This window comes from Ruegeria discodermiae (genome assembly GCF_030758345.1).
Lineage (GTDB): Bacteria > Pseudomonadota > Alphaproteobacteria > Rhodobacterales > Rhodobacteraceae > Ruegeria_C.
This window is the reverse complement of record NZ_JAVAMO010000009.1, coordinates 114420-165036: the sequence shown is the minus strand read 5'-3', so window position 1 is coordinate 165036 and position 50617 is coordinate 114420. Positions and strand designations below refer to the sequence as shown.

Annotated in this window: 50 protein-coding genes (1 of these 50 running past the window's edge); 32 read left to right on the top strand and 18 right to left on the bottom strand. The window is 60.3% G+C overall.

The window, feature by feature from the left end; genetic code table 11:
* Positions 1-157: 157 nt before the first annotated feature.
* Positions 158-1387 (bottom strand): L-rhamnose isomerase, encoded by a 1230-nt coding sequence (locus Q5Y75_RS18415; RefSeq protein ID WP_306200277.1) that lies wholly within the window; start codon positions 1385-1387, stop codon positions 158-160.
* A gap of 11 nt (positions 1388-1398) precedes the next feature.
* On the bottom strand, positions 1399-3498 hold the full coding sequence (locus tag Q5Y75_RS18410) for a bifunctional rhamnulose-1-phosphate aldolase/short-chain dehydrogenase (RefSeq protein ID WP_445758203.1): 2100 nt from the start codon (positions 3496-3498) through the stop codon (positions 1399-1401).
* A 189-nt stretch (positions 3499-3687) separates the two neighbouring features.
* Here Q5Y75_RS18410 and Q5Y75_RS18405 point away from each other — a divergent pair, with 189 nt between their 5' ends.
* The 7 genes from Q5Y75_RS18405 to Q5Y75_RS18375 all read left to right on the top strand — a co-directional run bounded on the left by Q5Y75_RS18405 (position 3688) and on the right by Q5Y75_RS18375 (position 10822).
* The gene (locus Q5Y75_RS18405) at positions 3688-4491 is read left to right on the top strand and encodes a DeoR/GlpR family DNA-binding transcription regulator (protein ID WP_306200275.1); all 804 of its coding nucleotides are present in this window, start codon (positions 3688-3690) and stop codon (positions 4489-4491) included.
* Between the two features lie 49 nt (positions 4492-4540).
* A complete protein-coding gene (rhaS, locus tag Q5Y75_RS18400) occupies positions 4541-5539 on the top strand; it encodes a rhamnose ABC transporter substrate-binding protein (RefSeq protein ID WP_306200273.1) in 999 nt (332 codons plus the stop codon).
* A 77-nt stretch (positions 5540-5616) separates the two neighbouring features.
* Positions 5617-7158: a sugar ABC transporter ATP-binding protein gene (locus Q5Y75_RS18395; RefSeq protein ID WP_306200272.1), complete on the top strand. Its 1542-nt coding sequence runs from the start codon at positions 5617-5619 to the stop codon at positions 7156-7158.
* Complete coding sequence (locus Q5Y75_RS18390; protein ID WP_306200270.1) at positions 7155-8135, top strand: ABC transporter permease; 981 nt, start codon at positions 7155-7157, stop codon at positions 8133-8135. The genes Q5Y75_RS18395 and Q5Y75_RS18390 overlap by 4 nt, the downstream gene beginning before the upstream one ends.
* On the top strand, positions 8132-9115 hold the full coding sequence (locus Q5Y75_RS18385) for an ABC transporter permease (protein WP_306200268.1): 984 nt from the start codon (positions 8132-8134) through the stop codon (positions 9113-9115). Before Q5Y75_RS18390 ends, Q5Y75_RS18385 begins: the two co-directional genes overlap by 4 nt.
* Before the next feature lies 1 nt (position 9116).
* Positions 9117-9431: an L-rhamnose mutarotase gene (gene rhaM, locus Q5Y75_RS18380; protein ID WP_306200266.1), complete on the top strand. Its 315-nt coding sequence runs from the start codon at positions 9117-9119 to the stop codon at positions 9429-9431.
* Positions 9428-10822 carry an FGGY-family carbohydrate kinase gene (locus tag Q5Y75_RS18375; protein ID WP_306200264.1) on the top strand — a complete coding sequence of 465 codons (1395 nt, stop codon included), beginning with the start codon at positions 9428-9430 and terminating at the stop codon, positions 10820-10822. Before rhaM ends, Q5Y75_RS18375 begins: the two co-directional genes overlap by 4 nt.
* An 899-nt stretch (positions 10823-11721) precedes the next feature.
* On the opposite strand, the gene Q5Y75_RS18370 is transcribed toward Q5Y75_RS18375, so the two are convergent.
* From Q5Y75_RS18370 to Q5Y75_RS18355, 4 genes are all read right to left on the bottom strand, one after another.
* Complete coding sequence (locus Q5Y75_RS18370; protein WP_306200262.1) at positions 11722-12087, bottom strand: IS3 family transposase; 366 nt, start codon at positions 12085-12087, stop codon at positions 11722-11724.
* Positions 12088-12257: 170 nt separating this feature from the next.
* A complete protein-coding gene (locus Q5Y75_RS18365; RefSeq protein ID WP_306200260.1) occupies positions 12258-12449 on the bottom strand; it encodes a transposase in 192 nt (63 codons plus the stop codon).
* Positions 12450-12547: 98 nt separating this feature from the next.
* The gene (locus Q5Y75_RS18360; RefSeq protein ID WP_306200257.1) at positions 12548-13909 is read right to left on the bottom strand and encodes a sensor histidine kinase; all 1362 of its coding nucleotides are present in this window, start codon (positions 13907-13909) and stop codon (positions 12548-12550) included.
* Positions 13909-14577 (bottom strand): response regulator transcription factor, encoded by a 669-nt coding sequence (locus Q5Y75_RS18355; protein ID WP_306200256.1) that lies wholly within the window; start codon positions 14575-14577, stop codon positions 13909-13911. Before Q5Y75_RS18355 ends, Q5Y75_RS18360 begins: the two co-directional genes overlap by 1 nt.
* Positions 14578-14713: 136 nt before the next feature.
* On the opposite strand from Q5Y75_RS18355, the gene Q5Y75_RS18350 reads away from it, so the two are divergent.
* The 6 genes from Q5Y75_RS18350 (at position 14714) to Q5Y75_RS18325 (ending at position 21094) form a co-directional block, all read left to right on the top strand.
* Complete coding sequence (locus Q5Y75_RS18350) at positions 14714-15802, top strand: type 2 periplasmic-binding domain-containing protein (protein ID WP_306200254.1); 1089 nt, start codon at positions 14714-14716, stop codon at positions 15800-15802.
* A gap of 75 nt (positions 15803-15877) precedes the next feature.
* Positions 15878-17908, top strand: coding sequence for a tripartite tricarboxylate transporter permease (locus tag Q5Y75_RS18345; protein ID WP_306200252.1), 2031 nt, complete (start codon positions 15878-15880; stop codon positions 17906-17908).
* Positions 17905-19005, top strand: a complete 1101-nt coding sequence (locus tag Q5Y75_RS18340) for a 4-oxalomesaconate tautomerase (protein WP_306200286.1) — start codon at positions 17905-17907, stop codon at positions 19003-19005. The genes Q5Y75_RS18345 and Q5Y75_RS18340 overlap by 4 nt, the downstream gene beginning before the upstream one ends.
* Positions 19002-19817 (top strand): universal stress protein, encoded by an 816-nt coding sequence (locus Q5Y75_RS18335; protein WP_306200250.1) that lies wholly within the window; start codon positions 19002-19004, stop codon positions 19815-19817. The genes Q5Y75_RS18340 and Q5Y75_RS18335 overlap by 4 nt, the downstream gene beginning before the upstream one ends.
* Positions 19818-19883: 66 nt before the next feature.
* Positions 19884-20123: a hypothetical protein gene (locus Q5Y75_RS18330; protein WP_306200248.1), complete on the top strand. Its 240-nt coding sequence runs from the start codon at positions 19884-19886 to the stop codon at positions 20121-20123.
* On the top strand, positions 20120-21094 hold the full coding sequence (locus Q5Y75_RS18325) for a D-2-hydroxyacid dehydrogenase family protein (RefSeq protein ID WP_306200246.1): 975 nt from the start codon (positions 20120-20122) through the stop codon (positions 21092-21094). Before Q5Y75_RS18330 ends, Q5Y75_RS18325 begins: the two co-directional genes overlap by 4 nt.
* Here Q5Y75_RS18325 and Q5Y75_RS18320 read toward each other — a convergent pair.
* Complete coding sequence (locus tag Q5Y75_RS18320; protein WP_306200245.1) at positions 21091-21984, bottom strand: LysR family transcriptional regulator; 894 nt, start codon at positions 21982-21984, stop codon at positions 21091-21093. The two genes, Q5Y75_RS18325 and Q5Y75_RS18320, sit on opposite strands and share 4 nt — an antisense overlap.
* A 79-nt stretch (positions 21985-22063) precedes the next feature.
* Between Q5Y75_RS18320 and tcuA the strand changes: the two genes are divergently transcribed.
* The gene (tcuA, locus tag Q5Y75_RS18315) at positions 22064-23446 is read left to right on the top strand and encodes an FAD-dependent tricarballylate dehydrogenase TcuA (protein WP_306200243.1); all 1383 of its coding nucleotides are present in this window, start codon (positions 22064-22066) and stop codon (positions 23444-23446) included.
* Positions 23436-24500, top strand: coding sequence for a tricarballylate utilization 4Fe-4S protein TcuB (gene tcuB, locus Q5Y75_RS18310; protein WP_306200241.1), 1065 nt, complete (start codon positions 23436-23438; stop codon positions 24498-24500). The genes tcuA and tcuB overlap by 11 nt, the downstream gene beginning before the upstream one ends.
* Before the next feature lie 149 nt (positions 24501-24649).
* On the opposite strand, the gene Q5Y75_RS18305 is transcribed toward tcuB, so the two are convergent.
* Genes Q5Y75_RS18305 through Q5Y75_RS18290 form a run of 4 tightly spaced genes read right to left on the bottom strand, consistent with a single transcriptional unit; the run spans position 24650 to position 29699 of the window.
* Entirely contained in the window at positions 24650-25561 is a 912-nt protein-coding gene (locus Q5Y75_RS18305; RefSeq protein ID WP_306200240.1) for a nucleoside hydrolase, read from the bottom strand.
* Between the two features lie 37 nt (positions 25562-25598).
* Positions 25599-27803 carry a PAS-domain containing protein gene (locus Q5Y75_RS18300; RefSeq protein WP_306200238.1) on the bottom strand — a complete coding sequence of 735 codons (2205 nt, stop codon included), beginning with the start codon at positions 27801-27803 and terminating at the stop codon, positions 25599-25601.
* Between the two features lie 3 nt (positions 27804-27806).
* Entirely contained in the window at positions 27807-28976 is a 1170-nt protein-coding gene (locus Q5Y75_RS18295; RefSeq protein ID WP_306200236.1) for an FIST N-terminal domain-containing protein, read from the bottom strand.
* A 39-nt stretch (positions 28977-29015) separates the two neighbouring features.
* Positions 29016-29699: a LuxR C-terminal-related transcriptional regulator gene (locus Q5Y75_RS18290; RefSeq protein ID WP_306200234.1), complete on the bottom strand. Its 684-nt coding sequence runs from the start codon at positions 29697-29699 to the stop codon at positions 29016-29018.
* A gap of 213 nt (positions 29700-29912) precedes the next feature.
* Here Q5Y75_RS18290 and Q5Y75_RS18285 point away from each other — a divergent pair, with 213 nt between their 5' ends.
* The 5 genes from Q5Y75_RS18285 to Q5Y75_RS18265 all read left to right on the top strand — a co-directional run bounded on the left by Q5Y75_RS18285 (position 29913) and on the right by Q5Y75_RS18265 (position 34840).
* Positions 29913-30464: an SRPBCC family protein gene (locus Q5Y75_RS18285; RefSeq protein ID WP_306200232.1), complete on the top strand. Its 552-nt coding sequence runs from the start codon at positions 29913-29915 to the stop codon at positions 30462-30464.
* 14 nt (positions 30465-30478) lie between these two features.
* Positions 30479-30964 (top strand): (2Fe-2S)-binding protein, encoded by a 486-nt coding sequence (locus Q5Y75_RS18280; RefSeq protein WP_306200230.1) that lies wholly within the window; start codon positions 30479-30481, stop codon positions 30962-30964.
* A gap of 24 nt (positions 30965-30988) precedes the next feature.
* The gene (locus tag Q5Y75_RS18275; protein ID WP_306200228.1) at positions 30989-33358 is read left to right on the top strand and encodes a xanthine dehydrogenase family protein molybdopterin-binding subunit; all 2370 of its coding nucleotides are present in this window, start codon (positions 30989-30991) and stop codon (positions 33356-33358) included.
* Positions 33359-33480: 122 nt separating this feature from the next.
* Positions 33481-34269: an FAD binding domain-containing protein gene (locus Q5Y75_RS18270; RefSeq protein WP_306200226.1), complete on the top strand. Its 789-nt coding sequence runs from the start codon at positions 33481-33483 to the stop codon at positions 34267-34269.
* A gap of 181 nt (positions 34270-34450) precedes the next feature.
* The gene (locus tag Q5Y75_RS18265) at positions 34451-34840 is read left to right on the top strand and encodes a putative quinol monooxygenase (protein WP_306200225.1); all 390 of its coding nucleotides are present in this window, start codon (positions 34451-34453) and stop codon (positions 34838-34840) included.
* A gap of 28 nt (positions 34841-34868) precedes the next feature.
* On the opposite strand, the gene urtE is transcribed toward Q5Y75_RS18265, so the two are convergent.
* The 5 genes from urtE to urtA all read right to left on the bottom strand — a co-directional run bounded on the left by urtE (position 34869) and on the right by urtA (position 40854).
* Positions 34869-35564, bottom strand: a complete 696-nt coding sequence (gene urtE / locus Q5Y75_RS18260; RefSeq protein ID WP_306200223.1) for an urea ABC transporter ATP-binding subunit UrtE — start codon at positions 35562-35564, stop codon at positions 34869-34871.
* 3 nt (positions 35565-35567) lie between these two features.
* Positions 35568-36308 (bottom strand): urea ABC transporter ATP-binding protein UrtD, encoded by a 741-nt coding sequence (gene urtD, locus Q5Y75_RS18255; RefSeq protein ID WP_306200221.1) that lies wholly within the window; start codon positions 36306-36308, stop codon positions 35568-35570.
* Positions 36305-37537, bottom strand: coding sequence for an urea ABC transporter permease subunit UrtC (gene urtC / locus Q5Y75_RS18250; protein WP_306200219.1), 1233 nt, complete (start codon positions 37535-37537; stop codon positions 36305-36307). Before urtC ends, urtD begins: the two co-directional genes overlap by 4 nt.
* Before the next feature lie 3 nt (positions 37538-37540).
* Positions 37541-39496 carry an urea ABC transporter permease subunit UrtB gene (gene urtB, locus Q5Y75_RS18245; protein WP_306200217.1) on the bottom strand — a complete coding sequence of 652 codons (1956 nt, stop codon included), beginning with the start codon at positions 39494-39496 and terminating at the stop codon, positions 37541-37543.
* Between the two features lie 77 nt (positions 39497-39573).
* Complete coding sequence (gene urtA / locus Q5Y75_RS18240; RefSeq protein ID WP_306200215.1) at positions 39574-40854, bottom strand: urea ABC transporter substrate-binding protein; 1281 nt, start codon at positions 40852-40854, stop codon at positions 39574-39576.
* A 381-nt stretch (positions 40855-41235) separates the two neighbouring features.
* On the opposite strand from urtA, the gene Q5Y75_RS18235 reads away from it, so the two are divergent.
* From Q5Y75_RS18235 to ureG, 9 genes are all read left to right on the top strand, one after another.
* Positions 41236-42075 (top strand): urease accessory protein UreD, encoded by an 840-nt coding sequence (locus tag Q5Y75_RS18235; RefSeq protein ID WP_510769690.1) that lies wholly within the window; start codon positions 41236-41238, stop codon positions 42073-42075.
* A gap of 1 nt (position 42076) precedes the next feature.
* A complete protein-coding gene (locus Q5Y75_RS18230; RefSeq protein WP_306200210.1) occupies positions 42077-42379 on the top strand; it encodes an urease subunit gamma in 303 nt (100 codons plus the stop codon).
* 17 nt (positions 42380-42396) lie between these two features.
* Complete coding sequence (locus tag Q5Y75_RS18225; protein WP_306200208.1) at positions 42397-42558, top strand: peptidase M23; 162 nt, start codon at positions 42397-42399, stop codon at positions 42556-42558.
* Complete coding sequence (locus tag Q5Y75_RS18220) at positions 42555-42860, top strand: urease subunit beta (RefSeq protein ID WP_306200206.1); 306 nt, start codon at positions 42555-42557, stop codon at positions 42858-42860. Before Q5Y75_RS18225 ends, Q5Y75_RS18220 begins: the two co-directional genes overlap by 4 nt.
* Positions 42860-44569: an urease subunit alpha gene (gene ureC, locus Q5Y75_RS18215; protein ID WP_306200203.1), complete on the top strand. Its 1710-nt coding sequence runs from the start codon at positions 42860-42862 to the stop codon at positions 44567-44569. Before Q5Y75_RS18220 ends, ureC begins: the two co-directional genes overlap by 1 nt.
* A 130-nt stretch (positions 44570-44699) precedes the next feature.
* A complete protein-coding gene (locus Q5Y75_RS18210) occupies positions 44700-44927 on the top strand; it encodes a hypothetical protein (RefSeq protein WP_306200200.1) in 228 nt (75 codons plus the stop codon).
* A 34-nt stretch (positions 44928-44961) separates the two neighbouring features.
* Complete coding sequence (locus Q5Y75_RS18205) at positions 44962-45414, top strand: urease accessory protein UreE (protein ID WP_306200197.1); 453 nt, start codon at positions 44962-44964, stop codon at positions 45412-45414.
* Positions 45398-46045, top strand: coding sequence for an urease accessory protein UreF (locus Q5Y75_RS18200; RefSeq protein ID WP_306200194.1), 648 nt, complete (start codon positions 45398-45400; stop codon positions 46043-46045). Before Q5Y75_RS18205 ends, Q5Y75_RS18200 begins: the two co-directional genes overlap by 17 nt.
* Positions 46042-46689, top strand: a complete 648-nt coding sequence (gene ureG / locus Q5Y75_RS18195) for an urease accessory protein UreG (protein WP_306200191.1) — start codon at positions 46042-46044, stop codon at positions 46687-46689. Before Q5Y75_RS18200 ends, ureG begins: the two co-directional genes overlap by 4 nt.
* 391 nt (positions 46690-47080) lie before the next feature.
* Here ureG and Q5Y75_RS18190 read toward each other — a convergent pair whose 3' ends face one another.
* Complete coding sequence (locus Q5Y75_RS18190; protein WP_306200188.1) at positions 47081-48265, bottom strand: MFS transporter; 1185 nt, start codon at positions 48263-48265, stop codon at positions 47081-47083.
* 162 nt (positions 48266-48427) lie between these two features.
* On the opposite strand from Q5Y75_RS18190, the gene Q5Y75_RS18185 reads away from it, so the two are divergent.
* The 3 genes from Q5Y75_RS18185 (at position 48428) to Q5Y75_RS18175 (ending at position 50199) form a co-directional block, all read left to right on the top strand.
* Positions 48428-49036 (top strand): 2-hydroxychromene-2-carboxylate isomerase, encoded by a 609-nt coding sequence (locus Q5Y75_RS18185; protein ID WP_306200186.1) that lies wholly within the window; start codon positions 48428-48430, stop codon positions 49034-49036.
* 396 nt (positions 49037-49432) lie between these two features.
* On the top strand, positions 49433-49783 hold the full coding sequence (locus Q5Y75_RS18180; RefSeq protein WP_306200184.1) for a nitrile hydratase subunit alpha: 351 nt from the start codon (positions 49433-49435) through the stop codon (positions 49781-49783).
* 59 nt (positions 49784-49842) lie between these two features.
* Entirely contained in the window at positions 49843-50199 is a 357-nt protein-coding gene (locus Q5Y75_RS18175; protein WP_306200181.1) for an NHLP leader peptide family RiPP precursor, read from the top strand.
* A gap of 382 nt (positions 50200-50581) precedes the next feature.
* Here Q5Y75_RS18175 and Q5Y75_RS18170 read toward each other — a convergent pair whose 3' ends face one another.
* A protein-coding gene (locus Q5Y75_RS18170; protein WP_306200180.1) for a quinone oxidoreductase family protein crosses the window boundary here: on the bottom strand, positions 50582-50617 show its end. It continues 1137 nt past the right edge of the window; only the last 36 of its 1173 coding nucleotides appear in the window; the start codon falls outside the window, past its right edge; it ends in the stop codon at positions 50582-50584.

Below are 50617 nucleotides of genomic sequence, written 5' to 3'. Positions count from 1 at the left end.
CCAGCGAGATCTGTGATTGGACGAATTCACTGATCTCGGACAATGAGGCCGCTCAACGGTCACCGGCGCAATGACCGCTTTCTTTCGAATGCAATCTTGGCCTTCTTTCCAACATAGATTGTCCAGACGGAAACTTTCCAAGAAAATGGTCCGTGCCTCAGCGACCCGCTACAGTGGCCTGATAAGCGTCAAGCTCAGTGATCAGTTCAGTACCTGTAGGCGCGCCGTTTCTGGCGCAAAATTCAGACCACACTGCTCCGTAGGGCAGGTCCTTCAGTTCTTCTGTCACAACAAACCGGCTTGTGAAATCCAGCGCGTCCTCCGCTGCTCGCAAGCGATCCCAGGGCTTCAGAAGCGCCTGCAGAAGCGCCTTTTGCATGTTGCGCGTGCCAATCACCCAAGCAGCCGTTCGACTGATCGTGGCGTCGAAGAAATCAAGCCCGATATGGGTCTTGCCCAACAGGTCGCCGCTGACCAGTTCATGTGCCATCGCCAGGATGTCATCGTTCAGCATGATCACATGGTCGCTGTCCCAACGCATAGGGCGCGACACGTGCAGCAGAAGCTCATCCAGAGACAGCGCCACGGCGCTCAGTTTGTCGGCGATATTCTCGGTCGGGTGGAAGTGCCCCATGTCGAGGCACAGCAGTGTCTTGTTGCGGATCGCATAGCCCATGTAGAACTCATGGCTGCCCACCGTGCAGGCCTCAACCCCGATGCCGAAAAGCTTGGATTCGACCGCATCCAGCATATCCGATTTCGCCTCGGCCAGCATGGTGTCGAGCGAGGCCTCAAGCCGGGCCCGTGCCGCCATACGGTCGATAGGAAGGTCCTTGAACCCATCCGGAACCCAAATGTTGTTGATGCAAGGTGAACCAAGCGCGGCTCCCATCTGCGCCGCGATGTCCCGCGTGCGTTTCCCATGTTCGATCCAAAAGTCCCTGATGCCCTTGTCGGGGTGCGCCAACGTCAGGTTGTCGTCGGCCTTTTTATGGGCAAAGAAGGTCGGGTTGAAATCCAGCCCGATGCCGATGCCCTTGGCCCAGTCGACCCATGGCGCGAAATGGCGGTACTCGATCTCATCCCGGTCCGGGGTATCGTCTGTGTCCATGTACATCGCGTGCAGGTTCAACCGATGTGACCCGGGGATTTTTGCATAGGCAAACTCAAGATCCGCCCGCAGTTCGTCGGGGTTGCGGGCCCGGCCCGGATGGTTTCCGGTTGCATGAATGCCCCCGCCCGAGGTGCCGGTCTGGTTTTCGAACCCGACCACGTCATCGCCTTGCCAACAGTGAACGGAAATCGGGATGTCCCTCAGAGCCTTGATCGCAGCATCAGTGTCGACGCCCCAGACAGCGAATTGTGCTTTGGCGCTCTCATAGCTCATGGACCGTCTCCCTATCGCGTGAAGGCCTGAACGTTGCCCGCATCAACGTTCAGAATGTTACCCGTGGATTTGGCCGACGTCTCGGCGGCGAAGAAATAACAGGCCTCGGCGATATCTTTCGGCAGGACTGAGCGTTTCAGCATGGATCGGTTGCGGTACATCTCTTCCAGCCCCTCCTTATCCGTGCCGTAGGTCGAAGCCCGCTGCTCCAGCCAATCGCCTTCCCAGATCTTGGAGCCCCGCAACACCGCATCCGGGTTCACAACGTTGACCCTGATCCCGGCCTCAGAACCTTCCAGCGCAAGGCAACGGGCCAAGTGGATTTCCGAGGCCTTCGCCGTGCAATAGGCCGAGGCATTGGGCGAGGCGGCAAGCCCGTTTTTCGAGGCCACGAAAACGATAGATCCTCCCATGTCCTGCACCCGCATGATCTTGAAAGTTTCCCGGCTGACAAGGAAATACCCCGTGGACAAGATGTCCATGTTCTTGTTCCAAAGGTCGAGGGACGTTTCCTCAACCGGGGCAGAGGATGCGATCCCGGCGTTCGAGACAAGGATGTCGATGCCGCCAAATTCGACGGATGTTTCAGCCAACGCGTGGGCCACGGCATTTTCATCCGTGACATCCATCAGGACGGTGCACACGACGTCCTTGCCGAACTGCTGGGTCAAGACTGCTTCCGTCGCGGTGAGGCTGTCAGGATTGATGTCGGCCAGCATGACACAGGCGCCCTCGGACAGGTAACGTTCTGCCGTTGCCGACCCTATGCCGCCGGCGCCGCCGGTGACCAGCGCGACGCGACCAGCCAGCGATTTTGGTTTCGGCATGCGCTGCAACTTGGCTTCTTCCAACAGCCAGTATTCAATGTCAAAAGCTTCCTGCTCTGGCAGGCCGCAGTATTCGCTGACGGCACTTGCCCCGCGCATAACATTGATCGCGTTGACGTAGAATTCGCCGGAAATGCGGGCCGTGCCCTTGTCCTTGGCAAATGTGATCATGCCAACCCCAGGGATCAGGTAGACAACCGCGTTGGGGTCCCTAAGCGCAGGCGAGTTATCGTGTTTGCAACGGTTGTAGTAGGCCGTGTAGTCCTCACGATAGGCCGCGACTTGCGCGGGCAGGCCTTCAAGCACTGCGTCGATGTCGTTCTGGGCCGGGTCGAAGCCGACGACCAAAGGGCGAATCTTAGTGCGCAGGAAATGGTCAGGGCAGGACGTGCCAAGGGCCGCCAGCGCCTCCATGTCCTTAGAATTCACGAACTCAAGCACCGAGTCGCTGTCGTTGAAATGCCCGACCATGTGCTGGTTGCCACTGACAAAGCCACGGATCGCGGGCATCAGCCGGACAGCAACGGCCCGCCTACCTTCCCGGGCGAGGCTCTGGTGGACCGCTCCGCCAAAGGCCGGAACATCGGCGGTCTTTTCAGCCAACCACTTGGTCGCGACGTTGATCACGCCGATGGTGGAGTAATAGCAGTCTTTCGCCGTGTCAGCCCATGTGAACAATCCGTGGCTTTCAAGGACGACGCCATCGGCATCCGGGTTTTCCAGGCAGAACTTTTCAAGCCACAGGCCCAGTTCATACCCTGGCCGTTTCCACGGCAGCCAACCGATCCGGTCACCGAAAATTTCCTGGGTCAGCTCCTTCGAATTCTTCGACGCTGCGATCGCAATAATCGCGTCGGCGTGGACGTGATCGACATGTTTGCGCGGCACATAGGCGTGCAAGGGCGTGTCAATTGAGGCCGCGCGCGGGTTCAGTTTGAAGGTGCAGTGGGGCAGATAGCCGACCATTTCATCTTCAAACTCGACCCCGCGATAAAGCCCCTTCAGCGCGTTCACCTTGTCCATGTATAGCGTGGAGAAGCCGTCAAGTTTCATGGACCCGATGTCACCGCCGGAACCCTTGACCCAGAGCACCTCGACCTCTTTACCGGACAGTGGGTCGGTTTCCATGACCTTCGCAGAGGTATTGCCACCGCCATAGTTTGTGACGCGCTTATCCGATCCCAACGTGTTGGAGCGATAGAGAAGCAGTTCCGATTCGGACATACCACCTGCCACAGCGTCATCCCAGCGGTTCACAAGAAGCTGATTTTCGATGGATTCCAACGTTCTGCCCTCCTCACGGATGCAGCGGTCGGTACTGCACCATCGCGTTTAGGCTTAGTAGTGTGCATCGTTATGTCAATCAAAAACAATCACAAACAGTCATTATACAATTCCGAATGATTGAAAATGATCGAAATTGATTGACAGCTGCGACGAATCTGCGCAGCGTGGAGTGAATGGGAGGTGGCTTTGCACGAAAAAGAACGCCATAGGATCATCATTTCAGCGGTGCAGGATCGCCCCGTCGTGACGGTTGGGGACCTGTGCACCCTGACCGGCGTGTCCGAAGCCACAATCCGACGCGACATTTCAACACTTCACATGAAACAGAAGGTACGCCGTGTCAGAGGCGGCGCTGAGGCCATAACGCCACCGCAGTTCGCCGGGCTGGCGGGCCGTCCGTTCGTCGTCAACGAAACCATGAATATCGCAGCGAAGCAGGCGATTGCGCGCGCGGCGGTTGAGATGTGTAGCGAAGGTGACAGCATCATCATCAACGGGGGCACGACGACCTTTCAGATGGTGCATCCGCTGGCCAACCGCAGGATGCAGGTCTTTACCAATTCGTTCCCGATTGCCGAGCACCTGCTGAAGCATTCGAAGAACACGATCATGTTGTCAGGCGGCGCGATCTACCGGGAACAGAACATAATCCTTTCGCCCTTTGACAACGACGTGACCCGCAACTTCTATGCAAAGCGCATGTTCATGGGGGCGCAGGGGCTGGGCCCCATCGGCCTGATGGAGGCCGATCCCCTTCTGATCCAGGCGGAACAGAAACTGATCGGACAGGCAGATGAGCTTGTCGTTCTGGTCGACAGTTCGAAATTCGCGCAGCGCTCCAGCCTGGTGCTTTGCCAGTTGGACCGGATCACGACCGTGATCACCGACGAAGGAATTCCTGACAAGGCGGCGGCCATGATTGAGGCTGCCGGTGTGAATCTGATCGTTGCCCAGTCGGGCAGCGTTCAAGAAAACGAGGTGGCCTCTTGACCGCCTCCGAAACCCTAGACCCAAACATGACTTTCTGGGAGGAACTATCATGAAGCGTCGTACTTTCACATCAATTGTCGCAGGGATGAGCCTTGCCGCCGGCATGTTTGGCACCACGGCGATGGCGCAGGACAACATGCGCATAGCTCTGGTCGTAAAAGCGCTTGGTATCGGCTTCTTTGAGGCAGCCGCCGAAGGCGCTGAAGAGGCCGCCGGAGAACTCGGCAATGTCGAGATCATCTACACCGGCCCGACCGACACCACCGCGGAAGGTCAGATCGAGGTCATCAACTCCCTGATCGCGCAGGGTGTCGACGCCATCGCGATATCGGCAAATGACCCTGATGCACTTGTGCCGGCGCTGAAACGCGCGATGGACCGCGGGATCACCGTGATTTCCTGGGACTCGGGTGTGGCTGAAGCCGGACGCCAGATGCACCTGAACCCATCCTCGACCCCGCTGATCGGCAACACGATCATCAAGCTTGCCGCGGATCACATGCCGGATGGTGGTGAAGTTGCGATCCTGTCGGCGTCGGCCACGGCAACCAACCAGAACGCCTGGATCGAGGCCGCGAAAGAGGTTCTTCCGAATTATGACGGCGTCGATCTGGTGGCCACCGTCTATGGCGACGACCTCAGCGACAAATCCTACCGCGAAGCACAGGGCCTCATGGCGTCCTACCCTAACCTGAAGGCGATCATCGCGCCAACGACCGTTGGCATCCTGGCGTCCTGCCAAGCGGTGACCGACGCGGGCAAGATCGGTGAGATCAACGTGACCGGTTTGGGCCTCCCGTCCGAGATGGCAGGCTGTGTTGATAGCGGTGCAACCAAGAGCTTCGCGATCTGGAACCCGATTGACCTTGGCTACTCGGCCACCATGCTGGCGCATGCAATCGCCAACGGTGCTGAAACCGGTGCCGGTGCCGAAATCCCGATGGGCCGCATGGGTTCGGTGACGCTGGATGACACCGGCTCGGCAGCCATGGCTGATCCGTTCACCTACGACAGCTCGAACATCGAACAGTTCAAGTCGATCTTCTAATCTGAACGACGTGTCTGGGCGTGTGCGATGACCCGCGCCCCGACTCCCTACTCTTCCCACATCCAGAAACACTGTCCATGCAGTTGGAATTGAGACCAGACGTGTCGAACGCCGCCGCCCCTACACCGCTTCTGAGCCTGTCCGGCGTGACCAAGACATTTCCCGGCGTGCGGGCCCTTTCAGATGTTTCGCTAAACCTCTACCCGGGCAAGGTCACGGCATTGGTGGGCGAAAACGGTGCTGGCAAGTCTACCGTGGTGAAGGTTCTGACGGGCATTTATCAACCCGACGAGGGTGACATCCGAATCGATGGCGAGGCTCTCAGTTTCCCGACACCGCAATCTGCCGAAACTGCTGGCGTGACCGCCATCCATCAGGAAACCGTCCTTTTCGACGAACTGACGGTGGCGGAAAACATCTTTCTCGGTCATGCGCCAAAGGGGCGATTTGGCCTGATCGACAAAACCGCCATGGCGACCCGCGCGCGAGAGATTCTGGATGGAATCGGGGCCAAGATTGATCCGGGCGCGACGCTCAAGGACCTTGGAACCGCGAACAAGCACCTGGTTGCCATTTCCCGGGCGCTGTCCATCGACGCGCGCGTTGTGATCATGGACGAACCGACCGCAGCCCTCAGCCAGAAGGAAATCGAAGAGCTTTACGAACTCGTCGAAAGCCTGAAGGCGCGAGGCAAGGCGATCCTCTTCATTAGCCACAAGTTTGACGAGATATTCCGCATCGCCGATTTCTACACCGTCTATCGCGACGGCCAGATGGTCGGCGAAGGGGCGATTGTAGATGTCAGCGAACCGGAACTGGTCAAGCTTATGGTGGGCCGCGACGTCAGCCAGATTTTCCCCGAACGCGACCACAACGTCGGCCACGATATCCTCGAAGTCGCGGGGTACGACCACCCGACCGAATTCGCGGACATCGGTTTCACGCTCAGGCGCGGCGAAATCCTCGGGTTCTACGGGCTGGTTGGCGCAGGTCGGTCCGAATTCATGCAGGCCCTTTTCGGGATCACCCGCCTCTCGGGCGGAACCGTGAGGATTGACGGGGCACCGGTTTCCATTGCATCGCCCGCCGATGCGGTCGCAAGTGGCATCGTCTATGTCCCGGAGGACCGGGGCAAACAAGGCACAATCGGCGCGCTGCCGATTTTTCAGAACGTGACTCTGCCGTCACTCGCTCGCACCTCGCGCAAGGGTTTCATCAAGCTGGCCGAGGAATTCAAGCTGGCACGGGATTATACCGAACGTCTCGACCTGCGCGCCGCTTCGCTGGACACCGATGTCGGCAACCTGTCGGGCGGCAACCAGCAGAAGGTCGTGATCGCCAAATGGCTCGCTACCCAGCCCAAGGTCATCATCCTGGACGAACCCACTAAGGGCATCGACATCGGGTCCAAGGCCGCCGTGCATGAATTCATGGCGGAGCTTGCCGCACAAGGGCTCGCCGTCATCATGGTCAGTTCCGAAATCCCCGAGATCGTGGGCATGTCGGATCGTGTGATCGTCATGCGCGAGGGGCGCATCGTGGCGGAACTGGCCCGCGACCAGATCACGCCCGAAACGCTTGTCAGCCACGCCGCAGGGATCAAGGAGGACGCGCAATGAAACGTATCCTCGCCTCCCGCGAACTTTTGCTGCTGGTCGCCATCGGATTGGTGCTTGGCATCATCTCAAGCCGCTTCCCGGCGTTCATCACGCTGTCGAACCTGGCTGCCGTCTTCAACGACACCTCGCCGCTGATCCTGCTGGCCATCGGCCAGATGATCGTGATCTTGACGAAGTGCATCGACCTCTCGGTCGCCGCCAACCTCGCGCTGACCGGCATGGTCGTGTCACTGATCAATATCTCGGCACCAGGTCTCCCGATTATCGTAACGCTGGTCGTGGCCACCGGGTTCGGGGCGTGCCTTGGAATGTTCAACGGTATCCTGGTGTGGAAACTGGACATCCCGCCTATCGTGGTGACCCTTGGCACCATGACCATCTTCCGTGGAACCATCTTCCTTCTGACCGAGGGCAAATGGGTCAACAGCCACGAGATGAGCGACACTTTCAAGGCATTCCCACGCACCGAGCTTCTTGGCCTTCCGGCGCTAAGCTGGTTTGCCATCGCGGCGGTGATCCTTTTCACCATCGTCATGACCCGCACCACCCTGGGCCGCGCCTTCTACGCTGCCGGGGGCAACCCCCATGCGGCGATCTATGCCGGGATCAACGTGGGCCGGACCCAGTTCTGGGCCTTCACGATCTCTGGCGCGCTGGCCGGTCTGACCGGCTACCTCTGGGTCTCTCGCTTCGCGGTTGCTTATGTCGATGTTGCCGGGGGGTTTGAATTGACCGTCGTGGCGGCCTGCGTCATTGGCGGCGTGTCGATCATGGGTGGCATCGGTTCGGTCCCCGGCGCGCTGCTGGGCGCGCTGTTCCTCGGCATCATTGCCAATGCCCTGCCGGTCGTGAACATCTCTCCCTTCTGGCAGATGGCCATCTCGGGCGGCGCGATCATCATCGCGGTTGTTCTGAATGCCCAGGCCAACCTGACGAAGGGCCGCATCATCCTCAAACGCGCGGAGCACGCGACATGACCACGACGACACGCTCGATCCCCGATCGCCTGCGCTCGCCGCTGGAGCGGAACCTGAAAAGCTGGGAAAGCCTGCTGATGTTGGTCGCAATCGGCATCTTCATCGCCAACAGCTTCGCCTCACCCTATTTCCTTAACGCCTGGAACCTTTCCGACGCGACCTTCAACTTCACCGAAAAGGCGATGATCGCCTTTGCCATGGCCCTGCTTATTATCTCTGGCGAAATCGACCTCAGCGTCGCCGCGATCATCGCACTGGCCTCGACCGCCATGGGCGCCGCCGTGCAGGCGGGCGTCGGGACAGAGGGGCTGGTCCTGATCGGTCTGGCCGTCGGTCTGGCCTGTGGGGCGGTCAACGGTTTCCTCGTCACCGGCCTTGGCCTCCCATCCATCGTCGTCACCATCGGCACGATGAGCCTTTTCCGCGGGATCAGTTTCATCGTGTTGGGCGATCAGGTCTACAAGGGCTATCCAGCCGATTTCGCCTTCTTCGGGCAGGGCTATGTCTGGTGGGTGATTTCCTTTGAATTCGTCCTCTTCGCCTTCATTGCGGTGATCTACGCGGTCATCCTGCACATGACCAATTTCGGCCGCGCGGTCTATGCCATCGGAAACAATGCCACTGGGGCGCTGTTTTCGGGCATTCGGGTGGGCCGGGTGAAGTTCACCCTGTTCCTGCTGACGGGCCTGATGTCCGGGGTCGCCGCCGTCTGCCTGACATCCCGCCTCGGCTCGACCCGACCCTCCATCGCCTTCGGGTGGGAACTTGAGATCGTGACTATGGTCGTCCTTGGCGGGGTCAACATCCTCGGCGGCTCCGGCTCCATCCCCGGCGTCGTGATCGCGGCCTTTGTCATGGGGCTTGTGACTTTCGGACTTGGCTTGCTGAACGTGCCCGGTATCGTGATGTCGATTGGTATCGGGGCGTTGCTGATCTCGGTCATCGCGCTGCCCCGGCTCTGGTCGATGTGGAGGGGCTGACATGGAAAAATACGCCTTCAAGATGAAGCTCAACCCGGGCTGCAGGGATGAATACGAGAAGCGCCACGATGAGATCTGGCCAGAGCTTGCCACGCTGCTGAAAGACGCGGGCTTGTCCGACTATTCGATCCACCTGGACGAAGAAACGAACATTCTTTTTGGCGTCCTCTGGCGCACCGACGACCACAAAATGGATGCCTTGCCCAGCCACGAGATCATGCAGCGATGGTGGGCGCATATGGCGGACATCATGGAAACCAAGCCCGACAACGAACCCGTGGCGGTGCCGCTGACGCCCGTCTTCCACATGCCATGACCCCCCGGCACGTCGCCGTCATCGACATCGGCAAGACCAACGCCAAGCTTGCGCTGGTCGATGCGACTGACATGTCCGAAGTGGAGGTGCTGACCCGGCCTAACATGGTTCTCGCCGCTCCACCCTATCCGCACTTCGATGTTGAGGCGATCTGGCGCTTTCTTCTGGACGGGTTGGAGCAGTTTCAGAAGGCGCACGGCGTAGATGCCATTTCCATCACGACCCACGGGGCGTCTTGCGCCCTGATCGCGCCAGACGGCGCGCTTGCTGCCCCGATCCTCGACTATGAGCACACAGGCCCTGATGATCTGGCCGCGGCCTACGACGCCATCCGCCCGCCCTTTGAGGAAACCGGATCGCCAAGGTTGCCGATGGGTCTTAACTTGGGCGCGCAGTTGCATTGGCAATTTGAGCAGGACCCCGCGCTTCGCGAACGCACCGCCACCATTGTCACCTATCCGCAGTACTGGGGGCATCGCCTGACAGGAGTGCCGGCCAGCGACGTGTCGTCCCTTGGTTGTCACACGGATCTGTGGAATCCGTCCAAGGCGCACTATTCTTCGTTGGTCGAACGGTTGGGCATATCTGAAAAAATGGCGTCCGCGCGCAAATCTGCGGAGGTTCTCGGACCCGTGTTGCCGCAGGTCGCATCGCAAACCGGCCTGCGCTTTGACACGCTGGTGCACTGTGGCATCCACGATTCAAACGCATCGCTTTTGCCTCATGTACTGACCCGAACCGGGCCGTTTTCCGTCGTTTCGACCGGGACATGGGTCATTGCCATGACCATCGGCGGCGAAGAAGTAACTCTAGAACCTTCGCGTGACACGCTTCTTAACGTCAACGCACTGGGTGCCCCGGTACCCTCCGCCCGTTTCATGGGGGGACGCGAGTTCGAGTTGGCGATGAACGGTCATACCACGGAATGTGCAGAGCAATTCCTTGACCTGGTCGCGAAAGAAGGCTCCATGCTCTTGCCCGCAATTGTCCCGGACAGCGGGCCGTTTCAGGGGCAAAAACACAGCTGGATGGGGTCAGAGCCCTTGCCCGGAACCCAGGAACGCGCTGCGGCGGTGAGTTTTTACCTCGGATTGATGACCGCGGAATGCCTGTCGCTGACCGGACACAAGGGCCCCATTATCGTCGAAGGTCCATTTGCCAGGAACAAAGGCTTCGCCAGTCTGCTCGCCGCGGCGACAAACTGCAGGGTCGACGCGACCGCCACCGCAACAGGGACGAGCCAGGGGGCCGCCCTCTTGGTAACAGGCGCACTCCCCGAGCGCGCGGCCTTCGACGTCGAAACCTATTTTCACAAGACCAACGTGAGCTACCAACGTTACGCGAACAGTTGGCACAGAGCCGCAAAAGCAAGCCTGGAACCGCGTCCATAGGATACCCTAACGACCTGCACGGAACTCCGATAGCAGACTTTGGAGACCAGCGTGAAACTGAACGGAATGGGCTCGTCACGGACCTCGGTGACGTTGCAGCACCGGCCCCTGCTACGCCATCCGCGGATCGAGCACACGGCCCTAAGCGGACTTCCGGCACAGCACCTGAATGCTGCGGCTGCAACCATCATTGCAGACCTTGGTCAATAGCTTTTGTTCAGATACCCAAAGCCCAGATCGCACGCGATTTAGGTGTGTCTCGGATGACTATATATTGCGCGCTCGATACATCGCTTGGGCCGCGTAGTGCTGACGACCCGACAAATGTGGAAAACAAGATTGAAGGGCATTCACGCAATAAAAAGTAGACGATGTTTCCTGTCGATTTGGCTACATAGAATTGAAGGTTCAAGCCTTATGGGGATCCCGAGAAGGCACTTGGCCGATAGCTGGTCTATCGGAAGCATCTCCGGCGTTCTCGGGTTTTTTACCAGGCGCAGATGCTCCAGCAGGGTCGAGTTTACCCTTAGCAATTTCCAATGCTTCTTTTGCACCTCTAATGAGGCAATCGCCAATCTTAGTCATCGTTCTCTGCCAATTTTTTGTTCATAACTGATAACATTTCTTTTTGTGCATGTCTGCGAAGCGAGATGTTGTTTTCTCATGGTTTCAAACTGCCGCAAGGGCGATTGATCAATTTTCTGAACTCCGTCAGGTGACCAGGATTTACGGCACCCCTGACCACTCTGCCCTCACGCTTTTAATGCCCTATTCTTCATTGTCTTGAGAAAGCGAAGCCTCAAGCGCTTCGAGCAACATTTGCTCATGGCGAATTGGCATATCATCCACGCTCCAAGCGCGCCGATGGTCAGGCCAAACTTGTTCGAACAGCTCCTCTGTCAGAACAACAAAGGAAACTCTTCCTCCATGTCTAAGCTCCGCCCATTGCTCAGCTTGTAGTGAACAAAATCGACGCTCCAGACATGGTTGGGATGCGTCGGTCGGAGCCGAATGATCGAGCTGTCCTTGTGGTAGAGGCGACGCTTCTTCTTGTGCCGCTGCGGGAGTTGCAGACCTTCCTCCCGCCATAGCCGTTCTACCTTCTTGTGGTTGACACGCCAGCCCTCGACCCGAAGCAGCTGCGCCACCTTAGGGTAGCCATACCGGCCATAGCTCTTGGCCAGACGGATCATGGCCAGTCTAAGAGCATCATCGTTCCTCTCTACGGCCTCGTATTGCATGGAGCTGCGTGCAAGGCCGACCATCTTGCAGGTGCGGCGCTCTGATGTGCCGAGCCTCTGGTTAGCATGAATGACGGCCTGACGAAGTTGGCTCGTCGTCAGGCCCTCTGTTTTAGGCAGTTCAGACTTTCCTTGAGGATCAGCTTGTCCAGTTCCAGTTCGGCCACGATCTTCTTCAGTCGGGCATTTTCTTTCTACAGGCTGCGCAACTCCGACAGTTGCGACTCGCCCATGCCACCGAACTGACGCCGCCAATTGTCGTAGGCCGCATCGCTGACACCGACACCACGACAGGCCGTTCGAACATCGTCGCCATCTGCCAGCTTCAGTTCAATCTCACGCAGCAGTTTCAGAATGTCTTCGTCCGAGTATCGCTTCCGAGCCATCTCTTGTTCCCACTTCTCGGCCAAAGTAGTGGCCCAATCTTAGGGGGCAAAGACACAAGAGTGTGGGCTCTTTTGAGTTTGACCGGACGTGCGAGCCACTACAGTTTTGGGATATGAAGTGAAATGCTTGCGCCTTTCTTGGCCCGGTCGATGACCAGCGCCCCGCCGTGCCGTTCAGCGACTGACATTGCTATCGCCAGTCCTAGACCACTGCCATCTGATGGTTCCACCTGCGAGAAGCGCCCGAACGCTGTTTCGCTTTGCTCAGGTTTAAGGCCTTTGCCATCGTCCTTGATCGTCACGATGGCCTCCCCGATCGAGTGTGTGATCGCTACGGAAATCTGCGTCAGATCAGGGCCGCCATGCTTTAGGGCATTGTCGATCAGGTTTTTGACCGCCTCAGTCAGGAACAACCTGTCCCCTGAAATCCTTGTTGGCTGATCCGGCGCGTTGAATTCGAACTCAATTCCGCGCGAAAGAATAGTCGGCCCAAACTCGGCGCAAATGTCCTCAACGATTTCTCGAAGGTCAACAGGCTCCAGCTCCGGTGCCATCGCTGATTGTTGCAAGCGGTCAAGAGACAGGAGTTGATCAGCAACGCGGGCAGAACTGCGGGCAGCGCTGACCAGTTCCGATATCCGCTTGTTTCTCTCCTTGGCCGAAGGCGCATCGCGCACCGCTTCTGCCATAGATTGAACCGCCGCCGCCGGGTTGCGCAGCTGATGCGCGGCGTCGGAGATGAAGACCTGATGGGCGGTCATGCTGGCCTCAACCTTGCTGAAGAGGCGGTTCAGCGTCCTGACGATACCGCTAACCTCGATTGGCACGGGGCGTCTTATCTGGCTGAGGTCGTTGGGTGATCTGGCGGCGATAGCGTCCTGCAGGTCGATCAGCGGGCGCAGGCCCCGCGCGACGCCGAACCAGACCACCAGCGCCAGCGTCGCGAGAAGCGTGCCGATCAGTGCGGCCGCGCGGATCGCCAGTTGCCGGGCAAAGTTCTGCCTGTCTTCTATGCGCTGCCAAACTTTCACCGAGGCGTCGCCCGTCAGATTCTCGATGGTGACGCGCTCTCTGACGCTGAGTACACGCACGTCTTCGTCGCGGTAGGTCGCCCCGAAGAAATGGGGGGCGTAGATATCGGTGCCGCCCGAGTTGTCCGACTTAGGCGGATAGGCATAGCCGGTGATGTAGATTCCGCCGGGGCCCGTCGCGTGGTAGAATACCTCGCCTCCTGCTGCGTCACGGATAAGATCGCGTGTCGAGGGTGCAAGGGCGTCACCGCCCGAGACGGCCACATCCCGTGATATCGCCAACGCAGCGGCTAGGAGACTGCGGTCGAAGAGGTCCTCGGCGGTGTTCTGGGCCACCGTGAAGCGCCAGTACCCGAGCAGCACCGCCATAAGCACCAACGGGCTTAGGATCAGGACAAAGAGGCGGAGGCGCAAAGACGCGCGACGCATCAGACTGCAACCTCAAGCATATATCCCAGTCCGCGCGCCGTCTTAATCGAGATGCCGTATGCGCCAAGGCGCTTGCGCAACCGCGAGACATGCGGCTCGACCGCGGTGTCGTCCACATCGGCACCGACGCCGTAGACATGATCGGTCAACTGCGCCTTTGAGACGATGCGCCCGCGCCGTTCCAGCAAGCATTCCAGAACCGCCATCTCTCTGCGCGGCACATCCAGTGCCATGCCATCGGCCTTAAACTCGCGCGAGGTCCGGTCGAATTCCAGCCTGCCGATCCGTTCGCGCGCGCCGTAATCGAGGCTTTTGCGGCGCGAGAGTGCGCGAATGCGTGCCTCCAATTCGTCCATTTCGAAGGGCTTGACCAGATAATCATCCGCGCCCATGTCGAGCCCCGCCACCCGGTCGCTGGTCTCGGACCGGGCCGTCAGCAGGATGACCGGCGCGCTATCTTCCCGCTCACGCATGGCCCGCAGGATGTCGAAGCCGGACCGGCCCGGCAGGTTGATATCCAGCACCACCAGATCTGCGCCCTCCCGCGCGAGAAAGGCATCGGCTTCACGCCCATCATGCAACACGTCCGCAGCATGTCCCCGGTCGCGCAGCCGGTACGCGATGGCATTTGCCAATGCCTCGTTGTCCTCGACGATGACGATCCGCATTTCAGCTCCCGCAAGCTTGGCGCAAGGTTGGCCTACCATGATTGGCAGATCGCAAGGGGAATCAACCCCGCATGCATTGGTAACCGTGTCTGGGCTGGAGGAGCCGGGATCGTTACTGGTCACTAGGGAGGACATAATGACCGTTTCTGTTTTCACGCGCCGTGCCGTGGTATCGATGATCGCTGCCGCCGGGCTTGCGGCACCTGTCGCGGCCGAGGTGGACTTTTCAGGCAAAACCATTGAATGGGTAATCCCGTTTTCGGAAACCGGTGGCTCGGCCAAGTGGGCGAACTTCTTTGCCCCGCTGCTGTCCGAAGAATTGCCGGGGCAGCCGACCGTTGTGGTCAAGTTCATGCCCGGTGCGGGTTCCACAAAGGGCGCGAACTGGTTTCAGGAACAGAAACACGATGACGGCACCCTGCTGTTTGGAACCTCCGGTTCGACGCAATTCCCATATCTCTTGAACGATCCGCGTGTGCGCTATGAATACAAGGAGTGGATTCCCGTCATGGCCTCGGGCACCGGCGGCGTTGCTTATCTGAACGCCGAGGATGGTGCCAAATTCGATGGGTCGGCCAACAATCTGAAGGACGTCGATTTCATCTATGGCAGCCAGGGCGCGACGCGGCTCGATCTGGTGCCACTGCTGGCCTGGCAGATGCTGGGCATGAATGTGGAGCCGGTCTTTGGCATCAAGGGCCGCGGCGATGGTCGGCTGATGTTCGAGCGTGGCGAAGCGACCATCGATTATCAGACCTCTTCGGGTTATCTGGGCGGATCGGTGCCGTTGGTCGAGGCTGGTCAGGCAGTGCCGATGATGACCTGGGGGGCATTGGACGACGACGGTAGCATCGTGCGCGACCCGACTTTCCCGGACATTCCCAGCTTTAAGGAAGTCTGCGAAGCCACGGAAGGCTGTGAGACCTCGGGCGATCAATGGGATGCTTGGAAAGCGTTTTTCGTGGCTGGTTTCCCGGTGCAGAAACTGGCCTTCCTGCCCGGTGACACGCCGCAGGATGTGGTCGATACCTACACGGCTGCGTTTCAGGCCGTGATCGAACGCCCGGATTTCGCCGAGATTTCGTCTAAGCGAGTGGGCAAATACCCGGTCTTTGTCGGCGATGGCTCGCAGGCCGCGCTGGAAACCGCAACCAGCGTGCAGGACGGGGCCAAGCAATATGTCCTTGGCTGGCTCAAGGACGCCTACGGTGTCGAACTGAACTAATCCGGCGCGCAGCCTCGCGATTGCGGGGCTGCCACCCGTTCGATTTTCAATTTTCAATGACGGAAAGCGGCTCCCATGGAGATTCTCGCGACGGCTCTTCCTGAGCTCGGGCATGCCTGGGCTCTGATCCTGCAACCTGTTGTTCTCGGCTACCTCGTGCTGGGGGTCGTTATGGGCCTCTGCGTCGGTGTCTTCCCCGGCCTCGGCGGCATTGCGGGGCTTTCCCTGCTCTTGCCGTTCATGTTCGGGATGGAGCCAGTCTATGGCCTCGCCCTGATGATCGGCATGGTTGCTGTGGTCCCGACTTCGGACACGTTTGCGTCGGTGCTGATGGGCATCCCGGGCAGCTCGGCCTCGCAGGCCACGGTGCTGGACGGGTTTCCCATGGCCAAGAACGGCCAGGCCGCACGAGCGCTGTCTGCTGCCTTTGCCTCATCGCTTTTTGGCGGTCTCGTCGGGGCCACCTTCCTGACCGTCTTCATCCTTGTGGCACGCCCCATCGTGCTGGCCTTCGGCCTGCCCGAGATGCTGATGATCACCATTCTGGGCCTGTCGATGGTGGCGGTGCTGGCCGGTCGCATCGCGCTCAAAGGCATGGCTGCAGCCGGGCTTGGCCTGATGATCGGAACGATCGGCGAGGCTGATGCAGGCGGCAGCCTGCGCATGGCGACCTATGATATCCCCTATCTCACCGACGGGCTGAAACTGGTCATCGTCGGGCTCGGCATCTTCGCAGTACCCGAGATCGTCTCGCTGCTGCGGCAGGACCGGTCCATCGCCAAAGGCGCGTCGCTCGGCGCGGGCTGGTTCGACGGCATCCGCGACTGGTTCGCCAATATCTGGCTGTCGGTTCGCTGCTCGGTCATCGGTGTGGCCGTGGGTGTGATCCCAGGCCTCGGCGGGTCCGTTGTTGACTGGATTGCCTATGGGCATTCGGTGCAGACCACCAAGGACAAGTCCAATTTCGGCAAGGGCGAGGTGCGCGGCATCATTGGGCCGGAAAGCTCGAACAATGCCAAGGAAGGCGGCGGGCTGGTGCCGACTCTGCTTTTCGGTATTCCCGGTTCCGGCTCGATGGCGATCTTCATCGGGGCCGTCGCCTTGCTCGGCTCGGGCGATATCGAGGTTGGTCCGGGCATGCTGAAGGACAATCTGGACATCACCTATTCCATCGTGTGGCTGCTGGCGCTGGCCAATGTGGTGGGCACCATCCTGTGTATCGCGGCCTCGGGCGGGATCGCCAAGCTGACCACGATCCGCTTCACCTATCTGGCGCCATTCCTGTTCATGCTGATCAGCTTTGCCGCGTTCCAGTCGGGGCAGAATTTCGAGGACCTGCTGGCGCTGTTCAGCATCGGTCTGATCGGCATTTTCCTGCGCCGTTTCGACTGGTCGCGCCCGGCCTTCCTGATCGGGTTCGTGCTGTCGAACCCGGTCGAGAAATTCACCAATCAGGCGTTTCAGATCGCGTCCTTCAGGTTCCGTAAAAGCTTCGAGGAAGGGATGGACTACATCTTCAGCCCCATCGTGATTGTCCTGATCATCATCACGGTGGTCTCGGTCGTGCTGGGTATTCGGCAGGCCAAGACCATCATGGCAGAGGGTGACGTGCAGTCCGGCTCCAAGCGCGCACCGCTGGTCTTTCTGCTGGTCATCATGGCCTATCTGATCACCGCGCTGGTCAATGCCAACATGATCCCCGACTACAACATGACCGACAAGGTCATCCCGCTGGTGATCGGGGGCTTCTCGCTGGCCTGCTGCGCGATCCTGCTGGTGCAGATGATGCGCCGCCCCGAGGGCGATGTGATCTTTGCCGACAAAGAAGTCGCGGGCGAGGACGCTGACGCGCCATACGGGTTGTGGTCGACACTGGCCTGGTTTGCCGGGCTGATCGCCGCGACCTGGATCGTGGGCTTCATCCTCGCGCTGATCGGCTTCCTGATCACCTTCTTCCGCGTCCGGGCCGGGGCCGACTGGCGGATGACGCTGATCCTGACCGCGGCTGGTATCGCGTTCATGTGCCTGATGGCCGGCGCGCTAAACCGCGACTTCCCGCCAGGTCTCTTGCAGAGCGCGGTGGATCTGCCATGGCCGCTGAAATGACCCAGACCGCGATCCCCTATGTTTTCATGCGCGGTGGCACATCCCGCGGACCGTATTTCCTGCGCAGCGATCTGCCCGAAGATCTGGATCAACTGGCCGACACGCTGATTGCCGTTCTAGGTTCGGGCCATCCGCTGAATATTGACGGGATCGGCGGTGGGGCGGCGGTCACCACCAAAGTGGCGATGCTGTCGCGCAGTATGGATAACTGGGCGGATGTGGACTATTTCTTCGCGCAGGTCTCTGTCGAGGATCGCCTCGTCGATTTCAAACCCACCTGCGGCAACATCCTGTCCGGCGTTGGCGCGGCGGCGCTGGAAATGGGGCTGGTTGACGCGCAGGGCGAGGAAACCGAAATCCGCATCCGTGCGGTGAATACAGGGGCGCAGGTGGTGGCCCGCATTCAGACGCCGGGCGGCCAGTTGGACTATCAGGGCACCACAGAAATTGCCGGCGTGCCCGGTCAGGCTGCGCCCGTGCAGCTGAACTTCATGGGCGTCGTGGGTGCCGCAACGGGGTCCTTCCTGCCCACCGGTAGCTTGCGCGACGAGATCGACGGGATCGAGGTGACCTGCATGGATGTGGCCGTTCCAATGGTCATCGCGCGCGCCGATGCGTTTGGCCTGACCGGTTACGAGAGCGCCGCCGAACTGGATGAAAACCGAGCCTTCTTCGACCGGATGGAAGCCATTCGCATCAAGGCCGGGGCTCTGATGGGCATGGGCGATGTTTCGCAATCGGTGACGCCCAAATTCGGGCTTCTGGCGCAGGCGCAAGAAGGCGGAACCATCGCGACGCGCTACTTCATGCCATGGAACACCCACCCGTCAATGGCCGTGACCGGCGCGCAATGTCTGGCCTCCTGCGCATTGACGCCGGGAACGGTCGCCGACGGTTTGCTGACCCGACCCAAGTCTAGCCCCGCGCAGGTGGTTCTGGAACATCCCAGCGGCACGATCGAGGTGCTGGTCGAATTCTCGACTGATGATGGCTTCGACCTGATCAGCGCGGGCCTTGTGCGCACGGCACGCAAGCTGGCCGACGGGCATGTCTATATTCCCCGCTCGATCTGGGCGGGGCCGGAGGAAAACTCATGAGCATTCGAAACAGCCTTGTGGCCTTCAACGGGTCCGACGGCGCGCTATCCGCGCTGAGATACGCGGCAGAACTGGCAGGTGATACCGGACATGTCACCGCGCTGCTTGCGCATTCCGCGCATGAAATGGTTGACAGCCACGCGGCCTGGGTGCCCGCCAAGGCCCGCGAGATCATCGCGCATGCCAACGCTGATATCCTGACCGCGATCGAGGCCCGGTTCGATGCGGAGCGCGATGCACTGGGTCTGGGGCAAAGGCTGCATTTCCAACGTGTATCCGGCCGCGTCGACAAGGTTCTGTCCGAGACAGCGCGCAGTTTCGACCTGCTGGTTGCTGGACACGACCTTGCCGAACAGGTCGATGCGCATGTGATGTTGCATCCGGACCGCATCGCCTTGCTTAGCGGTCGACCAATCCTGATGATCCCAAAGGGCCAGGAGAGCCACACTCAAGCGCGCGTTGTGGTCGCCTGGGATGGCGGGCGGGCGGCGGCGCGGGCACTGTCCGATAGCCTCAACCTGCTCGGCAGCCAAAGCCATCTGACCGTTCTGTCGGTGGGCGAAACGGACACCCCCTCGGCTGCGTCTGATGTTGTCCGGCATCTCGAACGCCATGGTATCTCTGCCACCCACGAGCAAATCCCGGCCGAACCAGGCGTTGCGCGGGCGCTTCTCGCCTATTGTCGAAACCAGCCTCCCAGTCTGTTGGTCATGGGGGCCTATGAGCATTCCAAATTCCGCGAGGATTTCCTTGGTGGCGTCACAGCGCGTGTGCTGCGCGATACACCGGTTCCCGTTCTGCTCTCACACTAGGCGCATCGGCGCAGCTTGAAATCGGTGAGCAATCTTGGTATGCGAGAGTATACAATGGAGAGCGTCATGATCAGCAGCTACTCTGAATGCCTCGATATCGCCCGGCAGGAATTGCGCCTCGCAGACCGTGCACTGCGCGATGAGATATCGAATTATCCGACCCCGATTGCCGGCTGCGATGAACAGTTCAATCACCTGCTGGTGCAAAGCCAAAGGGTGCGAAACGCGCTTGATGCACTTGACGCGCCGCTTTTTGTCCCCACGCCCCGCAGGTTGGAGCCGGTCAGCGGTATCGAAAGCCGATGAAGGTTCACATCCTCGACGACTGGTTCGACACGCTGCGCCATCTGCGTTGCTTTGACCGGCTCAGTGGGCACGACGTGACCGTCTGGACCGACCATGTCGAAGACATCGACACGCTTGCCAACCGGCTGTCCGAGGCCGAGGCGCTGGTCCTCTTTCGCGAGCGCACGAATGTTACTCGTGACCTGCTGGACCGCCTGCCCAAACTCAGGCTGATCAGCCAGCGAAGTGTCTATCCGCATGTAGATGTGCCCGCCTGCACCGATCACGGGGTTCTGCTGTGTTCCAACATGCATGCCGGAACGCCGTCTTACGCCGCCGCCGAACTGACCTGGGCCCTGATCATGGCCGGGATGCGCGACCTGCCGCGGCAGATGGCCTCGGTCAAGGCAGGGCTCTGGCAGGCAAGCGTCGGCAAGACCCTGCGCGGGCGACAGCTGGGGCTGTATGGCTATGGCAGAATCGCCAAGGCGGTGGCGGGTTATGCCGAGGCTTTTGGCATGGATGTTGTCTGGTGGTCTTCTGAGGAGGGCCTTGCGCGGGCAGCGGCGGACGAGGCGCAGGTTGCTGAGAGCCGCGAGGCGTTCTTCGGAGAAAGCGATATCGTGTCGCTGCATGTGCGGCTAAAGCCAAACACGCACGGGATCATCACGGCGCAGGATTTCGCTGCGATGCAGCCCAGTTCACTTTTCGTCAACACCTCGCGTGCGGGGCTGATCGCACCCGGCGCGCTGTTGCAGGCATTAGAGGCGGGGCGGCCCGATATGGCTGCCATCGACGTCTTTGACCACGAACCCCTGAACGATCCCGATGACCCCTTGCTGTCCCACCCGAACCTGATCGCAACCCCGCATATAGGCTTTGTCACCGAAGATGAATTCGACCTGCAATTCGCCGATATCTTCGATCAGGTGAACGCTTTCGATAAAGGCGCGCCGATTCACATGATCAATCCCGGGGTTTGGCCGGGTTAGACCGCTGACCGGATCGCCGTCTTGAGCGCGACCACAGCGGCGGTGTCGCTTTGACCAATACGGGAAAGAAAACCTACAGGGCGGGTGATCTCTGGTGCGGCCAGCTCGCAAACCGCGACAAGTGCCGAACCGACGGCTGACCGAGGCAGCGGAGCCGCGCCAAAGCCACCCGCAACCATATCAAGCGCCGTCGACGTGCGCCCGACCTCATATGTCCAGCGCAGCGGCAGCCGCGCCTTGGCCATGGCCTCGTCGATCAGCAGCCGGTTGCCGGTGCCGCGTGCAGGAAGGATCAGCGGTATTTCTGCTAGGGCACGCCAGTCCACATTGCCTGCACCGGCCATTGAATGTCCCGTCGGCAGTGCCAGCACCATCGGATCGTCGAAAAGCGGTTCAAACATGGTTTGCGGATCGGTCAGCGGGATCGGGCACAGTCCGAAATCCGCCTCACCCGCTGTCACCGCTTCCGCCACCTCGTTGGCAGAGCCGTCCAGAAGGCGCAGGCGGGTGGCATGACCCGCCGTGCGGAACCCGCACAGCGCCGGAAGGATCAGCCGCCCGAGAACGCTGGGGATCGCCGCCAGCGTCACCACCGCACCGCGCTGATGGGCAAAGGCCACGCTTTCGTCCCGCATGGCCCGTGCCGTCTCGCGCGCATCGTCCAGAATGGCCTCGGCCCGCGCCTGCAGCCGCTTGGCTGCAAGCGTGGGTTTGACCGCGCGTGTCGTGCGTTCGAAAAGAACCGAATCCAGCGCCAGTTCCAATTTGCGGATGCGCCGCGTCACCGCAGATTGCGACAGGTTCAACTGTTCGGCCGCTGCGTGGAACGAGTTGGTATGCTTCACTGCCAGAAAGGCTTCGAGATCTCCAAAATCGTAATTGATGCTCATAACGCATCAATTACGAAAAAAGTGGCATTGGTCAAATTAAACCAGCGGCGTTAGGCAGGGATCAGCCAGGGAACACGCCATGACCAACTATGACATCACAGTGATCGGGGGCGGTAATGCAGCGCTGTGCGCGGCCATAACGGCAGCAGAGGCAGGTGCCCGCGTGCTGATCCTTGAAACCGCACCAAAGCCCTACCGCGGGGGTAACTCGCGCCATACCCGCAATTTCCGCTGTGCCCATGACGGCCCACTGGGGCCGCTGGTCGAGTCTTATGGTGAGAACGAATATCTTGATGACCTGCTAAAGGTCACAGCAGGTAATACCGACGAGAAGCTGGCCCGGCTCGCAATCCGCAGTTCCGAAGAATGTCTGCCTTGGATGGAGGCGCATGGGGTACGCTTTCAGCCGTCGCTATCGGGCACATTGTCTCTGGCACGCACAAACGCGTTTTTTATGGGCGGCGGCAAATCCCTTGTGAACGCCTATTATCGCACCGCAGATGCGCTGGGCGTGGATGTTCTTTATGAGGCGCATGTCACCCATCTGGAACTGAGCGGTGATCGGATCGCGCGTATCGACTACACCCATCAGGGCGACGACCACAGCATCGAACCGACCGCCGTGATCGTCGCCTCAGGCGGCTTTCAGGCCGATACCGACTGGCTGGCGCGCGCCTGGGGACCTGCTGCCAAGAACTTCCTGATCCGCGGCACGCCATACAATCGGGGCGTGGTGCTGGCCGACCTGCTGGATCAGGGCATCGATAGCGTGGGCGATCCGACCCAGTGCCACGCAGTTGCCATCGATGGGCGTGCGCCAAAATTCGATGGCGGCATCGTCACCCGGTTGGATTGCGTGCCGTTCTCGATCGTCGTCAACAAACAGGCCGAACGTTTCTATGACGAGGGCGAGGACGTCTGGCCCAAACGCTACGCGATCTGGGGCAGGTTGGTTGCGGCGCAGCCGGATCAGGTGGCCTACGTGATTATCGACAGCAAGTCGCTCGACCTGTTTATGCCATCGGTTTTCCCGCCGCTGAAAGCTGACACGATCGAAAACCTCGCGGGCATGTTGGGCCTGCCTCTTGCCAAGCTCTGCGAAACCTTGGACGCGTTCAACAGCGCCTGCGGCGATACCTCCGCCTTTCATCCAACAGAGTTGGACGGCGTGACGACTACCGGTATTGCGCCCGCCAAAACCAACTGGGCTCGCCCGATCAACACCCCGCCATTTTATGGCTATTCACTGCGCACCGGCGTCACGTTCACCTATCTGGGGCTGAAGGTCGACGAGACAGCTCAATGTTTCAATGCCACTGGCCCGATACGAAACCTTTGGGCCGCGGGTGAGACCATGGCCGGGTCGATCCTCGGCCAAGGCTATCTGGCCGGGTTTGGCATGACTATCGGAACGGTTTTCGGGCGCATCGCAGGACGGGAGGCCGCCGCTTATGCGAACTGATCTCATCCAGGAGGCCCGCCGACAGGCCGAAATTTGCAATGCCTGCCGCTATTGTGAAGGTTATTGCTCGGTCTTCCCTGCCCTTCACAGCCAGCGTGCCTTTGCGGAGGGCGACATCACACAACTGGCCAATCTCTGCCATAACTGCCGGGGTTGCTACTATGCCTGCCAATATACCGCCCCACATGAGTTCGACCTGAACCTGCCAAAAGCGCTGGCAGAGGTGCGCCGCGACAGTTGGGAAAGCCTCGCCTGGCCGCAACCGCTGGCAAAGCGATTCCATACTCAAGGCGGCGCGATCGCAATGGCTTTGGTTGCAGGGTTCGCGCTTATGTTTCTGGCGATCCGGGCGGTTGGTTCCGCGGGCGGCGATGGGTTTTATGCGGTCCTATCGCATAGTGCCATGGTTGCGCTTTTTGCCCCTGCCCTCCTGCTTCCGCTCTTCAGCATTGGCCTCAGCCTGCGCGCGTACTGGCGGATGGTAGATGGGCGACCTCTCACGTTGGCCGATCTGAATGCCGCCTTCAATCGAGCCGCTCATATGACCGATTTGGCCGCCGGTCACGGCGAGGGCTGCAATTTCGAGGACGAAGACCGCTTCTCGCAATCCCGCCGCTACGCCCACCAGGCGATCCTGTATGGTTTCCTGCTCTGTTTCGCGGCGACCTGTGCGGGGACCATTCTGCACTACCTCTTCAACAGTCCTGCGCCATATCCGTTCTGGTCCCTGCCCAAACTGCTGGGGATACCCGGTGGCGCGTTGCTAACACTAGGCTGCGCCTGGATGACTTGGCTGAAGCTGAAATCAGACCGCACTCTGGGTGATCCTCGTGCATGGGGCGGCGATATCGGTTTCACTTTGCTGCTTGGCTTCACGGGGCTGAGCGGCCTGATGCTCTTCGCCGTCGGAGACACTGCCTGGATGCCCGGGATGCTTGCCCTACACCTCGGCGCCGTTCTGACCTTTTTCCTGCTCATGCCATTTACTAAGATGGCCCACGGTTTTTATCGAACTGCGGCATTGCTGCGAAACGCGCAGCGATACCGAGAATAGCCCTGCCAATCGGGTTGCCTGGCGTTTGCCACCAATGGCTATTATGTGTTCGCACGCCGAGAGATTCTCACCCGGGTCGGCAGTTGGTGAATCCGATAGCGATGGTCGATATTGATCTGGCCAAGGTTGTAAATGGTCAGAATGGGCCTCTAACCCAAGCTGGCAACAACGTCGAAGAACCGCGCCTTCACCGCGTCGGCATCAATACCAAGACAGATTTCAGCGGGAGGGTTTGACGGTGCGCGAGTGGTTTTGCCCAGAGCCGCGTCACTCAGGTCTACGGTTAAGCCGCTGGATTCAGTGGTGAAAAGCTCCATATGGGTGGCGGCAATCACTGCCGTGGCGTCATGCATGGCGCAGCCGGTCTTGCCCACCACGGTTTCATAGAAATTATGGTAGAACTCGCTGATCTGCAGCAGGAAGCCACCAGCCCTGGGTGCGGTTTCGGCCAATGTCATGAAATCTTCGCGCAAGCACAGCGTCTGCATGGTCACATCCAGACCGACGAGGGTGATTTTGGCGCCCGAGGCAAAGACCTCCGCTGCAGCATGCGGGTCGTGAAAGATATTGGCCTCAGCGCAGCCACGGATATTGCCCGGCACATCGACGGCCCCGCCCATGATGACGATGCGACCGACATTGGTGACAAAATCAGGGTCCAGCCGCATCGCGTCGGCGATATTGGTCAGCGGAGACACGGCGCAAACCACGATCTCACCGGGGTTTTCGCGCGCCATGCGGACCAGAAATTCTACGGCGCTTTCCGCGATCGGCGCGCGCTCGGTCTCGATCTCCACATGATCGCCGAAGCCTTCTGGCCCGTGCACATGTGCCGAGGGCTGGAAACCGGTGATCTCATATGGCTCTGCGGCCCCCTGCGCCACCGGGCAATCCGCGCCCAGAAACTCCATCAGGTAGTTGGCGTTGCGGGTCGCCTGTTCGACCCAGACATTGCCGAAAACGGTGGTCAGCCCCACAAGTTCGATATCCGGTGCAGCGTGGGCATAAAAGATCGCCATCGCGTCATCCACGCCGGGATCGGTATCTATGATGATCTTCATCGCTGCCTCCGCTTTGCGGCCCGGAACACCTCGACGTTCAACCGGGCAGACCTGCCAGATACGCCTTTAGCGCGGCCGGATCAAACGGCTTATGCAGCAGAAGCGCGCCCAGCCGACCCGCCGCGTCTTTTAAGGCAGGGCTACGATCGGCCGAGATCAGACAGGCCGGCAGCGGCCCGAAGCGGCTGCGCAGCGCCATAACCACATCAGAGCCCAACCGCCCGTCATCCAACTGCATATCCGCGACCACCACATCGGGGGCGACGCCGATTTCATCCAGCAAGGCGATGGCCTCGTCCTCACCACAGCAGGCCAGCACATCGAGGCCCCATTGCTCCATCGTCACACTCAGCGCATTGCGCAGCTCTGCGTCGTTCTCAATCAGCAGCACGATCCGATGGGCGATCTGGCCGCTCTCTGACCGCTCGATGGGCACCTCATCGGCGGTCGGGACATCAGCCCGCCCTGCCCTGGGCAGTTCAACCGAAAACACCGTCCCCCTGCCCGGCCATGACGATAGACCCAGCGGATGGCCCAGCAGCGCGCAGGCCCGCTCCACAATGGCCAGACCCAGCCCCATCCCGTCGGCGGCGCTGGCGGTGGCGTTTAGGCGCTGGAACTCGCCAAAAATCTGGTCCTGCTCATGCTCCGCGATGCCCGGCCCGGTGTCCCAGACCTCGACCCGCACCGAATGCCTCAGTTGCCGCGCGCCCACCAGCACCCGACCGGAATCCGTGTACCGGATCGCGTTTGAGATCAGGTTTTGCAGGATGCGCTGCAGATAGGTGGCGTCGCTGAGCACCTGTGCACCGCTGCGCAGCACCTGGAACTCCAGACCCTTGGCGTTTGCCATCGGGCGCAACTCGTCGCAGAGCTGGCTTAACATCAGATCAAGCGAGATCGGCACCAGATGCACGCTGGCCTGCCCCGAATCCAGCTTCGAGATATCGAGCAGCGCGCCCAGAATGTTCTCGACACTCTGCAGGGCATTGGCCGCCTTGGAGGCCATCGCGCCCGACCGGTCCCCGGCCAAATCCTGTTCCAGCGACGACAGATACAGCTTGGCCGCCGAGAGCGGTTGCAGCAGGTCATGCGAGGCCGCCGCGACGAAGCGCGATTTCGAGGCGTTGGCGCGCTCGGCTTCTGCCAGCGCATCCTCAAGCTCAAGCGTGCGGTCCAGAACCCGTTGCTCCAGTGTTTCCTTGGCCTCGGTCACCGCCCGTATCGCCTGCCGCTCAGCGGTGACATCGGTAAAGCTGATCACGAAGCCGCCATCTGGCATCTGCTGCATGAAGACAGTCAGAACACGTCCGCCGCGCCCCTGAATCTCGAATGTGAGCGGAGGCCGCTTACCCTCCTGCCCCGCCCAGGCCTGTACCTGCCGGGGCGAGGCATCGGCGGAAAAGCTGTAATCGTCGCGCAGCCGTTCAAAGATCGTCGCAAAGCGGTTGCCGATCTGGAACCGGCCCACCGGGATCGACAGCAGCTCGCCCACCCGGCGGTTCCAGCCCACCAGCCTGCCTTGCGTGTCAAAGATGCAGACGCCCTGCTTGAGATGTTCCAGCGTGGCGCGGATCAGCCGCGCCTGATCATCTCGCATACGCTCACGCTCGCGGCGCTCCAGACGCATAATGTCGGTCACATCGGTCTGCAGGATCACGGTGCCGCCATCTGGCGTGCGATGTTCGCTCACCTGCACCCAGCGCTTGCCGGTCATCCGTGCGTTGAAGATCACCGAATTGTCCTGATGATGCTTCATCCGCCGTTGCGCCCAGTCTGCTGGCGCTTCCCCCTCTGGCAGCGACAGGAACATGCTTTGGCTTACGATCTGCACATAATCGGGGAACATCAGCCCCGGTTTCAGCTGTGGCCGGATATCGGGCATGTGCATCCCGAAGCGGCTGTTGCACATCACCAGTTCATCATCCGCGTTGAACAGCGCAAACCCTTCCTGCACAGTCTCAATCGCATTGGCGAGGTTCGAACGCGCGGCCTCGGTCTCGCGGTTGGCGATGGCCAGCTTGGCATTGGACTCGTTGAGCAGCTCAAGCGCGCGTTCCAGATCATGCGTGCGTGCGCGGACTTCCTCCTCCAGCATCGCAGCGCGCTGGAACTGGGCATAGGCCAGACCCGAGGCATCGGTATTCTGCTCGACCCGGCGCATCAGCGTTTCGGTGATCTTGAGCAGTTTTTCGTTCTGCCGGGCCAGCGAATCCTGCGGATTGATCAGCGCATGCGACATGGCTCAACACCCTTCGGGCGGGTAGATTGCAACGCCGGTCAGGGTCTGGTTCACATGCATCGAGTTGACCTGCTCGCCATAGGTGCTGAAGCCGACCACGCGATTTTCCGACAGAATGCGCGACAGCTGACCGGTTTTCTGCTTTTGCTGCGCCTCAAGTTTGCGCAGCAGGCAGTCACAGGCCAAAATGATATCCGGCGGACCATCAGCGTTCAGAGCATCCAGTTCCGATTGCAGGTGCTCGCCCATATCGCGCGGATCGGCCAAGGTCAGTACGACCCCCTCATCAATGGCGGAAAAAAACACCAGATCGCCATTGTCTGCGACCCGCTGAATAGACCGGACATGATGCTGCCCGCCCAGCCGCACCACCACCGGATGGGCCGCGAATGTAAACGTGTCAAGTTGCTCCGGGTCCTTGCCAAGCAGGCGGGCATATTCGCGCGCGGCGGGCTCGGCGTTGATCTCATGCACGATCCGACGCGCCGGATCGGCCCCGGTCACCACCATACGCTGCTCGGTGGGCAGCAGGTGATCGGTATTGAAGACCCGGATCGGGCAATTGGTGCGGACCTGAACCAGCGCCGCCGCGTTCGACCGCGCAACGCCGTCATAGAGGATATAGGTCCGGTTAAAATCGGTGCCGTCCGCCGACGAGCCACCAAAAAGTGGCACCGGGCCAAGACCGGGTGCCAGATCGGCGGTCAGCGCGTCCTCTTTGAGCGATAAGCCGTCGATCATCATGAAGGTGAACTCGAATTGCCAGTCTGGCGTTTCGCGCACCATCTCGTTGCGGTGCCGGATGATCTGGTCGATCAGACCCTGCCCGTCATAATTGTCCAGATCGTCAATCGGCAGCACCCGCGTGCAAAAATTGCTGCGCGGCAGGCCAATGGCAACGATCTCACCATCGGTATATCCCTGCTCGGACAATTCGCCAGCGGTGGTGCAACCCACCACCAGCGCCGGAGCGAACTGCTGCTTTGCTCGCGCAATCACCTGCAACAGATTTGCCCTGGGGGACACGAACAAGATCACGAGCCCCAGATCCGCAGGATTCAGATCGCGTGCAAGATGATCGACCGCGTCGGGGTCGCTAGCATCTGCAAAGGCTGAGCGCACGAGGTCCGGGGCGCTGCCAAGCGCCCGCGCAAGACCATGGGCCTGGCTCATCGGGTCTCCTCCCAATTCTGTCGGCGGATGGTACGCGGCTCAGATACCGTCTTGCAAGCTGTTGCCGAAACTGCTGCCTTTGGCGATCAGCACCGCTTGTGTCCGGCTCTGCACCCCCAGCTTACGCATGATCGCAGTGACATGCGCCTTGACCGTGGTTTCGGCAATCGACAGGTCATAGGCGATCTGCTTGTTCAGTTTGCCCTCACAGATCAGCTGCAGGATGCGTGCCTGCTGCTTGGTCAGCGATGCCAGGCGCGAGAGCGCGTCGTCTGGACCCGCCTCTTCGCGATCCAGCAGCACATGGCCCGGCGGCAGAAAGCGCTGTCCGTCGCGCAATGACCGGAAGGCAGCCTCAAACACCTCGCGCTGGCTGTGTTTGGGCACGAACCCTGACGCGCCCGCATGGATGGCCGAGCTTATGACCCGGTTATCCGCCAGCGAGGACACCACAATCACCGGCGCCTTGACGATGTTCCTAAGCCGCACCAACCCCTCCAGCCCGTTCACATCGGGCAAGTTCAGGTCCAGCACGATCACATCGGGCGAACCGTTCCGTGTTACTGTCTGCACAGCACTGTCCAGGTCGGCCGCCGTCCAGACATCGCTGATTCCGATCAGCGCCTTCAGTGTCATCGACAGCGCGTCACAAAAAAGCGGATGATCATCCACGATCAGGGCAGAGTTGAAATCGGGGGCCGGTCGTTCCGTCAAACTGCTCATGGTTTTCTTTCAGTTGCGCTGGCATGTCGGTTGCGAGCAAGATGCCATATCGCATCTTAGGTGCTGAACGGTCGGGGCGGCAATGCAGAGATGTGAGGAAACTGACCAGCGTGCCATTGGCGCGCGGCACCTGGATGCGCAACTGCGCCTTTGGTCGAATATGCCCGGCTGTCCCTTGCGCATAGGTTCGACCCATAATTTGGAGATTACAGCATGCAACTGAGCGATAGCCGCGAAATCGCCGCTCCCCGCCCCGAGGTCTGGGCCAACCTGCTTTCTGCCGAAACCCTCAAGGACTGTGTACCGGGTTGTCAGGAAATGACCGGGTCTGCCGTCGACGGATTCGAGGCAGTCGTTGTGCAGAAAGTCGGCCCCGTGAAGGCCACGTTCAAGGGCGCGGTGACCATCTCGGATGTGGTTGACGGCGAAAGCCTGACACTGACCGGTGAGGGCAAGGGTGGTGCCGCAGGCTTTGCCAAGGGTGGCGCCAAGGTGAAACTCAGCGATGGCGACAATGGCGCGACGCGGCTGGACTATGATGTCGAAGCCAAGGTTGGCGGCAAGCTGGCGCAGCTTGGCAGCCGTATCATCGACGGCTTTGCCAAGAAGATGGCCGACCAGTTTTTCGAAAGGTTTCAGCAGGCTGTCGAAGGGACGGCTGAAGAAACTGTAGCCGAAAACGATGAATCATCCCAAGATGGAGATGGGGAAGGCAAGAAAAAGGGCTGGCTCGGGCGTGTTCTGGGCAGCAAGCAAGATAACTAGGGAGGAAAGGTCATATGACCAAGGTGACCATGACGATCAACGGGAAACCCAGGTCCGGCGATGCAGAGGGGCGCACATTGCTATCGTCCTTCCTGCGCGATGAGCTGGGGCTGACCGGGACCCATGTGGGCTGCGACACCAGCCAATGCGGCGCCTGCGTCGTGCATGTGAATGGCAAGGCCGTTAAAAGCTGCACCATGTTCGCCGCCGAGGCCGATGGCGCAGAGGTGGACACGATCGAAGGCCAGGCCAATGCCGATGGCTCGCTCAACGTGATTCAGCAGGCGTTTCAGGACTATCACGGCCTGCAATGTGGCTTTTGCACGCCGGGCATGGTGATGAGCGCGGCGGCGCTGCTCAAGGAGAACCCCATACCCAGCGAAGCGGAAATCCGCCACTATCTGGAGGGCAATATCTGCCGCTGCACCGGCTATCACAACATCGTCCGCGCCATTCTGGCCGCCAGCGGCCAGGACGTCCCGGCCGTGGCCGCAGAATAACCGGACCCAGGGAGGAGAAATCACATGCCTAAAGATAGTGGCATCGGCGCCAGCCCGAAGCGGCGCGAGGACGTCCGGTTTTTGACCGGAACTGGAAATTATACCGACGACATCAACATCCATGGCCAGGCCTACGCCTGGTTTATCCGCTCTGATGCGGCGCATGGTAAGATCAACAATATCGACGCCTCTGCCGCCGAAGCGATGGACGGCGTGCTCAAGGTCTTTACCTCTGCCGATTTTGCGGAAGCCGGAGGCATGCCCTGCGGCTGGCAGGTGACCGACCGGCATGGTGAAGCGATGCAGGAGCCCAAGCACCCGATCCTCGCCGAAGGCAAGGTGCGCCACGTAGGCGACCCGATCGCCGTTGTCGTTGCCGACACGCCGGATCTGGCCCGCGATGCCGCCGAGGCGGTCGAGATCGACATCGAAGAGCTTGAAGCCGTCATGGATATGAAGGCGGCCGTCGCCGACGGCGCCACAAAGGTGCATGACGATCTGACCTCAAACCTCTGCTATGACTGGGGTTTTGTCGAAGAAAACCGCGAGGCGGTGGACGAGGCGATCAAATCAGCCGCCCACGTCACCACGCTGGAACTGGTGAATAACCGTCTGGTGGCCAACCCGATGGAGCCGCGCGTTGCCGTTGGCGACTACAATCGCGCCAATGATGAGCACACGCTCTACACCACCAGTCAGAACCCGCACGTGATCCGATTGCTGATGGGCGCCTTTGTGCTGGGCATCCCCGAGCATAAGCTGCGGGTGGTGGCCCCTGACGTGGGCGGTGGCTTTGGTGCCAAGATCTTCCACTACGCGGAGGAGGCGTTCGTGACCTTTGCCGCCAAGGCGCTGAACCGTCCTGTAAAATGGACCTGTTCACGTTCCGAGGCCTTCATCTCGGACGCGCATGGCCGCGATCACGTGACCAAGATCGAACTCGCGATGGACGAGAACCACAAGTTTACCGCGATCCGTACCGACACTTACGCCAATATGGGGGCATATCTGTCGACCTTCGCGCCTTCGGTGCCGACGTGGCTGCATGGCACTCTGATGGCGGGCAACTATACGACACCGCTCATCTATGTGAACGTAAAGGCGGTCTTTACCAACACCGTGCCGGTGGACGCCTATCGCGGAGCCGGGCGGCCCGAGGCGACCTTCCAGCTGGAACGTGTCATCGACAAGGCCGCGCGTGAACTGGATATCGACCCGGTCGAGCTGCGTCGGATTAACTTCATCCAGCCCGACCAGTTCCCCTATGACACGCCCGTGGCGGTCAGCTATGACACCGGCAATTATCAGGCGACGATGGACAAGGCGCTGGAGATCTCCGGCTATGCCGATTTCGAGGCGCGCCGTGCAGAAAGCGAAGCGCGCGGCAAGCTGCGCGGCATCGGGGTAGCGCATTACATCGAGGCTTGCGGCATCGCGCCGTCAAACCTCGTGGGGCAATTGGGTGCGCGCGCCGGGCTCTATGAATCCGCCACCGTACGCGTCAATGCCACCGGCTCGATCAGCGTCTTTACCGGCTCACACAGCCATGGTCAGGGGCATGAAACCACCTTTGCACAAGTCGTGGCCGAAATGATCGGCGTGGATGCCAGCCAGATCGACATCGTGCATGGCGATACGTCGAAAGTGCCCATGGGTATGGGAACTTACGGGTCCCGTTCCATCGCGGTGGGTGGCTCGGCCATGGTGCGCGCCACCGAGAAAATCATCAACAAGGCCAAGAAGATCGCGGCCCATCTGATGGAAGCCTCGGAGGCGGATATTGAGCTAAAGGACGGTCAGTTCAGCGTGGCGGGCACCGACAAATCGGTGGCCTGGGGGGATGTCACCTTGGCCGCTTACGTGCCGCATAACTACCCGCTGGAAGAGATCGAACCGGGCCTTGAGGAAAGCGCGTTCTATGATCCGGCCAACTTCACCTACCCGTCGGGCGCCTATATCTGCGAGGTGGAAGTGGATCCCGAAACCGGCGAAGTGGACATGCTGGGCTTCACTGCGGCCGATGATTTCGGCAATGTCATCAATCCGATGATCGTCGAAGGTCAGGTCCATGGCGGTCTGGCCCAGGGCATCGGACAGGCGATGATGGAAAACTGTGTCTATGACGAGAATGGCCAGCTGTTGAGCGGGTCATTCATGGACTACACCATGCCGCGCGCTGATGACATGCCGATGATGAACGTGGACCATTCCTGCCAGACGCCGTGCACCCACAACCCGCTGGGCGTGAAAGGCTGCGGCGAGGCCGGGGCCATCGGATCGCCACCTGCAGTGGTCAACGCGGTGATCGATGCACTGCACCGGGCCGGGAACAAGGTCGAACATATCGACATGCCTGTCTCTCCGGCGCGCGTCTGGAAAGCGATGCATGGGTGATCCGGGTTGGGCAGCGAGGGTCGTCCATGGTTCGAGAACGATGGACGACGCCCCTCGCGCTCCCCGGGATATTTGTAGCCAGATGAAGGGCGGATCAGCGCTCTTTGGAAAGGTAAGACAAGATGAATAATTTTGAGTTTGTGAAACCCTCGACGGTCGAAGAAGCCTCGGCCGCGTTGCAGAGTGAGGGCGCGCAGGCGCTTGGTGGCGGGCAGACCCTGCTGCCGACGATGAAACAGCGCTTGGCCTCGCCGGAAACACTGGTCAGCCTGACCGGTGTCGAAGGGATGGTGGGCGTGTCCGCAAGCGACGGCACCGTTACCGTAGGCGGGACCACCACCCACGCGCAGGTCGCGGCAGAGGCGGCCTCGGCCTATCCGGCGCTGGCAGCCCTCGCGGGCCAGATCGGCGACCCCGCAGTGCGCAACCGCGGTACAATCGGCGGATCGCTGGCCAATAATGACCCGGCTGCGTGCTACCCGTCGGCGGCACTGGGATCGGGCGCGTCGATCTCGACCAACAAGCGCAATATCGCGGCCGACGACTATTTCCAGGGCATGTTCGAAACCGCCTTGGAGGAGGATGAAATCATCACCTCGGTCAGCTTCCCGGTGCCCGAGGCGGCAAGCTATCAGAAGTTCCTGCAACCAGCCTCGCGCTTTGCCCTGACCGGTGTGTTCGTTGCGAAATTCCCGGGCGGGGTTCGCGTGGCGGTCACGGGCGCGTCCAACAACGGCGTGTTCCGCTGGACCGAGGCCGAAGAAGCCCTGAGCAAAGAGTTTCGCGCCGACGCGCTGATGGACTTGCGGATCAACCATCTGAACATGATCAGCGATCTGCACGGCTCACAGGAATACCGCGCGCACCTGGTCGGCGTCATGACAAGACGCGCCGTTGAATCGGCTAGCTGATCCACCTATCAAGCTGAATGGACCCCGCCAAAAGCGGGGTCTTTTCGTTTCCGGCCTCCGGTTTCATCGATCATAGCGCACGGCCCTGTTGCCAGCTTGACTCATGCAGCTTGGCGACTGCGCGCTTGTTCCATTTAATCAAAGGGAGGTTAGAATGAGGTTTTCACTATAGGTCGGCGCGATGATCCTGGGAGCCACGGCCGCCATCGCCGGCGAAGACGAGAATGACATTCACTGGAGTATCACCATGACCGTGAATGAGGGGATGGCAGACAAGGTCGTGCCTTTGGTCACCCCCATGTCCGAGGCCACAACGGCCAACGAACCAGACACGCTGATTTATGAATACATGCGAGACGGCGACACCGTGCATATCTATGAGCGTTATGTCGACAATGACGTGGCGATGCTCCATATGTGCAATTTCGGGGCAAGTTTTGCCGAGGAGTTCTGTGAGGCGTCCACCGTCGATAGCATCGCGGTTTACGGACCGGCTGGCGATGATCTGAAAGAAGTATTTGCCGATGCCCAACCGGCTTATCTTGGCAAGATCGCCGGGTTCGCGCGCTGACCGATAGTGAAGCGTCGTGAGGACGAGGTCAGACCGACACGCCCGCCAGCACATCCTCGCGCTTCAATTCATCCTTGCGTCCGGAAAGCGTCACGGCCCCCCGGCGCAGGACGACAAAGCTGTCGGCCAGTTCATAGGCGAAGTCGAAATATTGCTCTACCAGCACGATGGCCATCTCGCCTTTATCGCGCAGCATGGAAATAACGCGGCCGATCTGCTGGATGATGTTGGGTTGGATGCCCTCGGTGGGCTCATCCAGCAGCAGCAGCTTGGGCTTGGTGATCAGCGCCCGCGCGATGGCGAGTTGCTGCTGCTGCCCGCCCGACAGGTCCCCACCCCGCCTATCGCGCATCTCGTGCAGGACCGGGAACAGGTCGAAAATCTCGTCCGGGATGTGATGCGCCTCGCGCGGCAGGCAGGAGAACCCGGTTTCCAGATTTTCCTGCACACTCATCAAGGGAAAGATCTCGCGCCCCTGCGGAACATACCCCACCCCCATCCGCGCCAGCATGTGAGCGGGCAGGACCCCCACCTCCTGTCCATCCAGTGACATCGCGCCGCCCGAACGCGGATGGGTGCCAGAGATCGCCTTCATCAGGCTGGTCTTGCCGACGCCATTTGTGCCCACCACGCAGGTCACCGCGCCCTGTTGTGCCTCCAGCGACACATCATAGAGGATCTGCGAGTGGCCGTAATGCAGGGTCAGGTCCTTGATATTCAGCATATTCTAGCGTCCCAGATAGACGTCGATAACGTCCTGATTGGCGGTGACATGATCCAGGCTGCCCTCGGCCAGAACCGCACCTTCATGCAGCACCGTGACCTTGCAATCGAGCCTGCGCACAAACTCCATGTCATGTTCGACCACCACCACCGCGCGGGTTTTTGCGGCTTCGACCAGAATGCGGGTCGTGTGCTCGCGCTCTTCCGGGGTCATGCCTGCCGCCGGTTCGTCCACAAGCAATAACTGCGGCTCCTGCGCCAGCAGCATGCCGATCTCCAGCCATTGTTTCTGCCCATGGCTCAACTCGCCGGATTTGCGATCCATCTCATCCTTCAGTCCGATATGCTCGGCCAGTTCCGCCACCCTGGCGCGATCCGGCCCGGAGGGCCGAAAGAACAGTACCGACAGAATCGAGCGGGGCTTTTTCAGCGCCAGCAACAGGTTTTCAGCGACGGACTGATCCTCGAACACGGTGGGATTTTGGAACTTACGCCCCACGCCCGCCTGCGCGATCTGCGCCTCGTTCAGAGCCAGCAGGGACTGGCTTTTGTCCCCCCAAAGCACCCTGCCCTCATCGGGTTTGGTCTTGCCCGTCACGATATCCATGAAGGTGGTCTTGCCCGCGCCATTGGGGCCGATGATGGCGCGCATTTCCGCCTTGCCGATCTGGAAGGACAGGTTGTTGATCGCGCGGAACCCGTCGAACGAGACCGAGGCGCCAGAGACCTCAAGAAGCGTGGTCATTCCAAAGCCTCCTTCTCGCGCAGCGATCCCATATCGGGGCCAAGGTCGGCACCATGACGGTCCGGCGCACGCTGTTCCATCCACAGATCGACCAACCCACCGATCCCCTTCGGCGCAAAAAGCGTGACCAAGACGAAAGACAGCCCCAGCACGATCTGCCACCAATCGACCCATTTGATCGTGTAGAACCCAAGTGGCAGATCAGGAGCCAGCCCGCCGGTGAACCAGCTCGACAGCAGACTGACAACTGCTGCGCCAACAACCGCGCCATAGAGCCGCCCGCGCCCGCCAATCGCAACCCAGACCGCGAGATAGATCGAGGCGATCGGTGCAAGCTCGGCGGGGTTGATGATGCCAGCCTGCGGATAGTAAAGCGCACCGGCGATCCCCGCGATACAGGCCGTCAGGGTGAACACCGCCAGTTTATAACGCTCCACGTAGTAGCCCAGGAACCGCACCCGCGCCTCGTCATCGCGAATGCCCTTGATAACAGACCCGAACTTACCCGACATCACCCAGGCACCCAGCAGATAGCCCAGACCCAAAGCCAAAGCCGACGCCCAGAGGAACCAGAGCGAGATCGTGGCCTGCGGCACATCCTCCAGGCCCGGCAGGTTCTGCAGGCCAGACAGACCGTTATTGCCACGCAAGCCGCTATCGTTCTGGAACAGATAGAGCGCCAGAGCGAGCGTCATCGCCTGTGTCAGGATCGACAGGTAAACACCCGTCACCCGGCTGCGGAAGGCCAGCCAGCCAAAGACCAGCGCCAGCACCCCTGGAACCAGCACCACCAGCGCCAGCTGGATCACCAGACTGTCGGCAAAGGCCCAGACCAACGGGAATTCATTCGAGCCGACAACGCCGAATATCTGCGTGCCGATAGCGTCGACGATCTCCTGTTCGGTTGGCGGCAGCGGTGCCTCGCTGAGCGAGGTCACGACGATATCGCGGGTGCGCTCATACATCAGCCACATGCCGATCATGTAGCCGCCGAGGCCGAAGAAGGCAAAATGGCCAAGGCTCAGGATGCCGCAATAGCCCCAGATCAGATCCATGGCGATGGCCACCAGACACAAGCACAGCGTCTTGCCCAGCGTCTTGACGAATGAGGTCGAGATCACGCCGACGCCGAACCCCTCGGCCAGCACCGTGACCATCAGCGTGAACAGCGCCAGCAGCGAGATGAAGATTAGGACCGACGGGTTGCGGGCAAAGAAACTGCGATCCATGGCTCAGTCCCCCGCCGCCCGGCCCTTGAGCGCGATGATACCGCGCGGCCGGAACTGAATGAAAATAATGATGAAGATGATCATGTAGGTCTGCGCCGCCAACGTGTTGGACGGGTTCAGCCACTCCACGCCTTTCTGGAAGAAACCGATCATGGTCGCGCCTGCCAGCGCGCCCCAGATATTGCCGACCCCACCGACAACCACGGTCATGAAGCTCTGCACGATATAGGCCGAGCCCAGCTCGGAGGTGACTTTGGCGAAGAGCCCGATGGCCACCCCCGCCACCCCGGCGATGCCAGACCCAAAGCCAAAGGCCAGCATGTTCACCCGCCCCGGATTGATCCCCATGCTTGCCGCCATGCGCGGGTTCTGGGTGACGGCGCGGGTCTCAAGCCCCAGCCGCGTGCGTTTCATGATGAACAGGAACACGGCGAGGAAAAACAGCGCCAGCACAAAGATCGCGATGCGGATATAGCTGATCGAGACCACGTCATTCAGCACCAGCGACCCGTCCAGCCAGCCCGGCGCGGTCAGCGGCCGTGCCTGCGTGCCAAAGATATTCTTGGCCAGTTGCTGTAAGGCAATCGAAATCCCGAAGGTGGCCAGCAGCGTCTCCAGCGGGCGGTGATAGAGATGGCGGATCACCAGCCGCTCCATCGCCACCCCTGCCCCGAAGGTCACCGCAAAGGCCAGCGGGATCGCCACCAGGATCGAGATGGTGTGATCGGGGATCACCTGCTGCACCACGTAGCCGGCATAAGCACCCATCATGATGAACTCGCCATGGGCCATGTTGATCACCCCCATCACGCCAAAGGTGATGGCAAGGCCGATGGCCGCAAGGAAATAGATCGAGGCCAGTGACAGCCCGTCCAGCACCAGATCGAGCCCCTGCCCGGCGGCCACCCGCGTGTTGATGCTGCTGATTGCCCGTTCCGCAGCCTCCGTGACGGGTTGCAACGGGTCCAGATAGACCTCGGCAAACTGATATTGCGCGACGATTTCGCCAATCTGATCGGAAGTCACACCCGGCACGACCTGCCCCTGCTCGACCAGCGATTGATAGGCTGCCGCGCGGGCCGCGTCGGTATCCAGCGTGACCAGGGGCACACCGCCGACCCGTCCGCCGTCGATATTGGCGATCAACGCCTTGCGAATATCCTCTGGGGTAAGGGGTTTCGTGGCCAGCCCCTCGGAAACCAGCAAGTCGTAGGCCTGATCCAGCGACAGGGTATCGCTACCGGGGATCAGCATGGCTTTGACATTCAGATCGTTAGGGATGTCGCCGTCAAACACCTGAACCTGCGCTTGCAGGATCGGGTTCAGCGTGGCGCGCACATCCACGCCAAGGTCACCGGACATCTCCTTGATGGCTGCAACGCGCGCGGCCTCGTCAGGGTCATAGGCCATGGTCAAGAGCCGCTCCAGCCGCTCTTTGCGCGCCCTCAGCGCTACACTTTCTTCGCTTGGGATCGAGGCACGGAGCGGCTCCAGCGCCGCCGCTGACGGATCACGTTCCAGCGATTGTAGCGCGGCGGCGCGGTTGGCCGCATTGGGATCGGACAGCTGGAACTGCACCAGCGCAGTGGCAAGCATGGCGCGGATGCCACTATTGGGCTTGATCTGCCTCAGATCGCGCTTTTCGGCCTCGCCCACCTGCGCGCCAGTATCGAGATCATAAAGCGCATAGAGACCGGAACTTGTCTTTTCCGCCCGAAAGAAAAGTTCATCCTCTTTGCGCAACCACATGTTCTTGGCCTGCCAGGCCTCCAGCACCTGCTGGGCCTGCGCCAGCCCGCTGGTTGCCACCGCATCGATGGCGGGGGCGATGGTCTTGCGCGAGCTTTTCACGATCACGTCGCGGTGGTCCTTCAACACCGACTGCATCGGCGCGTCCTGGGCGAGGGCCGCCGTGACCATCAGAACCCAAAAGACAAAAATGTTCACTGCGCGCAGCATCGTGCACTCATTCCTTTATCGGCCCGAGGGCGCTTATGGGCCAGAGGGGTCGCCCCCTCTGGCAGATTTTCGTGGGATCAGTAGTTCGACTTGGTCTGAACGCAGGTCGAGGTTTCGGTGTTGTACATCCCGCAACCCAGTTCTTTCCAATCCGATTTCAGCAGCGCCGATTCCGGCAGGAAGTCGGTCCAGGCGTCGCCCGGCACTTCTTCGGTCTGGCTGATGATGTCGAACTGACCATCGTCGAGGATCTCTCCGATCAACACCGGCTTGGCCAGATGGTGGTTGGGCAGCATCACGGCTGTGCCACCGGTCAGGTTCGGGAACTCCTGCCCGTACATGGCCGCGCGAACCGCATCAACCTCAGTGCTTTGGGCCGCTTCGGCCGCGTTCACCCACATGTTGAAGCCGATATAATGCGCCTCCATCGGGTCATTGGTGACGCGTTCCTCGCCCATGCGCTCTTTCCAAGTCGCGATGAAATCCTCGTTGGTTTCCGACTCTGCCGACTGGAAATAGTTCCAGGCCGCCAGATGGCCGACGAGGTTCGAGGTATCGAGGCCCGAAAGCTCTTCCTCGCCCACCGAGAAGGCAACGACAGGGATATCGTCGGCAGACACACCAGCAGCAGCCAGTTCCTTGTAGAAGCCGATATTGGCGTCACCGTTGATGGTCGAGATCACGCCAACCTTTTTGCCATCGGCCCCAAGGGCGACCACATCAGCCACGATCTTGGACCAGTCGGAATGGCCAAAGGGCGTGTAGTTCACAAAGATATCATCCTTGGCGATGCCCTTCTGCTGCAGGTAGCTTTCCAGGATATTGTTGGTGGTCCTGGGGTAGACATAGTCCGTGCCAAGCAGAGCGAATTTCTCGACCCCCAGTTCCTCCAGGAAATAATCCGTCGCCGGGATCGCCTGCTGGTTCGGCGCAGCGCCGGTGTAGAAGACGTTCTTGGACGATTCCTCGCCCTCATACTGCACCGGGTAGAACAGCAACCCGTTCAGTTCCTCGATCACCGGCAGAACCGATTTCCGGCTCACGCTTGTCCAGTTGCCGAAAATCACATCGACATCATGCACCGTCAGCAATTCCCGCGCCTTTTCCGCGAAAAGCGGCCAATCCGAGGCCGGATCGACCACAACGGCCTCGATCTCGCAGCCCAGAACACCGCCCTTGTCGTTTTGCTGATCAATCAGCATCAGCATCGTGTCTTTCAGCGTGGTTTCCGAAATGGCCATCGTGCCCGACAGCGAATGCAGCACACCAACTTTTACGGGGCAGTCAGCCGCATGGGCGACGCCGGTCAGCGCAGTGGTCGCGGCTGCCGCCGCCAATGTGGTTTTCAGGAAGTTCATTCTGTCTCCTCGCGGGGCGGATCTGCGGTGCACGCTTGCCTTGGCAGGCGGCTCTGCGTACCTATTCCCCCGCAACTTAAAAGTTGCACCCGTGTGGCGGCTGATCCGAGAGCCAAACTGATCCGGCCGTCACACACCCTTGACCGGTCCCCCCGGCCTGAGTGCCATAAGCGATTCTGCAATGCGGCAATTTAGGCAACGGCCCGGCGGGTGTTTTCTAGCCCAATGCATGATTTTGCCTAATTTTTAATCTCATAAGATTGTTTCGTTTATATTTTGGGCAACCAAGGGGGGGATATCGCTGATTTGGCCGTTTAGGCTGGTTGCCCCTGCCCCACTGATCGACAGTCAGCGCCGAAATCGCCTGAAACGGAGGCAGTTATTCAACTGGCCGCACCCATATCGACGCCGTCTTCATCATCCGCGCAACCCAGAGCGCGGGGGCATATCCGACTGTCGACCAAACCGCTTGCTGGTCGCAGCGTGCTGGATGACCTGCGGATGTCGGGCTCGTATAAATGCGTTTTCCCAAAGCCAAACGGGCCTGCGGTTGATGCGGTCCTGGTCAACACGGCGGGCGGGATCACCGGCGGGGATCGGTTCCAGGTCGAGGCGCGTGCCCTTGCCGGAACCGCGCTGACCTTGACCACACAAGCCGCCGAGCGCGCCTACCGCGCTCAACCCGGCCAGTTCGGGCAATTGCATACTGAGCTGCATGTCGAAGCCGGGGCAAACCTCCATTGGCTGCCGCAGGAAACCATCCTGTTCAATGGCTCGACCCTGCATCGCAGGCTTCGGGTCGAACTGGACGACGATGCCCGGTTTCTGATGGTCGAACCGTTGATTCTGGGCCGTCCCGCCATGGGCGAGAGCCTCACTGATGCGCGGTTCCGAGACCACGTGGAGATCAACCGCGCTGGTCGCCCGATCTTTCTGGATCGCCTCGACCTGAGCGGCGATCTGCAGGCCCATATGGCGCGGCCCTTCACCGGCAATGGCGCGGGGGCGATGGCGCTGCTGCTCTATGCCGCCCCGGATGCTGAGGCCCGCCTGAACGGGTTGCGCGATCTGCTGTCTGAGACCGCCGGGGCCAGCCTGATCCGGGACGGGCTGCTGGTGGCGCGGGTGCTGGCGCGCGACGGCTTCGCCCTGCGCCAGGTTCTGGAACCGGCGCTGACATACCTGTCGCAAAGTGAATTACCAAAATGCTGGACGCTCTGACATGAACCTGACCCCAAGAGAAAAAGACAAGCTGCTGGTCGCGATGGCCGCCGAGGTGGCGCGCAAACGGCTGGCGCGTGGCGTCAAGCTGAACCACCCCGAGGCGATTGCGCTGATCACCGATGCGGTGGTCGAAGGCGCGCGCGACGGGCGCTCGGTCGCTGACATGATGCAGGCGGGTGCGCAGGTGATCACCCGCGACCAATGCATGGAAGGCGTGCCCGAAATGATCCACGAGGTTCAGGTCGAGGCTACCTTTCCCGACGGCACCAAGCTCGTCACTGTTCACAACCCCATTCGCTGAGTTAAAAGGAGATACCGATGACCCGACTGATGCTGCCCGCCCTGATGTTTGCCACGCCCGCTATGGCCCATGAGGCCGGACATGTTCATGCTCATGGGACGGATTATACCAATCTTGGCTTGGGCCTCGCCCTGATTACGCTGGCTGCGGTCGGTCTTTCCGCGACCCGTTCCAAATGATCCCGGGTGAGTTCATGCCCACAGCGGGTGACATCATCCTGAACGCCGGGGCCGAGGCGATCACGCTGATGGTTGCCAATACCGGCGACAGACCGATTCAGGTGGGCAGTCACTATCACTTTGCTGAAACCAACCCCGCCTTGGACTTCGATCGGCACGCCGCCCACGGGCTGCGTCTGGATATCGCGCCGGGAACAGCGGTGCGGTTCGAGCCGGGCCAGCGCCGTGAAATATCGCTGATCCCCATCGGCGGTGCGCGACGGGTTTATGGGTTCAATCAACAAGTCATGGGCGACCTCTGATGCCAGCAACAATCAAACGCTCCGACTATGCCGCCATGTTCGGCCCCACTATCGGCGACAGGCTGCGGTTGGCCGATACCGATCTGATCATCGAAGTGGAACGCGACCTCACCACCTATGGCGAAGAGGTCAAGTTCGGCGGTGGCAAGGTGATCCGCGACGGGATGGGGCAGTCTCAGGTCACGCGTGCCGAAGGGGCAGTGGACACGGTGATCACCAATGCCTTGATCGTGGATCATTCCGGCATCTACAAGGCGGATGTGGGGCTGAAAGACGGGCGCATCGCCAAGATCGGCAAGGCCGGTAACCCGGACACGCAGCCGGGCGTTGATATCATCGTCGGCCCGGGCACTGAGGCCATTGCGGGCGAAGGACGCATCCTGACCGCTGGCGGGTTCGACAGCCATATCCACTTTATCTGCCCGCAACAGATCGAGGACGCGTTGCATTCCGGTCTGACCACCATGCTGGGCGGTGGCACTGGCCCCGCTCATGGCACGCTGGCCACCACCTGCACGCCTGGCCCCTGGCATATCGGACGGATGCTGCAAGCCGCCGATGCCTTTCCGATGAACCTGGCCTTTGCGGGCAAGGGCAACGCCTCGCTGCCCGCTGCACTTGAGGAACAGGTCAAGGCCGGGGCCTGCGCCCTGAAACTGCACGAGGATTGGGGCACAACGCCTGCCGCCATCGACTGCTGCCTCTCGGTCGCGGATGCGATGGATGTGCAGGTGATGATCCATACCGATACGCTGAACGAATCCGGGTTTGTGGAAAACACCGTGGCTGCCATGAAAGGCCGGACGATCCACGCCTTCCACACCGAAGGCGCGGGCGGTGGTCATGCCCCGGATATCATCAAGATCTGTGGTGAGGATCACGTTCTGCCCTCCTCGACCAACCCAACCCGGCCTTTCACGGTCAACACGGTCGAAGAGCATCTCGACATGCTGATGGTCTGCCATCACCTCGACAAGTCGATCCCCGAGGACGTGGCCTTTGCCGAAAGCCGCATCCGGCGCGAGACGATTGCCGCCGAAGACATCCTGCACGATATGGGGGCGTTCTCGATCATCGCATCCGACAGTCAGGCCATGGGCCGTGTGGGCGAGGTGCTGATCCGCACCTGGCAAACCGCTGACAAGATGAAGAAACAGCGGGGCCGTTTGCCGGAGGAAGCCGGCGACAACGACAATCTGCGCGTCCGCCGCTATATCGCCAAATACACCATCAACCCGGCCATCGCCCACGGCCTGAGCCATCAGATCGGCAGCATTGAGGAAGGCAAACGCGCCGATCTTGTTCTGTGGAACCCGGCCTTTTTCGGCGTCAAACCGGAGATGGTGCTGCTTGGCGGCACCATCGCCTGTGCGCAGATGGGCGACCCCAATGCCTCAATCCCAACGCCGCAACCGGTTTACAGTCGGCCAATGTTCGGAGCCTATGGCCGCTCGGTCGAACGCTCGGCCATCACCTTTGTCTCAGCTGCAGCGCAGACCGAGGGGATCGGCGATGCGCTGGGGCTGGCCAAGGACACGGTAGCGGTGCAGGGCACCCGCAGCATCGGCAAACGCGATCTGATCTTGAACGATGCGACACCGCAGATCGAGGTGGACCCCGAAACCTATGAGGTGCGCGCCGATGGAGAGCTGCTGACGTGCCAGCCCGCCGAAACCCTGCCGATGGCGCAGCGGTACTTTTTATTCTGATCAAATTTTGTGCTGCGTTGCAGCAATCACAACGCAGCCATGATCAAAAACCCACTATACAGTGAGGGTCAAATGACAAACACTCAATGCCATGGGAGGACCTGCTTAACCCATCTTTATGGAGGTCCTAATGGCACAATTCACACTTCAAGAACGCCCCGGTTTCTCGGTTTCCGCAATGCTCAGCAGAGTCGGATCATCGATCTATGCGGTTTTGATCAACATGGCCGAGGCCCGCTCGCACGCGAAACAGATTCAGTTTCTGCAATCGCTCAGCGACGAAGAACTGAAACGCTGCGGCTTGTCACGCGACCGTATCGTGCATCACGTCTTTGCCGGTTCGGTCTGGCGCATCTAACGGACGCACAACCCAAATCAGAGGAGGCGTGCGCATGACCACCCTCCTCGCTACTACGCGCCAGTACTCCGATCATTTGCACGGCGAGTCCTCGAACAATCTGTCTCTGACCTACGAGGACCGCTTCTTGCGCCGCAAAGTGCTCACCTGCGAAGATGGCGAGCGGATTATGGTCGATCTGGCGCAAACGACCTCGCTGAACCATGGCGGTGCGCTGATCCTGGACGACGGGCGCGCGGTTGAAATTCACGCCGCGCCCGAGCCGCTTTTGGAAGTCACAGCATCCAATCTGACCCGTATCTCCTGGCATATCGGCAACCGCCACACACCCTGCCAGATCGAGGGCGACCGGCTGCTGATCCAACGCGATCACGTGATGCGCGACATGCTGATGAAGCTGGGCGCAACCCTGCGCGATGTGGTCGAACCTTTTACGCCCGAAGGCGGCGCTTACGGGCACGGGCGGACCCATGGCCACGCCCACTGAGACGCTGACCCTGCTGCAATGGCTGTCGCCCGCCTACCCGGTCAGCGCCTATGCCTATAGCCATGGGCTGGAAGCGGCTGTGGATCAGGGCTGGGTCACCGATGCGCAGAGCTTCAAGTCGTGGCTGAGCGATGTTCTGACCGTCGGGTCGGGCCGATCAGACGCCTTGTTTTTGGCAGCGGCCTACCGCGCACGCGCGACAGAAGCGCTAACCCGTATTGATGACATGGCACGGGCTTTTGCGCCCTCACACGAAAGATTGCTTGAGACCGACCAGCAAGGAGCGGCCTTTTGCCGGACCACGCGCGCGGTTTCGCAGCCCGGTTTGGGCGACTGGGTCTATCCGGTGGCCCTTGGGGCGGCGGCCGCGCAGGAAGGCCTGCCGCTGGACCTGACCCAGCGCAGCTATCTGCAGGCCTTCGCCGCAAACCTGATCGCGGCGGCGCAGCGGCTGTTGCCGCTGGGGCAGACCGAAGGACAGGTGATGCAACACGCTCTGCTCCCGGTTTATGCCGAGGTGGCAAAGGCGACGGAACATGGTGATCTGGATGCGCTGAGCAGCACCGCCGTTCTGAGCGATATCGCGGCGATGAAACATGAAACCCAGTATTCGAGGATTTTCCGAACATGAGCAGTATGAACGGTCCCCTGCGCATCGGTATCGGCGGCCCGGTGGGCGCAGGTAAAACCACTCTGACAGCCGCGCTTTGCACCGCATTGCGCGACAAGGTCTCGCTGGGTGTCATCACCAATGACATCTACACGCAGGAGGACGCCGATGCGCTGATGCGCATGCAGGTGCTGCCCTCGGACCGGATCATCGGGGTCGAAACCGGCGGCTGCCCGCATACGGCAATCCGCGAGGACGCCTCGATCAACCTCGCCGCCGTGGCGCAGATGGTCGAGCGGCACCCCGAGGTCGAGGTGGTGCTGATCGAAAGCGGCGGCGACAACCTGTCGGCCACGTTCAGCCCGGAACTGGCCGATCTGACCCTTTATGTGATCGATGTGGCGGCAGGCGAAGAAATCCCGCGCAAGGGCGGCCCAGCGATCACCCGCTCAGACGTCCTGATCATCAACAAGACCGATCTGGCCCCGCATGTGGGTGCCGATCTGGACGTGATGCGGCGCGACGCGACGCGCATGCGCAAGGATCGGCCCTTTGTGATGGCCGCGCTGCGCCATGGTCAGGGCGTGGCGCAGATTGTTGAGCTGATCGCGGGGCTTGGCGGCCTGCAGCTTGAACAACAGACCCAGCGCGAAGCAGCGGTGTGATCCGGGCGTGCCGGAAAAATCGTCCCCTGGCGAGATTTTTTTGCCCTTGTGTGGCCTGGATTACAGAAGCCCCCGCATCTTTGTGGCTGAATGAGGTCAGGCGGTACGACATTAACCGCTCTAGTTTGGGAGATATTGACCGAAACTATTAAGCCGAAGCGCACGAGAACTTTCTGCGTTGGTCTGGAATTCCCGACAGGCCGCGCCTCCGGAGATCGGTTTCCGATCAGCGAGTGAACCGGTGATGAACATGCGCTATGTTAACGATTACTGGCCGCAGCGCGGCATTTGATTTTAACGCTTTCCCAAGGCGTGGTGTACCGAAACGGGGTTTCCCCGTTTCGGTATCCATTTTTTGGGGCTTGGAACTACTTCGATCTGACTCGCATCGTCACGAAGGCGATGGGTGGCGTTTCCGAGACACGCTACCCAGCACCAGCACAATCGCCGCCACGCCAGCCACGCCGGAGGCCACGAGAATCACGGTGCGGAAGTCATAAGCCTGCGCGATCAGACCCGCTGCCGGCCCGGCAAGTATCCCGGTCACCATCAGCGTATTCCAATAGAGCGCGGTGGCGCGTGCCGGACGGTTCGGCGCGAAGGACTGGACAAAGCTGATCCCCAGACTGGCATAGAGCCCGTAATAAAGCCCCTCCATCGCCGCACCGGCCAGCATCTGCGGATAGCTCTGGACCGACGCGAGCACCTGAATCGTAACCACAGCCAGCAGCGTTACCCCAAACAGCGATTTCCGCAAACCAAACCGCGCGATCAGATAAGGCGTTGAAAAGATGGCGAACACCTCGACAAAGGTTTTCACGCTGAAGGCGGTGCCAGGCGCATAGCCAGGCAGGCCGACCTCTTGCACATAAAACAGCGGCAGGGCCGAGAAGGTCAGCGAATGCGCCGTAGACAGGCAGAATACAAACGCCGCCGCCAGCCATAGCCCGGTATTGAGCCTGCCCTGTCCTTGCTCCGACGTTTGATCGTCTTTGGCCTCAAGGCGCAGGTCATGCGGCACGGCCCACCACCAGAGTGCAAGCCAGAGCAGCGAAAGCAGCGCGCTCAGCTTGAACACCGCCGTCGCGCCCAGTTGATCGGCAATCAGAAAGGAGATTGCCGGGCCGACCATCCACGCCGTCGAGGTGGTGGCGCGCATATAAGCGTTGAAGCGGTTACGGGTGATCCCATGCCGTTCGGCCATGCCGCCACCGAGGCTGAACAGGGTCGATACGGTGCTGGTGCTGATTCCGAAGCCCAGAACACCAACGCTCAACACCACCCAGAAGAGCGGTGCGACCGACAGGACGAGATTTGCGATCAGAAAGGCCGCCGCCGCGATCCCGATCAGCGGAAAAGCATTGCCCCCGCCATCCAGCCGCCCTGCAAAGTTGCGATTCACCAGAATCGCCAGGCAGGACACCATCCCGGCATAGATGCTTATGGTCCAGGGCTCATTCCCTAACCCGTTGACAATGAAAAACCCCATATAGGGCACGATCATTGCGCTGCAGACGGTCCCCACGAAGAGAAGAAGCAGAAAGGATAGCAGCGCGGCGGGAAATGACCGGAACATGTGGCTCAATCACATAAGAGAATGCTATGGGATTGACATCGCATGCGGGGTGGAATGGCACAAGGCCGACCGTGCCCTCGCCGCTCAGCGATCGGTTGGCATCGGGCCTCGGATCGGTAACACTGCCGCTCGCAGATATCAGTTCAACACAGGATCCGGCCCATGCCCGTATTGCATTTCTGGTACGAATTCGCCTCGACCTACTCCTACCTAACGGCGACGCGGATTGAGGATCGCTGCCGTGCCGCCGGGGTGGACCTGATCTGGCGACCCTTCCTTCTGGGGCCAATCTTTCACGCGCAGGGATGGGATACCTCCCCTTTCAACATCTACGAGGCCAAGGGCCGTTACATGTGGCGCGATCTGGAGCGCCGCGCTGCCGCCCAGGGCCTGCCGAATATCCATCGGCCTGATCCGTTTCCGCAGAACAGCCTACTCGCCGCGCGCATTGCGACGATCGGCGTAGGGACGGGCTGGGGTCCCGATTTCACCCGCGCGGTCTATGCCGCGCAATTCGCGGAGGGGCAGTCCATCAGCGCCCCCGAAACACTGATCGCGCTGCTCGACGGTCTGGGCCTGGATGGATCACAGATGATCCAACGCGCGCAGACCGACGATTCCGTCAAGAACGGGCTGCGCGCAGCCACCGAAGCCGCGCAATCGCAAGGGTTATTCGGTGCGCCGAGTTTCACCACCGAGGATGGAGAGCTGTTCTGGGGAGATGACCAGCTTGAGGACGCGATAGATTGGGCCCTGCGCGTAAAGGGTTGAGCGCGCCGGTTTCTTACTACCCTTGAACATCTGCTTGTCTGAACTTGGCCGATCAGGGCCATTTGAAGCTACGTTCGGGGCAAGAATTCTTAAATCTATTTTAACAGAAATCGCACCCGTCAAACAGGTTTGAATTCTACCTTTTTAGGTGAAACGAGGAAATATATCTCGGAAATAAGTCGGAGCCATTGCTTTTTGCAACGTGCTCAATTCCGATTTGATCGTGGACTCTGAAGGTGAATACAGCCTTCGCGCTTTGCGGAATCCTCCTTTCTGATGGCAGAGGGATTCTCGTTAATGAGATATCTCCAAGTCACTGTAAATAAACCAACTCCGGGGAGGAGAAGTAAAATCCCGGATTAATCGCACGATCCGTGCAAACTAAGGGAGAATACAATGACCATTCAAAACCAAATGCAAAACACGGCAGAAGTTCAAAAGGCGGAATTTCTCAATAAGGTGTGGAGCGACGATGCATATCGCGCACAATTGCAGGATGATCCAAAAGCCGCGCTGGCTGAATTCGGGACGCAGATTCCCAACGATGTGGAAATCAAATTTGTCATGGATACGGACAAAGTCAAATACCTGCATATTCCATATGTCGCGACCGAGGGCGAAATCTCGGACAGCGACCTGCTGAACGCCGTCGGCGGAACCACCCCGCTTTGCTACGTGGCGGCGGTGTCGATCGCAGGTGCGGTTTCGGCGGGGATCTCGGCAGGAATTACCGCAGCAACAAAGTGATCCGGTGTGCGCAACGGGGAACAAACCCGACGCGCCAAACCCAATGAATGGAGATAGCAATGACCAAGAGCAATGCAATTCACACGCCTGCGGCGCCGATGCCGCGTGGTGAAATATTGAACAAGGCCTGGAATGACAATGCGTTCATGGCACAGCTGGAAAGTGATCCGCGCGCAGCCCTCGCTTCCGCTGGTCACAACATTCCCGAGGATGTCGAGATCAAGGTTGTGCGCGACAATGGCGAAACGCGTTTTTTGCACGTACCGTCGGCCCCGCAGCAAGGCGAGATCTCCGACTCCGATCTGTTGAGTGCACAGGGTGGGACGACCTTTGTCTGTGTCGCCACCGCAGGTATCGTCACCTCGGCAGTGGTGTCTGCGGGTGGGTCGGCCTCGCTGGTGATCACGCTGGGCTAAGGCCAAATCCCCAAAAGCAGGCGGTTGTTCAGTCAACCGCCTGCTTTTTTGTGTCTGCATCCTGTTGTTCCGAAGCGCAGCGTGTTGAGGCGTTATCCGTCCACTTAGCGGCCGTGGCTTGTGAAGCCGGGAGCCCCCTACACCGCTCGCAATTCGCCAAGGCCCCCATACCCGACTGACCGTTGCATCGGAGCTAAGTCCTTCCGGGTGGGTGGCTTGCCGTCAATGGATTGGATGACGAAGCCCCGCCCCCCTTTTCAGCGAAATCACCGGATCTTCCGACCCGCATGTGTAGTGAGGTCGCTCTGATCCGAGAACGTGAAAAGGCCGCCACATCCTTTCAGATGTGGCGGCCTGTCGGGCCTTTTGACGAAGTTTTTTCTCAGGCGGTGGTCAAAGCCGCCGTGGTGTCACCGGC

What these genes read in the sequence shown, in the direction of transcription:
- Q5Y75_RS18320 (WP_306200245.1), bottom strand. Translation starts at nt 21,984, where the DNA reads ATGAGCATCAATTACGATTTTGGAGATCTCGAAGCCTTTCTGGCAGTG.
- urtD (WP_306200221.1), bottom strand. Translation starts at nt 36,308, where the DNA reads ATGACCACGCTTCTTGAGGTCTCTGGCGCCTCGGTCTCGTTCGACGGG.
- Q5Y75_RS18345 (WP_306200252.1), top strand. Translation starts at nt 15,878, where the DNA reads ATGGAGATTCTCGCGACGGCTCTTCCTGAGCTCGGGCATGCCTGGGCT.
- Q5Y75_RS18210 (WP_306200200.1), top strand. Translation starts at nt 44,700, where the DNA reads ATGGCACAATTCACACTTCAAGAACGCCCCGGTTTCTCGGTTTCCGCA.
- Q5Y75_RS18175 (WP_306200181.1), top strand. Translation starts at nt 49,843, where the DNA reads ATGACCAAGAGCAATGCAATTCACACGCCTGCGGCGCCGATGCCGCGT.
- Q5Y75_RS18415 (WP_306200277.1), bottom strand. Translation starts at nt 1,387, where the DNA reads ATGAGCTATGAGAGCGCCAAAGCACAATTCGCTGTCTGGGGCGTCGAC.
- Q5Y75_RS18200 (WP_306200194.1), top strand. Translation starts at nt 45,398, where the DNA reads ATGGCCACGCCCACTGAGACGCTGACCCTGCTGCAATGGCTGTCGCCC.
- Q5Y75_RS18280 (WP_306200230.1), top strand. Translation starts at nt 30,479, where the DNA reads ATGACCAAGGTGACCATGACGATCAACGGGAAACCCAGGTCCGGCGAT.
- Q5Y75_RS18290 (WP_306200234.1), bottom strand. Translation starts at nt 29,699, where the DNA reads ATGAGCAGTTTGACGGAACGACCGGCCCCCGATTTCAACTCTGCCCTG.
- tcuB (WP_306200241.1), top strand. Translation starts at nt 23,436, where the DNA reads ATGCGAACTGATCTCATCCAGGAGGCCCGCCGACAGGCCGAAATTTGC.
- Q5Y75_RS18225 (WP_306200208.1), top strand. Translation starts at nt 42,397, where the DNA reads ATGACCCGACTGATGCTGCCCGCCCTGATGTTTGCCACGCCCGCTATG.
- tcuA (WP_306200243.1), top strand. Translation starts at nt 22,064, where the DNA reads ATGACCAACTATGACATCACAGTGATCGGGGGCGGTAATGCAGCGCTG.
- Q5Y75_RS18335 (WP_306200250.1), top strand. Translation starts at nt 19,002, where the DNA reads ATGAGCATTCGAAACAGCCTTGTGGCCTTCAACGGGTCCGACGGCGCG.
- Q5Y75_RS18340 (WP_306200286.1), top strand. Translation starts at nt 17,905, where the DNA reads ATGACCCAGACCGCGATCCCCTATGTTTTCATGCGCGGTGGCACATCC.
- Q5Y75_RS18360 (WP_306200257.1), bottom strand. Translation starts at nt 13,909, where the DNA reads ATGCGTCGCGCGTCTTTGCGCCTCCGCCTCTTTGTCCTGATCCTAAGC.
- Q5Y75_RS18275 (WP_306200228.1), top strand. Translation starts at nt 30,989, where the DNA reads ATGCCTAAAGATAGTGGCATCGGCGCCAGCCCGAAGCGGCGCGAGGAC.
- rhaM (WP_306200266.1), top strand. Translation starts at nt 9,117, where the DNA reads ATGGAAAAATACGCCTTCAAGATGAAGCTCAACCCGGGCTGCAGGGAT.
- Q5Y75_RS18185 (WP_306200186.1), top strand. Translation starts at nt 48,428, where the DNA reads ATGCCCGTATTGCATTTCTGGTACGAATTCGCCTCGACCTACTCCTAC.
- Q5Y75_RS18305 (WP_306200240.1), bottom strand. Translation starts at nt 25,561, where the DNA reads ATGAAGATCATCATAGATACCGATCCCGGCGTGGATGACGCGATGGCG.
- Q5Y75_RS18330 (WP_306200248.1), top strand. Translation starts at nt 19,884, where the DNA reads ATGATCAGCAGCTACTCTGAATGCCTCGATATCGCCCGGCAGGAATTG.
- Q5Y75_RS18265 (WP_306200225.1), top strand. Translation starts at nt 34,451, where the DNA reads ATGATCCTGGGAGCCACGGCCGCCATCGCCGGCGAAGACGAGAATGAC.
- Q5Y75_RS18230 (WP_306200210.1), top strand. Translation starts at nt 42,077, where the DNA reads ATGAACCTGACCCCAAGAGAAAAAGACAAGCTGCTGGTCGCGATGGCC.
- Q5Y75_RS18385 (WP_306200268.1), top strand. Translation starts at nt 8,132, where the DNA reads ATGACCACGACGACACGCTCGATCCCCGATCGCCTGCGCTCGCCGCTG.
- Q5Y75_RS18180 (WP_306200184.1), top strand. Translation starts at nt 49,433, where the DNA reads ATGACCATTCAAAACCAAATGCAAAACACGGCAGAAGTTCAAAAGGCG.
- ureC (WP_306200203.1), top strand. Translation starts at nt 42,860, where the DNA reads ATGCCAGCAACAATCAAACGCTCCGACTATGCCGCCATGTTCGGCCCC.
- Q5Y75_RS18375 (WP_306200264.1), top strand. Translation starts at nt 9,428, where the DNA reads ATGACCCCCCGGCACGTCGCCGTCATCGACATCGGCAAGACCAACGCC.
- Q5Y75_RS18220 (WP_306200206.1), top strand. Translation starts at nt 42,555, where the DNA reads ATGATCCCGGGTGAGTTCATGCCCACAGCGGGTGACATCATCCTGAAC.
- rhaS (WP_306200273.1), top strand. Translation starts at nt 4,541, where the DNA reads ATGAAGCGTCGTACTTTCACATCAATTGTCGCAGGGATGAGCCTTGCC.
- Q5Y75_RS18300 (WP_306200238.1), bottom strand. Translation starts at nt 27,803, where the DNA reads ATGTCGCATGCGCTGATCAATCCGCAGGATTCGCTGGCCCGGCAGAAC.
- Q5Y75_RS18325 (WP_306200246.1), top strand. Translation starts at nt 20,120, where the DNA reads ATGAAGGTTCACATCCTCGACGACTGGTTCGACACGCTGCGCCATCTG.
- Q5Y75_RS18190 (WP_306200188.1), bottom strand. Translation starts at nt 48,265, where the DNA reads ATGTTCCGGTCATTTCCCGCCGCGCTGCTATCCTTTCTGCTTCTTCTC.
- Q5Y75_RS18295 (WP_306200236.1), bottom strand. Translation starts at nt 28,976, where the DNA reads ATGAGCCAGGCCCATGGTCTTGCGCGGGCGCTTGGCAGCGCCCCGGAC.
- Q5Y75_RS18390 (WP_306200270.1), top strand. Translation starts at nt 7,155, where the DNA reads ATGAAACGTATCCTCGCCTCCCGCGAACTTTTGCTGCTGGTCGCCATC.
- Q5Y75_RS18395 (WP_306200272.1), top strand. Translation starts at nt 5,617, where the DNA reads ATGCAGTTGGAATTGAGACCAGACGTGTCGAACGCCGCCGCCCCTACA.
- urtA (WP_306200215.1), bottom strand. Translation starts at nt 40,854, where the DNA reads ATGAACTTCCTGAAAACCACATTGGCGGCGGCAGCCGCGACCACTGCG.
- urtC (WP_306200219.1), bottom strand. Translation starts at nt 37,537, where the DNA reads ATGGATCGCAGTTTCTTTGCCCGCAACCCGTCGGTCCTAATCTTCATC.
- Q5Y75_RS18270 (WP_306200226.1), top strand. Translation starts at nt 33,481, where the DNA reads ATGAATAATTTTGAGTTTGTGAAACCCTCGACGGTCGAAGAAGCCTCG.
- Q5Y75_RS18370 (WP_306200262.1), bottom strand. Translation starts at nt 12,087, where the DNA reads ATGGTCGGCCTTGCACGCAGCTCCATGCAATACGAGGCCGTAGAGAGG.
- urtB (WP_306200217.1), bottom strand. Translation starts at nt 39,496, where the DNA reads ATGCTGCGCGCAGTGAACATTTTTGTCTTTTGGGTTCTGATGGTCACG.
- Q5Y75_RS18285 (WP_306200232.1), top strand. Translation starts at nt 29,913, where the DNA reads ATGCAACTGAGCGATAGCCGCGAAATCGCCGCTCCCCGCCCCGAGGTC.
- Q5Y75_RS18365 (WP_306200260.1), bottom strand. Translation starts at nt 12,449, where the DNA reads ATGGCTCGGAAGCGATACTCGGACGAAGACATTCTGAAACTGCTGCGT.
- urtE (WP_306200223.1), bottom strand. Translation starts at nt 35,564, where the DNA reads ATGCTGAATATCAAGGACCTGACCCTGCATTACGGCCACTCGCAGATC.
- ureG (WP_306200191.1), top strand. Translation starts at nt 46,042, where the DNA reads ATGAGCAGTATGAACGGTCCCCTGCGCATCGGTATCGGCGGCCCGGTG.
- Q5Y75_RS18205 (WP_306200197.1), top strand. Translation starts at nt 44,962, where the DNA reads ATGACCACCCTCCTCGCTACTACGCGCCAGTACTCCGATCATTTGCAC.
- Q5Y75_RS18355 (WP_306200256.1), bottom strand. Translation starts at nt 14,577, where the DNA reads ATGCGGATCGTCATCGTCGAGGACAACGAGGCATTGGCAAATGCCATC.
- Q5Y75_RS18350 (WP_306200254.1), top strand. Translation starts at nt 14,714, where the DNA reads ATGACCGTTTCTGTTTTCACGCGCCGTGCCGTGGTATCGATGATCGCT.